This is a genomic window from Stenotrophomonas sp. STEN087 (genome assembly GCF_056759115.1).
Map to the genome: position 1 here is coordinate 1 of NZ_JBRRCR010000032.1, position 44,576 is coordinate 44,576.

General features: G+C 68.7%; 37 protein-coding genes, 7 tRNA genes and 1 pseudogene. 26 read left to right on the top strand and 19 right to left on the bottom strand.

All coding sequences use genetic code 11. The features are described from left to right. Positions 1 to 100: 100 nt before the first annotated feature. Entirely contained in the window at positions 101 to 487 is a 387-nt protein-coding gene (locus tag ACVOK1_RS10625) for a DUF4440 domain-containing protein (RefSeq protein ID WP_481562000.1), read from the bottom strand. After that, entirely contained in the window at positions 487 to 1,662 is a 1,176-nt protein-coding gene (locus ACVOK1_RS10630) for an MFS transporter (protein WP_481562001.1), read from the bottom strand. Before ACVOK1_RS10630 ends, ACVOK1_RS10625 begins: the two co-directional genes overlap by 1 nt. Before the next feature lie 105 nt (positions 1,663 to 1,767). Between ACVOK1_RS10630 and ACVOK1_RS10635 the strand changes: the two genes are divergently transcribed. Then, the gene (locus ACVOK1_RS10635) at positions 1,768 to 2,673 is read left to right on the top strand and encodes a LysR family transcriptional regulator (RefSeq protein WP_481562002.1); all 906 of its coding nucleotides are present in this window, start codon (positions 1,768 to 1,770) and stop codon (positions 2,671 to 2,673) included. A gap of 127 nt (positions 2,674 to 2,800) precedes the next feature. On the opposite strand, the gene ACVOK1_RS10640 is transcribed toward ACVOK1_RS10635, so the two are convergent. Next, positions 2,801 to 5,596: a beta-glucosidase family protein gene (locus ACVOK1_RS10640; protein ID WP_481562003.1), complete on the bottom strand. Its 2,796-nt coding sequence runs from the start codon at positions 5,594 to 5,596 to the stop codon at positions 2,801 to 2,803. Positions 5,597 to 5,930: 334 nt separating this feature from the next. On the opposite strand from ACVOK1_RS10640, the gene ACVOK1_RS10645 reads away from it, so the two are divergent. Both ACVOK1_RS10645 and ACVOK1_RS10650 read left to right on the top strand, forming a co-directional pair. Beyond that, positions 5,931 to 6,365 carry a VOC family protein gene (locus ACVOK1_RS10645; RefSeq protein WP_079222247.1) on the top strand — a complete coding sequence of 145 codons (435 nt, stop codon included), beginning with the start codon at positions 5,931 to 5,933 and terminating at the stop codon, positions 6,363 to 6,365. Between the two features lie 311 nt (positions 6,366 to 6,676). Then, positions 6,677 to 7,381 (top strand): helix-turn-helix domain-containing protein, encoded by a 705-nt coding sequence (locus ACVOK1_RS10650; RefSeq protein ID WP_481562004.1) that lies wholly within the window; start codon positions 6,677 to 6,679, stop codon positions 7,379 to 7,381. A 7-nt stretch (positions 7,382 to 7,388) separates the two neighbouring features. Here the strand turns inward: ACVOK1_RS10650 and ACVOK1_RS10655 are convergent, their stop codons facing one another. Beyond that, complete coding sequence (locus ACVOK1_RS10655) at positions 7,389 to 8,279, bottom strand: sterol desaturase family protein (RefSeq protein WP_481562005.1); 891 nt, start codon at positions 8,277 to 8,279, stop codon at positions 7,389 to 7,391. A gap of 320 nt (positions 8,280 to 8,599) precedes the next feature. On the opposite strand from ACVOK1_RS10655, the gene imuA reads away from it, so the two are divergent. The 4 genes from imuA to ACVOK1_RS10675 all read left to right on the top strand — a co-directional run bounded on the left by imuA (position 8,600) and on the right by ACVOK1_RS10675 (position 14,328). Next, complete coding sequence (imuA, locus tag ACVOK1_RS10660; RefSeq protein ID WP_108769137.1) at positions 8,600 to 9,220, top strand: translesion DNA synthesis-associated protein ImuA; 621 nt, start codon at positions 8,600 to 8,602, stop codon at positions 9,218 to 9,220. A gap of 9 nt (positions 9,221 to 9,229) precedes the next feature. Continuing rightward, positions 9,230 to 10,639, top strand: a complete 1,410-nt coding sequence (locus ACVOK1_RS10665; protein ID WP_108769138.1) for a Y-family DNA polymerase — start codon at positions 9,230 to 9,232, stop codon at positions 10,637 to 10,639. Between the two features lie 6 nt (positions 10,640 to 10,645). After that, on the top strand, positions 10,646 to 13,756 hold the full coding sequence (locus ACVOK1_RS10670) for an error-prone DNA polymerase (protein ID WP_481562006.1): 3,111 nt from the start codon (positions 10,646 to 10,648) through the stop codon (positions 13,754 to 13,756). 65 nt (positions 13,757 to 13,821) lie between these two features. Then, the gene (locus ACVOK1_RS10675) at positions 13,822 to 14,328 is read left to right on the top strand and encodes a hypothetical protein (protein ID WP_108769140.1); all 507 of its coding nucleotides are present in this window, start codon (positions 13,822 to 13,824) and stop codon (positions 14,326 to 14,328) included. Positions 14,329 to 14,429: 101 nt separating this feature from the next. Here ACVOK1_RS10675 and ptsJ read toward each other — a convergent pair whose 3' ends face one another. Continuing rightward, on the bottom strand, positions 14,430 to 15,716 hold the full coding sequence (gene ptsJ / locus ACVOK1_RS10680; protein ID WP_481562007.1) for a MocR-like B6 salvage transcription factor PtsJ: 1,287 nt from the start codon (positions 15,714 to 15,716) through the stop codon (positions 14,430 to 14,432). Between the two features lie 75 nt (positions 15,717 to 15,791). On the opposite strand from ptsJ, the gene ACVOK1_RS10685 reads away from it, so the two are divergent. Genes ACVOK1_RS10685 through ACVOK1_RS10695 form a run of 3 tightly spaced genes read left to right on the top strand, consistent with a single transcriptional unit; the run spans position 15,792 to position 17,499 of the window. Next, positions 15,792 to 16,565, top strand: coding sequence for a YggS family pyridoxal phosphate-dependent enzyme (locus ACVOK1_RS10685; RefSeq protein WP_481562008.1), 774 nt, complete (start codon positions 15,792 to 15,794; stop codon positions 16,563 to 16,565). Then, a complete protein-coding gene (locus ACVOK1_RS10690; protein WP_481562009.1) occupies positions 16,562 to 17,275 on the top strand; it encodes a glutamine amidotransferase in 714 nt (237 codons plus the stop codon). Before ACVOK1_RS10685 ends, ACVOK1_RS10690 begins: the two co-directional genes overlap by 4 nt. Beyond that, positions 17,275 to 17,499: a hypothetical protein gene (locus ACVOK1_RS10695; protein WP_406235879.1), complete on the top strand. Its 225-nt coding sequence runs from the start codon at positions 17,275 to 17,277 to the stop codon at positions 17,497 to 17,499. The genes ACVOK1_RS10690 and ACVOK1_RS10695 overlap by 1 nt, the downstream gene beginning before the upstream one ends. 14 nt (positions 17,500 to 17,513) lie before the next feature. Here the strand turns inward: ACVOK1_RS10695 and ACVOK1_RS10700 are convergent, their stop codons facing one another. Further along, the gene (locus tag ACVOK1_RS10700) at positions 17,514 to 18,458 is read right to left on the bottom strand and encodes a class I SAM-dependent methyltransferase (protein WP_481562010.1); all 945 of its coding nucleotides are present in this window, start codon (positions 18,456 to 18,458) and stop codon (positions 17,514 to 17,516) included. Between the two features lie 137 nt (positions 18,459 to 18,595). On the opposite strand from ACVOK1_RS10700, the gene ACVOK1_RS10705 reads away from it, so the two are divergent. The 5 genes and pseudogenes from ACVOK1_RS10705 (at position 18,596) to ACVOK1_RS10725 (ending at position 24,068) form a co-directional block, all read left to right on the top strand. After that, entirely contained in the window at positions 18,596 to 19,105 is a 510-nt protein-coding gene (locus ACVOK1_RS10705) for an RNA polymerase sigma factor (RefSeq protein WP_481562011.1), read from the top strand. Then, positions 19,102 to 20,028, top strand: a complete 927-nt coding sequence (locus tag ACVOK1_RS10710) for a FecR family protein (RefSeq protein ID WP_481562012.1) — start codon at positions 19,102 to 19,104, stop codon at positions 20,026 to 20,028. Before ACVOK1_RS10705 ends, ACVOK1_RS10710 begins: the two co-directional genes overlap by 4 nt. Before the next feature lie 64 nt (positions 20,029 to 20,092). Next, positions 20,093 to 22,569 (top strand): annotated as a pseudogene (locus tag ACVOK1_RS10715) (TonB-dependent receptor). Beyond that, positions 22,556 to 23,356 carry a ChaN family lipoprotein gene (locus ACVOK1_RS10720; RefSeq protein ID WP_481562013.1) on the top strand — a complete coding sequence of 267 codons (801 nt, stop codon included), beginning with the start codon at positions 22,556 to 22,558 and terminating at the stop codon, positions 23,354 to 23,356. Before ACVOK1_RS10715 ends, ACVOK1_RS10720 begins: the two are co-directional and overlap by 14 nt. Beyond that, a complete protein-coding gene (locus ACVOK1_RS10725; RefSeq protein WP_481562014.1) occupies positions 23,349 to 24,068 on the top strand; it encodes an energy transducer TonB family protein in 720 nt (239 codons plus the stop codon). Before ACVOK1_RS10720 ends, ACVOK1_RS10725 begins: the two co-directional genes overlap by 8 nt. A 107-nt stretch (positions 24,069 to 24,175) precedes the next feature. Here the strand turns inward: ACVOK1_RS10725 and dsbG are convergent, their stop codons facing one another. From dsbG to ACVOK1_RS10740, 3 genes are all read right to left on the bottom strand, one after another. Next, positions 24,176 to 25,015, bottom strand: coding sequence for a thiol:disulfide interchange protein DsbG (dsbG, locus tag ACVOK1_RS10730; protein WP_406235863.1), 840 nt, complete (start codon positions 25,013 to 25,015; stop codon positions 24,176 to 24,178). A 30-nt stretch (positions 25,016 to 25,045) separates the two neighbouring features. After that, positions 25,046 to 25,849: a TlpA family protein disulfide reductase gene (locus ACVOK1_RS10735; protein ID WP_481562015.1), complete on the bottom strand. Its 804-nt coding sequence runs from the start codon at positions 25,847 to 25,849 to the stop codon at positions 25,046 to 25,048. A gap of 84 nt (positions 25,850 to 25,933) precedes the next feature. Beyond that, a complete protein-coding gene (locus tag ACVOK1_RS10740; protein WP_481562016.1) occupies positions 25,934 to 27,007 on the bottom strand; it encodes a GlxA family transcriptional regulator in 1,074 nt (357 codons plus the stop codon). Positions 27,008 to 27,187: 180 nt separating this feature from the next. Here ACVOK1_RS10740 and ACVOK1_RS10745 point away from each other — a divergent pair, with 180 nt between their 5' ends. The 8 genes from ACVOK1_RS10745 (at position 27,188) to ACVOK1_RS10780 (ending at position 31,079) form a co-directional block, all read left to right on the top strand. Continuing rightward, positions 27,188 to 27,586: a heavy metal-responsive transcriptional regulator gene (locus ACVOK1_RS10745; RefSeq protein WP_481562017.1), complete on the top strand. Its 399-nt coding sequence runs from the start codon at positions 27,188 to 27,190 to the stop codon at positions 27,584 to 27,586. Further along, entirely contained in the window at positions 27,583 to 30,153 is a 2,571-nt protein-coding gene (locus ACVOK1_RS10750) for a heavy metal translocating P-type ATPase (protein ID WP_481562018.1), read from the top strand. Before ACVOK1_RS10745 ends, ACVOK1_RS10750 begins: the two co-directional genes overlap by 4 nt. An 89-nt stretch (positions 30,154 to 30,242) precedes the next feature. Beyond that, positions 30,243 to 30,318 (top strand) — tRNA-Ala (locus tag ACVOK1_RS10755). Between the two features lie 55 nt (positions 30,319 to 30,373). Further along, positions 30,374 to 30,449, top strand: a tRNA-Glu gene (locus tag ACVOK1_RS10760). Between the two features lie 184 nt (positions 30,450 to 30,633). After that, positions 30,634 to 30,709 (top strand) — tRNA-Ala (locus tag ACVOK1_RS10765). 49 nt (positions 30,710 to 30,758) lie between these two features. Beyond that, positions 30,759 to 30,834: transfer RNA gene (locus ACVOK1_RS10770), tRNA-Glu, on the top strand. Between the two features lie 47 nt (positions 30,835 to 30,881). After that, positions 30,882 to 30,957, top strand: a tRNA-Ala gene (locus ACVOK1_RS10775). Between the two features lie 46 nt (positions 30,958 to 31,003). Then, positions 31,004 to 31,079 (top strand) — tRNA-Glu (locus ACVOK1_RS10780). 94 nt (positions 31,080 to 31,173) lie between these two features. Here ACVOK1_RS10780 and ACVOK1_RS10785 read toward each other — a convergent pair. Next, entirely contained in the window at positions 31,174 to 31,590 is a 417-nt protein-coding gene (locus ACVOK1_RS10785; protein ID WP_481562019.1) for a GNAT family N-acetyltransferase, read from the bottom strand. 76 nt (positions 31,591 to 31,666) lie between these two features. On the opposite strand from ACVOK1_RS10785, the gene ACVOK1_RS10790 reads away from it, so the two are divergent. Continuing rightward, positions 31,667 to 32,623 carry an SOS response-associated peptidase family protein gene (locus ACVOK1_RS10790; protein WP_108769158.1) on the top strand — a complete coding sequence of 319 codons (957 nt, stop codon included), beginning with the start codon at positions 31,667 to 31,669 and terminating at the stop codon, positions 32,621 to 32,623. Positions 32,624 to 32,638: 15 nt separating this feature from the next. On the opposite strand, the gene ACVOK1_RS10795 is transcribed toward ACVOK1_RS10790, so the two are convergent. Then, positions 32,639 to 33,019 (bottom strand): response regulator, encoded by a 381-nt coding sequence (locus tag ACVOK1_RS10795; RefSeq protein ID WP_313053343.1) that lies wholly within the window; start codon positions 33,017 to 33,019, stop codon positions 32,639 to 32,641. A gap of 135 nt (positions 33,020 to 33,154) precedes the next feature. Here ACVOK1_RS10795 and ACVOK1_RS10800 point away from each other — a divergent pair. Next, positions 33,155 to 33,240, top strand: a tRNA-Leu gene (locus ACVOK1_RS10800). Between the two features lie 62 nt (positions 33,241 to 33,302). Here the strand turns inward: ACVOK1_RS10800 and ACVOK1_RS10805 are convergent. The 3 genes from ACVOK1_RS10805 to ACVOK1_RS10815 form a co-directional block, all read right to left on the bottom strand. Further along, positions 33,303 to 35,141 carry a methyl-accepting chemotaxis protein gene (locus ACVOK1_RS10805; protein ID WP_481562020.1) on the bottom strand — a complete coding sequence of 613 codons (1,839 nt, stop codon included), beginning with the start codon at positions 35,139 to 35,141 and terminating at the stop codon, positions 33,303 to 33,305. Between the two features lie 272 nt (positions 35,142 to 35,413). Then, positions 35,414 to 35,824: an N-acetyltransferase family protein gene (locus tag ACVOK1_RS10810; protein ID WP_481562021.1), complete on the bottom strand. Its 411-nt coding sequence runs from the start codon at positions 35,822 to 35,824 to the stop codon at positions 35,414 to 35,416. Between the two features lie 15 nt (positions 35,825 to 35,839). Continuing rightward, complete coding sequence (locus tag ACVOK1_RS10815; RefSeq protein ID WP_481562022.1) at positions 35,840 to 36,115, bottom strand: hypothetical protein; 276 nt, start codon at positions 36,113 to 36,115, stop codon at positions 35,840 to 35,842. A gap of 158 nt (positions 36,116 to 36,273) precedes the next feature. On the opposite strand from ACVOK1_RS10815, the gene ACVOK1_RS10820 reads away from it, so the two are divergent. Beyond that, on the top strand, positions 36,274 to 37,362 hold the full coding sequence (locus ACVOK1_RS10820) for a DUF5694 domain-containing protein (protein ID WP_481562023.1): 1,089 nt from the start codon (positions 36,274 to 36,276) through the stop codon (positions 37,360 to 37,362). A gap of 2 nt (positions 37,363 to 37,364) precedes the next feature. Here ACVOK1_RS10820 and ACVOK1_RS10825 read toward each other — a convergent pair whose 3' ends face one another. The 5 genes from ACVOK1_RS10825 to ACVOK1_RS10845 form a co-directional block, all read right to left on the bottom strand. Beyond that, positions 37,365 to 37,736, bottom strand: a complete 372-nt coding sequence (locus ACVOK1_RS10825; RefSeq protein WP_481562024.1) for a hypothetical protein — start codon at positions 37,734 to 37,736, stop codon at positions 37,365 to 37,367. A 61-nt stretch (positions 37,737 to 37,797) separates the two neighbouring features. Continuing rightward, a complete protein-coding gene (locus ACVOK1_RS10830) occupies positions 37,798 to 38,025 on the bottom strand; it encodes a hypothetical protein (protein WP_481562025.1) in 228 nt (75 codons plus the stop codon). 75 nt (positions 38,026 to 38,100) lie between these two features. Then, on the bottom strand, positions 38,101 to 39,495 hold the full coding sequence (locus ACVOK1_RS10835) for an efflux transporter outer membrane subunit (RefSeq protein WP_406235843.1): 1,395 nt from the start codon (positions 39,493 to 39,495) through the stop codon (positions 38,101 to 38,103). Beyond that, positions 39,482 to 40,645: an efflux RND transporter periplasmic adaptor subunit gene (locus ACVOK1_RS10840; protein ID WP_481562026.1), complete on the bottom strand. Its 1,164-nt coding sequence runs from the start codon at positions 40,643 to 40,645 to the stop codon at positions 39,482 to 39,484. Before ACVOK1_RS10840 ends, ACVOK1_RS10835 begins: the two co-directional genes overlap by 14 nt. After that, positions 40,638 to 43,856, bottom strand: a complete 3,219-nt coding sequence (locus ACVOK1_RS10845; protein WP_481562027.1) for an efflux RND transporter permease subunit — start codon at positions 43,854 to 43,856, stop codon at positions 40,638 to 40,640. The genes ACVOK1_RS10840 and ACVOK1_RS10845 overlap by 8 nt, the downstream gene beginning before the upstream one ends. Positions 43,857 to 44,576 lie beyond the last annotated feature (720 nt).

A 44,576-nucleotide genomic window follows, 5' to 3' on the forward strand; every position in this document is an offset into this window, starting at 1 on the left:
GTGCCGGGTGGAGCGGGCGGGCTGGGCGCGCGCGGGCGCCCTGACTCGGCCGGGGGGGGCGGGGTGGGCGGGCGACCCCGCCGCCCCCGGCCACTACCGATCAAGCGGTTGCCACTTCATGCAGCGCCAGCCAGCGCCAACGCCCCTGCTCCTGCCGCAGCACCGCCAGCGATTCCCGCCATGCGACCGCCCCATCGCCCACTGCATGCCCCTCGCGATAGCGCAGCACTGCCAGCGGTGACGGTGCTTCAATCGCCTGCACGGCGTCGATGGCGATGCGCAGGCCAGGGCGCGCACCATGCCCACCCACGAACAAGGCCTGCACCGCCTGCCGATCCAACCGCCGCCCGGCGATGCCGACCATGCTGAAGTCCGCGCTGAAATGCGTCATCAGATCGTCGAGTGCTTCGGCGCCGACTTCGGCGCGGAACCAGGCTTGAAGCTTGTCGTGCAGTTCGTGGATTTCATGTTCGGCAGTGCGGTGCATCAGGCATTCTCCGGTTGCGCAAGTGTCAGGGGCTGCGCGCGGCGCAACAGCGCCAGCGGCAGCAGGGTAAGGAAGGCGGCCAGGCCCAGCGCCACGCCGGTGGCCCGCGTCGGCAGCCACTGCATGGCCAGGGCCAGCAGCAGCGCGATGGCGGCGGTGCCAAGACAGAAGCTGAGCTGGCGGTTGAGATTCCACAGCGCGCTGGCATCACCCAGCGCCTCGGCCTCCACACCATGGAAGGCCAGCGTCTGCGCAGTGCTGCTGCACAGGCTGCCGCCCGCCCCCATCAGCGCAAACAGCAGCGCCGCCAGCGCGAACGAAGGCTGCGGCAGCAAAGCCATCAGCAGCAGGCCACTGGCCTGCAACAACATCCCGCCGCGCAGCACCGCCGCAGGCCCGAAGCGCGCCAGCAGGCGACGGCTGCCGGTGATGGCCACTGCCGAGGCCAGCGCCCAGGGCAGCATCAACGCACCGATGCGTGCAGCGCTGAAACCGGCCTGGTGCAGCTGCAGGGTGCTGGCCAGCTGGCTGCCGATGAACACGCCCGGCACGGCCAGATAGACCAGCATCGCCAGCCGCAGCCCGCGATGGGACAGCAGCGACCAGCGCAGCAGCAGCTGTGCCTGCCGGCGCGCGTGGCGCAGGTGGGCCGTCGCCAGCACCAGCGCCAGCAGCAGTACCGCACCGGCACTCCGTTGGCCGGGTTCACCCAGCCAGGTAAGCGCCATCAGCAGCATGCCCAGCGCGCTCATCGCCGTGGCCAGCGCAAAGGCCTGCAGGCGCGGCGCGGTGCGTTCACCGTCGGCCGGCATCCACGCCAGTACCAGACCCATCGCCGCCAGTGCCAGCGGCAGGCTGGCCCACAGCACGCCGCGCCAGGACAGCCACTGCACCAGCAGCCCACCCAGCGCCGGTGCCAGCGCCGGTACCAGCAAGGCCACCAGCAGGATGCGGCGGGTCAGCGCGCCGCGCTGGTCGGGGGTGCACTGCCGGTAGGCCGCGGCCTGGGCGACCGGGATCAGCAGGCCACCGGCCAGGCCCTGCAGCAGCCGCCAGCCCAGCAGCCAGCCGATGCCCGGCGCCGGGTAGGCCACCGTGGCGATGAACATGTTGACCAGGTCCAGGGCGAACACCAGCAGGAAGATCGCCTCATGGCGCAGGCGGGGGGACGGCATCGGCGGCGTTCCAGCGGGGAAGCAGGCAGGATGCCCTGCACCGGCTGTTGGAAAAACACGACAGCAGCTGCAACACTGTCAAATCTGTTTTGACAATGAATCGCCATGGTCAGCCTGGATCGCTTCGACATCTTCCGCGCCGTGGTCGAGGCCGGCAGCCTCACTGCAGCCGCCGACCGCCTTGGCCTGAGCCGCGCGGTGGTCAGCTTCAACCTGAAGCGGCTGGAGCAGGAACTGGGGGTGACCCTGCTGCTGCGCAGTACCCGCCACCTGGCCCTGACCGAGGCCGGCGAACAGTTCCTGCAGCACTGCGTGCAGGCCCTGGATGCGGCCCAGGCGGCCATCGATGCCGCGCGCCGCGACCAGCACCAGCTGCAGGGCACACTGCGCCTGACCACCACGCCGGAGTACGCGCAGCTGCGACTGATCCCGGCGTTGGAGGCATTCCGCGCGCGGCATCCGGCGCTGCAGCTGCATCTGTCCACGTCGCCCGCACCGGCCGACCTGATTCCCGAGCGTTTCGACGTAGCCATCCGCCTTGGCTGCCTGCCGGATTCAGGCCTGCATGCCAGCGAACTGGAACGGCATCCGCTGTGCGCGGTCGCCGCGCCTTCGTTGTTGGCGCGCCTGCCCTCTGCCGATGCGGCCGATGATCCGGTGCAGCTGGGCACCCTGCCCCGCCTCGGCTATCCGCGCCTGGCCGATGTGCCGGTGGTGGCGCCGGACGGCAGCGACGCGCTGTTTGCCACCAATCCGGGCAATGCCGTGGTACGCGTGGACGGCGCCAGCAGCCTGCGCGCCTTCGCCCTGGCCGGCGCAGGCGTCACCGTGCTGCCGCGCTGGCTGATCGAGGACGATCTGGCCCACGACCGCCTGCGGCCGGTACTGCGCCAGCACCGCTTCCCGCAGCAGAGCGTCTACGCCGTCTACCCGCACAGCACGCAGCCCTCGCCGAAGGTGCGCCACCTGATCGATTTCCTGCGCGGGTGGTTCACCGGCACGCCCGGGTGATGACGGCGTCCGCCGGAGATGCCATGACCAGGTAGCGCCGGGCCATGCCCGGCGAGCGCAGCGGCAATCCACAAAAAGAAACGGCCCCATTCGGGGCCGTTCCTTCAAACATCAACAACCCGCTGGATCAGCGCAGCACCTGCTCTACCAGCTGCACGTCCACGCTCTGCAGCGGCTCGGCCGCGTTGCGCGACAGCTGCACCTGGTAGGTGCCGCCGTCGATCTTCCACTGGCGCGCCTGCGCATCGTAGTGGGCCAGGGTCTTCGGCTCGGCTTCGATGCGGATGCGGCGCTGTTCGCCCGGCTGCAGCTGCACCTTGTCATAGCCGATCAGGCGGATCGGCGTGGTGCTGCCAGCCGGCAGCTTCAGGTACAGCTGGGCCACGTCCGCACCGGCGCGCTTGCCGGTGTTGCGGATGTCCACGCTGGCGACCAGGCGCGAACCCTCCACGCTCACCTTCAGGTTTTCATAGGCGAACGAGGTGTAGGACAGGCCATGGCCAAACGCGAAGGTCGGGGTCAGACCCTTGGCGGCCATCCACTTGTAGCCGACGTTGGCGCCTTCGATATCGAAATCGAACACGTCGCCGAACTCCTTCTTCGGCTTGAAGCCCAGGCCGTCGATGTGCGGGCGCGGCAGCTGCGATTCGTCCACCACCCAGGTCACCGGCAGGCGGCCGGACGGGTTGGCCTGGCCAGTCAGCAGCGCGGCGATGCCTTCGCCACCGCGGATGCCCGGGTACCAGGCCTGCAGCATCGCCGGCACCTGCGCCAGCCACGGGGTACGCACCGGGCCATTGGTTTCCAGCACCAGCACGGTCTTCGGGTTGGCCTTGGCCACCGCCGAGATCAGCGCGTCCTGCTTGTCGGGCAGCTGCATGTCCGGCAGGTCCACCGATTCGGCCGCCCACTGGGTGGCGAACACGATGGCCACGTCGGCCTGCGCGGCCGCCTTGGCCGCGGCGGCGGCATTGGTGCCGTCCACATATTCGATGGTCGCGTCCGGACGCGCTGCACGCAGCGATTCCAGCGGCGAGGACGGATGGAAGATCACCGGGCCCGGCCAGGTGGTCGGCATCACGCCCGGCACCGCGTTGGTGCCCTTGGCGGTCACGCCCACCATCGACGAACCACCACCACCGATCACGCCCTTGTCGGCATGGCCGCCGATGATGACGATGCGCTTCACGCTGTCGGCCAGCGGCAGCAGGCTGCCCTCATTGCGCAGCAGCACGCTGCCCTCTTCCACCGTGCGCTGGGCAACGGCGTAGCCGGCTTCGGCATCCACCTTCTGGTGCTGCGGCGGGTTGTCGAAGTTGCCATGCAGGAACATCGTGCGCAGGATGCGCGCCACCATGTCGTTCAGGCGCGCCTGCGGCACCACGCCGCCGTGCACGGCCAGGCGCAGCGGCTCATCGAAGAACACCGCGGCGTCGAACACTTCACCGGCCGACTGCTGGTCCAGGCCGGCCAGCGCCGCCTTCGAACCGCTGTGCACGCCGCCCCAGTCGGACATCACGAAACCGGGGAACTTCCATTCCTGCTTCAGCACCTGGTTCATCAGGTAGCCGTTCTCGCAGCCGTAGGTGCCGTTGATCTTGTTGTACGAGCACATCGCCACGCCCGGGCGACCGGCTTCCAGCGCGATCTCGAAGGCCAGCAGGTCCGATTCGTGCATGGCCTGTTCGCCGATGCGCACGTCGTGGAAGTTGCGGCGGGTCTCCATGTCGTTCAGCGCGAAGTGCTTCATCGAGGAGATCACGTGCTGGCTCTGCACGCCCTGGATCAGCGCGCCGACCATCGAACCGGCCAGTAGGGGGTCTTCACCGGCGTATTCGAAGTTGCGGCCGTTGCGCGGGTCACGCTGCAGGTTGACGCTGCCTGACAGCAGGATGTTGAAGCGCTGCTGCCACGCTTCGCGGCCCATGGTCGCGCCACCGGCGAAGGCCACTTCGCGGTTCCAGCTGGAGGCGGTGGACGGGCCGGACGGCATCGCGGTGGCGAAGTCGCCCGGACGGATGCCGCCCGGATTGGTCACGCCCACGCCGGCATCGGCCGACTGCTGCGCCGGAATGCCCAGGCGCGGCACCGCCGGCACGAAACCGGCCGAACCCACGGCGCCTTCCGGCAGCGGGCCACCGTCCTTGCCCAGCCCGAAGTAGCTGTGCAGCATCTGGAACTTCTCGTCTTCGGTCATCGCCTTCAGCAGCAGCGCAGCGCGCGCATCGGCGTTGAGGGTGGCGTCCATCCACGGCTGTTCGCCGCCCTTGTCGGCCACGTAGGCCAGGGTCAGCAGGGTCGCGCGCAGGGCACTGCCATCGATCTTGAACGGCGCGCTGCTGGCACCCTGGAAGCCATCGCTGAAGTAGCTGGCGTCGGCTTCCAGGGCCACGCGGGCCGGATCGAAACCGGCGGCCTTGGCCGATTCACCGGCCACCGCACCCAGCAGCACGGCCGGTGCGCCCAGGCGCGAACGGGTGACCAGGGCCGGCAGGCGCGCGGCGCCCGCACCGGCATCGGTGTACAGCGCCACGGTGTGGCGGCCATCGTCCAGGCGCAGGTAGTTCAGGCCCGGCTGGTCGGGGCCGGATTCGGCGGCGATCGGCAGGCGGGTCAGCACGGCCTGGCCCTGCTGGGTCTGGCCGTCATCCTTGCCGGCGGCGATGAAGCGGTATTCGTAGCCCAGGCCATCGGCCAGCAGCTGCAGCGGATCGACCTGGCCGATGCCGCGCTGCACCTGGCGCACGCTGACGGCGTCCACCTGCAGGGACTTCAGCTGGGCAGCCAGGGCGGGAATGGCATCGGCGGTCGGCGCCTGGTCCAGGGTCAGCACGGTGAAGGCGGCCGTATCGGCCCAGGCCGGGGCGGCCAGCGCGGCAGACAGCGCAAGGGACAGGGCAAGCGGCTTTGTAAACGTTTTCATCGGCGGGCGTAATTCCGTTGCCAAGGCAATCGGTCCAGGGAAAGTGCCGCCGAAGGGTGCAGCGTTCATGCCGCGCGGGCGTTGCCAGGCAACACACCGCGGGCCAGGGGACGGACCGGTCTGCGCGCGGGACCCTCCTCCCGGCGTGACAACCTGCCTGCCCGGGCCGCAAAGCGACCCATCTTGTTAAGATTGTGCGAGGGCATCGATGGCTGTCAACAGGACCTAAGTCACAGGCGCCCCTATGGCCTTGGTTATCAGGCCATCACCGGCGGTCATCAGCGGGCCGCAGGGCCGTACCGATAATGGGAGTCCCCGGCGATGGACCGAGCCCATGAACGTACACCGCACTTTCGACCACCTCTGGCGCGACCGCTGTGATACCTCCAGCCAGCGCAGCCCGCGCGTGCTGATCCGCGTGTTCGTCACTCCCGGCGAGCTGGAGCGCAGCGTGGCGTTCTACGAGCAGCTGCAGGGCGTGGTGGCCGATGCCGGCTTTCCGTTCCCCGATGCCGGCCTGCGCCTGGCCATGGTCGGTGCGTTCCTGCTGATCGAGGGCAGCGATGACGCACTGGCGCCGTTCACCTCCACCACCGGCACCCTGCTGGTCGATGATGTGCGGCCCTATCACGACAGGCTGGTGGCGGCCGGCGCCGAGATCATCTTCCCGCTGCAGGTGGTGCCCACCGGCGCGGCGTTCAATGCGGTGCATCCCGATGGCACCGTGGTCGAGTACGTGCACCATCGCCCGGATCCGCACGGGCGGTGATGGGACGGCCGGGCTGCCGCCCGGCACCCGCTGACGTCAACGTCAACGTCAACGTCAAAAGCCTGCATTCCGTGGGATGGCGGGGTGGGTCCGGTTAAGGGGACGCTGCAAGTACGTCCATGTAAGCTCGGTCGCCGCATCCATGCGGCTCACGCCCCTGCCACCGAACCCACCCCGCCTTCGACAGTTTCCTGCGAGCTGTTGGAACCTGCTGCTGATGTAAGCTGCTGCTTATGGTGGTGGGTGCCGACCGTTGGTCGGCACGGGGTCGGATCTCCATGGATTCGATTCCGGTGGCGGTCCATCCACGCATGGCGTGGATCTACACTACCCGCATGCCCCACCCCGCCCTGCCCTGGACTGGCACCCTGCTGCTGGATGCACACGCCGCCCTGCTGCAGGGCCATGCCGGTGGCAGCGGCACGCACGCGCACTACGCCCACCAGCTGCTGCTCAGCGATGACGCGCCCTGGGAGGTGGAGATCGACGGCGTGGCGCAGCACGGCCAGCGCCTGTGGCTGCCGTCCTTCGTGCCGCACGCCATCCTCTCGGCGCCGCAGGACGGTTGCACCCTGTTCCTGGAACCGGCCCACGCTGATCTCGAACAGATCCAGCAGCAGCTGCCCACGCTGCCCACCGACATTACCGCCCTGCAGCAACGCCTGCCGCAGCTGAGCCGTGCGCAGCCGCTGGACCGCCGCGTGCAGGTGGCGCTGGAACGCATCGCCCAGCACCTGCCCGGCCCGGTGCCCGCCGCCGACATCGCCGGGGCCGCGCACTTGTCCACCAGCCAGCTGCACCGGCGCTTCCAGTCCGATCTCGCCGTGACCCTGCGTGGCTGGGTGCTGTGGCAGCGGCTGCGCATCGCCCTGGCGCATCACCTGCGTGGGCACAGCCTGACCGACAGCGCGCATGCCGCCGGTTTCGCCGATCTGGCCCATCTGTCGCGCAGCCTGCGCCGCATGTTCGGCATCGGTGCGGCGCAACTGCAGGGCCTGCAGCTGCGCGCTGCCTGAGGCGCACTCAACGGCGACGGCGCAGCCCTTCGGGCACCTCGGGCACCGGCCCATGCGGCAGCGCACGGAACGGCGCCAGCAGCTGCCCCGCATAGTCACGCGGGTACTCCGGCTGGCTGCCGATGCCCAGGTCACGCGTCCCCAGGCGATAGTCCGGCGCATCGAAGGACGTGCCCAGCAGGCGGTCCCAGACGGTCAGGAACAGGCCGAAGTTGACGTCACCGGCGGTGCCGTAGCGCATGTGGTGGAAACGGTGCAGCGGCGCCCAGGCCATCACCCGGCCGAGCACGCCGGGACGCATGTCCACGTTGGAATGCTGCAGCAGCAGCTGGATGGCGATGGCGAAGGCCAGCACCGCCGCCACCGGCAGCGGAAGGCCCAGCAGCAGCAACGGCAGCACGCCGCCCACCGCCTCGGCGGCTTGGTGCAGCGGGTGCTTCATCAGGCCGTTGAAGCCGTACATGCGGGTCACGCTGTGGTGCACCGCGTGCAGCCGCCACAGCCAGCCGATGCGATGGCTGGCGTAGTGCACCAGGGTGATGCCGAGATCGGCGGCGATGATGGCCACCAGCACCTGCAGCGCGAACGGCCACTGCTGCGGCCACGCCTGCCACGGAATGATCGCCGCCAGCAGCGGGACGGCCGCGATCGACAGCAGGTTCAGGCCTTCGTTGACCACGGCGTGCAGGGTGTCGCGCAGGCGATCGCCGTGGTCGTGGTTGAACGCCGGGTCGTAGGGCCAGAGGCGTTCGGCCACGAAGGAAACGCCGATGGCGAGGGCAAGCAGAGGCAGCAGCCACAGCGGGTCGCCGTGGTGGTGGCCGACCCAGGCGATGGCGGCGGCAATGAAGCCAGACAGGAACAACGGGGCGTACAGGCGGAGGATCCAGCGTTTCATCGGCAGGCCATGAATGAGGGGCCTGCAGGGTGGCCCCGGCGCCCCCGGCCGGGATTGAACAAACGGCGCAACGCGCAGGCCGACGGGGTCGGATCCCTTTCGCAGAAAGGGCTCCGACCCCATTCACGATGACCCCATCCACGCATGGCGTGGATCTACCGGCCCACCCCGGAATTTCATTAGTAATTCTACTCACAAGGCGAGTAACATGTCGGTCTCAGCCCCTGATCCCGACCCGTCGATACTCGCTCCATGCCCGCCGTTTCCGCCCATTCCTGCCGCTTCCCGCCTGACCGGCGCCTCCCCTGGAGGACCGGCTGATGGGGGCCGTCGTCGCGCTCGACCGTCTGCTGGACGGCCGCCAGCTGTGGCGTGGCCCGGCACGCACCGGGCCGGCCAGCGACCACCTGGCCAGCGGCCACCCGGCGCTGGATGCCCGCCTGCCCGGCGGCGGCTGGCCGGCCAGCGGCCTGTGCGAGGTGCTGCAGGATGCCCCCGGGGTGGGTGAGCTGGCCCTGGTCTGGCCGGCACTGGCCAGGTTGAGCCAGCGCGACCGGCCGATCGTGCTGGTCGCCCCGCCCTACCGTCCGCACGCCCCGGCCTGGGCCGCGGCCGGCCTCGACCTGGCCCAGCTGCAGATCATCCAGGCCGCGCCGAAGCAGGCCCTGTGGGCGGCCGAACAATGCCTGCGCTCGGCGGCCTGTGCCGCGGTACTGTGCTGGCCGCAGCCGCAGCAGGCCGATGACCGTTCGCTGCGCCGCCTGCAGGTCGCCGCTGACAGCGGCCAGTGCCTGGGCTTCGTGTTCCGCGACGTGCGCGCCGCACGCAATCCCTCCCCGGCCAGCCTGCGCCTGCAGCTCGACCACGGCCAGGTGCGGGTGCTGAAGTGCCGCGGCGGCCTGCCACCGGCGCAACCGCTGCCGCTGGCCATCGCCCACTGAGGCCGCGCCATGCATTGGGCCTGCCTGTTGTTGCCGCAGCTGGCGCTGGACAGCGTGCTGCGCCTGCAGCCGGACCCGCAGCGGCCGCTGGTGCTGCTGCAGGGGCCGGCGCAGCGCCGCGTGCTGCGTGCGGTCAGCCCGGCGGCGCGCGCGGCCGGCCTGCGCCCGGGCATGCTGCTGTCGGCCGCGCAGGTGCTGGTGCAGGACATGCAGCTGCACGATTACGACCCCAGCGCCGAACAGCACACCCGCCAGCTGCTGGCCAGCTGGGCCTATGCGTACAGCTCGCAGGTCAGCCTCGATTTCCCGCATGCGCTGGTGCTGGAAATCGGCGCCAGCCGTGCCCTGTTCGGTGATTGGCTGAAGATCGAGAAACGCCTGCGCGATGGCCTGCACGAGCTGGGCTTCCGCCATCGCCTGGTGGCCGCGCCCACCCCACATGCCGCACGCGTGCTGGCCAACGTGCACGATGGCCTGGGCGTCGACATGCAGCAGCTGCCAGCGCTGCTCGCGCAGTTGCCCCTGTCGCGCTGCGGCCTGCCCGCCGAGGCGGTCACCGTGCTCGGCCGCTCCGGCCTGCGCACGCTGGGCGCCGCGCTCGACCTGCCGCGCGACAGCCTGGCCCGGCGCTTTGCCCCCGATGTGCTGCAGCAGCTGGATGCACTGCGTGGCCTGCCGGCGCCGCCACTGCGCTATTACCAGCCCCCGGACCGCTTCGATGCGCGCATCGAATTCGAGTACGAGATCGAATCCAGCCAGGCATTGCTGTTCCCGCTGCGCCGCCTGCTGCTGGACCTGGCCGCCTTCCTCTGTTCGCGCGATGGCGGCGTGCAGCGCTTCGACCTGTATTTCGAACACGACCTGCTGCCGGCCAGCGTGCTGACCATCGGCCTGCTGGCCCCCGAGCGCGATGCCGCGCTGCTGTTCGAGATCGCCCGCAACCGCATGGAAGCCTTCGCCCTGCCCGCCGGCAGCCGGGCACTGCGCCTGCAGGCCGAACACCTGCCGCCGTTCGTGCCGGCCGCGCGTGACCTGTTCGACACCCGCCCGGCGCAGGCGATGCCGTGGACCCAGCTGCGCGAGCGCCTGCGCGCACGCCTCGGCGATGACGCCGTGCAGCCGCTGGCGGTGCAGGCCGACCATCGCCCCGAATGTGCCAGCGGCACCCAGCCGGCGGCCAAGCCCCCCGCGTACTGGCCGCTGCGCCCCGGCTGGCTGCTGGACACGCCGCAGCCGCTGCGTGACCCACGCCTGCGCATCGTCGCCGGGCCGGAGCGGATCGAATCGGGCTGGTGGGACCAGGCCGACGCGCGCCGCGATTACTACGTGGTGGAAACCGCGCACGGCCAGCGCGGCTGGGCCTTCCGCCCGCGCAACGATCCGCATGCGCCGTGGATGCTGCACGGCTGGTTCGGTTGAAGCGCCATGACCGCCACCGCCCCTGCCTATGCCGAACTGCACTGCCTGTCGGCCTTCAGTTTCCAGCGCGGCGCGTCCACCGCCGATGAACTGTTCGCGCGTGCCGCCGGCCAGGGCTACCGCGCCCTGGCGATCACCGATGAGTGCTCGCTGGCCGGCATCGTGCGTGCCTGGCAGGCAGCGAAGACGCACGGCGTGGCGCTGGTCATCGGTGCCGAATTCCAGGTCGAGGACGGGCCGAAGATCGCCCTGCTGTGTACCGACCAGGACGCCTATGCCGGCCTGTGCCAGCTGATCACCACCTGCCGGCGGCGCGCGGGCAAGGGCGAATACCGCTGCCTTCGCGAGGATCTGCACGGCCTGGCCGAGGGCCTGCTGTGCCTGTGGCTGGACCGCCAGCCCGATGCCAGCCACCTGCAGCTGCTGCGCAGCGCCTTCAGCGACCGCCTGTGGCTGGCGGTGGAACTGCACCACGAACACGACGACGTGCGACGCCTGCTGCAGCTGCAGGCCTTCGGCGAGCGCCACGCATTGCCGCTGGTGGCCAGCGGTGACGTGCACATGCATGTGCGCCGCCGTCGCGCCCTGCAGGACACGCTGACCGCGATCCGCCACCGCTGCAGCGTGGCCGAAGCCGGTTGGCGGCTGTTTCCCAACGGCGAACGCCACCTGCGCCCGCGCAGCGCGCTCGCCCAGCTGTATCCGCCCGGGCTGCTGGCCGAGACCCTGCGCATTGCCGAGCGCTGCCACTTCACCCTGGACCAGCTGCAGTACACCTATCCACGGGAGCTGGTGCCCGACGGGCAGACGCCGGACAGCTGGCTGCGCGAACTGGTGGAAGAAGGCATTCCCGAGCGCTGGCCACGAGGCATCCAGCCGGCGCAGCGCGCGCAGATCGAACACGAGCTGGCGTTGATCGCCAAGAAGAACTACGCCTCCTACTTCCTCACCGTGCAGGACATCGTGCGCTTCGCGCGCAGCCAGCAGATCCTCTGCCAGGGGCGTGGCTCGGCGGCCAATTCGGCGGTGTGCTTCGTGCTCGGCGTCACCGAGATCGACCCGGCGCGCAGCAACCTGCTGTTCGAGCGTTTCATTTCCGATGAGCGCGACGAGCCACCGGACATCGACATCGATTTCGAGCACGAGCGGCGCGAGGAAGTGCTGCAGTACGTGTTCAACCGCTATGGCCGCGAGCGCGCCGCGCTCACCGCCGTGGCGATCAGCTACCGCGGCCGCAGCGCGATCCGTGATGTCGCCCGCGCGCTCGGCCTGCCGATGGACCAGGTGAACGAGCTGGGTGCGGCGATGGACCACTGGGGGGGCAACATCCCGCTGCCGGACACCCTGCGCGAACGCGGCTTCGATCCGGACACGCCGCTGATGCGGCGCCTGCTGTCACTCACCGAAGAGCTGATCGATTTCCCCCGCCACCTGTCGCAGCACCCGGGTGGCTTCGTGATTTCCGAACACCCGCTGTCCACCCTGGTACCGGTGGAGAACGCGGCCATGGCCGGGCGCACCGTCATCCAGTGGGACAAGGACGACCTGGATGCCACCGGCCTGATGAAGGTCGACTGCCTGGCGCTGGGCATGCTCACCGCCATCCGCAAGTGCCTGGCCATGCTGCAGCAGCACGGCCTGCACGAAGGACGCATGGATGCGATTCCAGACGAGGATGGCCCGACCTACGACATGATCTGCGCCGCCGAAACCATCGGCGTGTTCCAGATCGAATCGCGCGCGCAGATGGCGATGCTGCCACGCATGCAGCCGCGCACCTTCTACGACCTGGTGATCGAAGTGGCAATCGTGCGCCCGGGCCCGATCCAGGGCGACATGGTGCACCCCTACCTGGAGCGCCGGCGGATCCTGCGCGAACAGGGCCCCGAGGCACTGAACGATCCGGACAACCCGCTGTACCCACCGCAGCTGGAGCGCGTGTTCGCACGTACCCTGGGCGTGCCGCTGTTCCAGGAACAGGTGATGCAGCTGGCGGTGGATGCCGCCGGCTACAGCGCCGGCGAAGCCGATGCACTGCGTCGCTCGATGGCCGCGTGGAAGCGCCACGGCGGGCTGGAGCCACATCGCGAGAAGCTGTTGACCGGCATGCTCGACCGCGGCTACAGCCTGGAATTCGGCGAGCGCCTGTTCGAGCAGATCAAGGGCTTCGGCAGCTATGGCTTCCCCGAGAGCCATGCCGCCAGCTTCGCCCTGCTCACCTATGCCAGCTGCTGGCTGAAGTGCCACTACCCGGCCGCGTTCACCGCCAGCCTGATCAACAGCCAGCCGCTGGGTTTCTACAGCCCCGACCAGCTGCTGCAGGATGCGCGCCGTCATGGCATCACGGTGCTGCCGGTGGACGTGCGCCACAGCGACTGGGATTGCACTCTGGATTTCAGCAAGGGCGCAGCGGCAATCCGGCTCGGCCTGCGCCTGATCGATGGCTGCAGCGAAACGGCAGTGCAGGCACTGATGCGCGAACGCGCGCGCCGCTCGTTCGACGATGTCGGCGATCTCTGCCAACGCACCGGGCTGGACCGGCGCCAGCAGGGCCTGCTGGCCGATGCCGGTGCGCTGCGTGGGCTGAGCGGCCACCGCCATCGTGCGCGCTGGGATATTTCCGGCGTGGAAAACCGGCTGCCGCTGTTCGACCAGGCCCGCGCCACCACCGAGGCCCGCGTGGCCCTGCCGCTGCCCAGCGCGTGGGAGGACATGCAGGCCGATTACCGCAGCACCGGCACCACGCTCGGCCGCCATCCGATCAGTTTCCTGCGCGCGCAGTTGCGTACCCGTGGCTGCCTCGACGCCGCACAACTGGCAGGCCACGGCCATGGACGCCGCGTGCGCATCGCCGGCCTGGTACGCATGCGCCAGCGCCCGCAGACCGCCAGCGGCGTCACCTTCCTCACCCTGGAAGACGAGACCGGCATGGTCAATGCCGTGGTCTGGCGGCACGTGGCCGACCGCCAGCACCGCGTACTGGTCGATACCCAGCTGATGCAGATCGACGGCCGCCTCGAACGCGTCGATGGTGTACAGCATGTGATCGTGCAGCGCATGCTGTGCCTGGATGAACTGCTGCAGGGCCTGCGCAGCCACAGCCGCGATTTCCATTGACCGCGCGGCCCTACCCATCCGCTTTTGCATCCGCTATCGTCGGCACATCCAAGGAAGGACGAACGATGGCCCGCGCACTGATGCTGACCACCCTGGGGGTGTCGACCCTCGCCCTGCTCGTTTCCGGCTGGACCGCCTGGAACCTGCACCACAGCCAGTCACCGCAACGGGTGATCGAAGCCCGCGGCCTGGTCATCCACGATGACAAGGGCCAGGCCCGCGTCATCCTCGGCGCCCCCGTGCCCGATCCGCTCAGCAAGGGCAAACCGCAGGGCCCGCGTGCCACCGCACTGTCGGGCATGATCCTGCTCGGCCCGGATGGCTCCGAACGCGGCGGCTACGGCACCAGCGACCGCGGTGGCGAAGCCCTGCTGACCCTGGACGATGCCAGCGGCACCACCGAAGTATTCAAGGTCGTGGCCAACCCTGATCGCGGCGCGAGCCTGATGGTGCGGCACCAGAACAACACGGGCGCCATGCTCACCTCATGGCAGGGCAAGCCGGAACTGGTGTTCCTGGATGACACCGGCCAGACCTACTACGTGCGACCCGGCGCCAACGCCGCGCCCTGATCGTTCTGTAGAGGCGAGCCATGCTCGACTTCTGTTGGCAGAAACCAGTCGAGCATGGCTCGACTCTACAATCCAAACGAAGCAGTCGAGCAAGCTCGACGCTACGCACCGCACACCGCCAGCAGATCATCGGCCAGCCTGCGCAGCTCCGCCGCCCCCAACGCCGCACAGGTAATGCGCAACCCATGCGCCGGCGCCGCCACCGCAAACACCTCACCACCACGCACATGCCAGCCGCGTGCCGCCAGCGCCAGTACCTGCGCGTGGCTGTCACCCGACAGCGGCAGCCACAGGTTCAAGCCCTCCATCGGCAGCGGCGTCTGCAGCCCGCGCGCGCGCAGCAGTTCCTGCAATGACTGCAGGCGCTGCTGGTAACGCTCGCCCGCTGCGGTGATCTTTGCCCGTTGCGGCGCCGACTCCAGCACCGCGCTGGCCGCATCCTGCAGCAGGTGGCTGACCCAGCCGGTGCCGGCCGCCAGACGCAGGCGCAGCACGCTGGCAGTGGCAGCATCGCAGCCCAGCCACGCCAGCCGCAGGTCCGGCCCCAGCGCCTTGGACAGCGACCGCAGCAGCGCCCAGCGCCGGCCATCGTCCGGCAGCACTGAATGGTAGGGCTGCTGAGAAAGCAGCGCGTAGTGATCGTCGATCAACACGGCCACCTGCGGGTAACCGGCCAGCAGCTGCCGCAGCGCCCGCGCCCGCTTCGCATCCAGGCTGGCGCCGGTGGGGTTGTGCGCACGCGGGGTCAGCAGCACCGCCCGCGCACCGGCCTCCAGCGCTGCACGCAGCGCCTCCACCTGCATGCCGTGCGCATCCACCGCCACCGGCAGCACCGCGTGCCCGCCCGCGGCCAGCACGTTGAGGCTGCCGAGGAAGCACGGATCCTCGATCGCGATGCGGTCACCCGGCAGCAGCCACGCCGCCAGCAGGCGCTCGATGCCATCCACCGCCCCATGAGTCAGCTCCAGCGCATAGCCGGCCGGGCAATGCGGGTCCAGCGAGGCGCGCGCCAGCCGCTGCATGCGCACATCCACCGTCTCCGCCCCGTACAGCCGCGGGGCCGCGACCTGAACGCGCAGCGTGGGAAGAAGCCGCGGGTCCGGGTTGCCCCCGGCCAGGTCGTGCAGGGCCAGGCCCGGTGCGCTGCCTTCGCGGGCCATGGCCTGTACCGGCCCACGCACCACCGTGCCACGGCGGCCGCCGGTGCCGGCCAGGCCGGCACCGTCCAGGCGCTTGTAGGCGGCCGCCACGGTATTCCGGTTCACCCCCAGCTGCTCGGCCAGCTCCCGCACCGGCGGCAGCACGCTGCCCGCGGCCAACTGGCCGTTGCCAATGCCCTCACGGATGCTGTCGAAAATGGCCTCGGCACTACGCCCGGTGATTTTCATTTTGTCCTATGCCAAACTAACCCTTGTCCTGTGCCAGTGTATCCCACCCTGGCCACCCCGCACCGGAGGTCCCCCATGCCCCTAGCCGCCGCCGACTGGCCCGTCGCCCAGTCCGTCGAACAGATCGCTGCCAACCTGGTCACCGTGCGCCAGCGCATCGCCGATGCCTGCATGCGGGCCGGCCGCGACCCGGCCAGCGTGCGCCTGTTGCCGGTCAGCAAGACCGTCGACGAGGCGCGCATCCGCATGGCCGTGGCCGCCGGTTGCCACGAACTGGGCGAGAACAAGGTGCAGGAAGCCCAGCGCAAGGCGGAGTCCATGGCCGACCTCGGCGTGCACTGGTCGGTCATCGGCCACCTGCAGACCAACAAGGCCCGCTATGTCGCCCGCTTCGCCAGCGAGTTCCAGGCCCTGGACAGCCTGCGCGTGGCCGAGGCGCTGCAGCAGCGGCTGCAGCTGGAGGACCGTACGCTGGACGTGTTCGTGCAGGTCAACACCTCGGCCGAACCCAGCAAGTACGGCCTGGAACCGGACGCCGTCGCGGCCTTCGTGCAGCAGCTGCCCGCCTTCGACCGCCTGCGCGTGCGCGGGCTGATGACCCTGGCGATCTTCACCACCGACGTCGAACGCGTGCGCGCCTGCTTCGTGCGCCTGCGCGAACTGCGCGACCAGCTGCAGCACAGCGCACCGACGGGCATCGACCTGTCAGAACTGTCGATGGGCATGTCCGGTGATTTCGAGGTCGCCATCGAGGAAGGCGCCACCGTGGTCCGTGTCGGCCAGGCGATCTTCGGTGCGCGCGCGACGCCGGACAGCTTCTACTGGCCCAGCGCCGGGAAGCCGGCATGACGGCCGCTGCCGGCAAGCACGCCGTGGTGCTGCAGCACGTTGCCTTCGAAGACCTGGGCACGCTGCAGCCGCTGCTGCTCGCGCAGGGCTGGACCGTGCAGGTCCTGCAGGCCGGCGTCGATCCGCTGCAGCCCGCCGAAGCGGCCGACCTGCTGGTGGTGCTCGGCGGCCCGATCAGCGTCAATGACACAGCCCTCTACCCGTTCCTGGCCGACAGCATCGCCCTGCTGCAACACCGCCTGCAGCAGCAGCGGCCGACGCTGGGTATCTGCCTGGGCGCGCAGCTGATGGCGCGTGCCCTGGGTGCCACGGTCGCGGCCAGTGGCGGCAAGGAAATCGGCTTCGCGCCGCTGCTGCTGACCGAAGACGGCCAGCGCTCCCCGTTGCAGGCCCTGCAGGGCATCCCGGTGCTGCACTGGCATGGCGAAGCCTTCGAGCTGCCCGACGGTGCGCGGCGCCTGGCGAGCACGCCGGCCTGCCGCCACCAGGCCTTCGCTGTCGGTCAGCATGCGCTGGCCCTGCAATGCCATCCGGAACTGGACGCGCGCCAGTTCGAGCGCTGGCTGATCGGCCACACCCTGGAGCTGGCCCAGGCCGGCATCGATCCCAACGACCTGCGTGCGCAGGCCCGTCGCTACGGCGCGCCGCTGGCCGCTGCAGCCAACGCCATGTTCGCGCAGTGGCTGCAGCACCTGCCGGAGAACCCGTGATGCATTACCGCCTGACCATTCATCGCCACGGCCAGTACTGGGGGCAGTTCGACTGCGAGGGCCCGGGTGCCCTGCAGCATCTGGACGCCCTCGCCGCGCGCCTGCCCGCCGAAGACGGCTTCCTGCTCCAGCGCCTGAAGGGCGTGGGCGAGGAGCGCATCCTCTCCAGCGGCGCCGACGGCCTGCGCGTGCTGGCGGCGCAGATCCAGTACAAGCCGCTCTGAACTGCAGCGGAGAACTAGCCAGCTCGCGCCGTGATCGGCAAGCCCAAGTGGTCCTGGTGGATGATTCCCCACTGCGGATGCTCGTTGCTATGCAGCTTGATGTCGACAAAGCCAACGTCCGCCAGCCATCTTTCCAGATCCGCATACGCATAGATTCTGAGTTCCAGGGTTGACCCATCCCCGCCGTGAAAGCAGAGATCGGAGAACCGCTGTTCCACACCAGTTTGAGTGATGTTCACGAGAACCCGATTCGCCCCCTCCCCTTCTATCCAGTACTCGTGAAGCTCGGGAAAATGCTCGATCGTGGTGTCATGAAATCCATAAGGAACGGTAAGCGCCAGGAGCCCACCAGGCTTGAGAAGCGCACGCAGATTGCGCAGTGCATCGACGCAAGGGCCATCCACGTGCTCCAACACGTCGGAACTGACCACAAAGTCGTATCTCCCAAGGTGCTGCTGGGCGGGCGCGCGGATATCCAGCACTGGCTGCATGTGGAAGAACGTGTTGATGTAGTTGAACGTTCTCTCCAGGGCCGCCGCATAGACGTCGGCATCGCTCATTCCGATACCTCTTATGCTTCCGCGCCTGGCCATCCGCTCCAGTATTCTGATCCTGCCGGAACCATCCAGTTCGGTCTGAAGTGCAGACATGAGAGCACGGAAGCGAAGTGTCGACCCGCAGGCAAGGCAGCTCCGCATCTCCCTCGCGGAAATCACTTCGCGCGATGCCAACAGGCGGAAGCCGCAGACATTGCAGATCGGCTTTTCGGCCGATGGCGTCATTGAGGGAAAGGCGTAGGGGCGGACGGCATTGACGGTACGTCGTGCTAGACGGCGGAGAGCTCGGTACATGCGGACCCCCATGGCTGGACTGACGCCCAATCTAGCGCAGCCCAGATTGATGAGACAGACCAGGCTTCCAAAGTCTGGAATCGCAAGCAGTCTGTACCTGCGCGTCATGGTTCGCCCCCCCTGCAACGACCACCGCAGCCTGATCCCGACACCACCTCTAATGCAAATGCTTCTCTTTTACTGTAAGGTGCAGCCGCTGCCCTTGCCGCCGCGGGCTGTTCCTCCACCCTGCCCCCGCCCGCCTTGTGTCCACGCCTGTCGAACAGACGGATGTCGCGCATCTGTGCGCAGCCCATTACCGGCCGCTGCATGCCCACGTCCGCCGCAAACTCCCGCAACGCAGCGACGCCGATGACGTCGTCCAGGAAACCTGGCTGCGCGTCGTCAAGGTCGCGGCCAGCGGACTGCTGGGCAACGGTCGCGCCTATCTGTACCGCGTCGCCCACAACCTGATCGCCGACCACTACCGGCAGCGCGCGCGCCGCCGCGAGGACGTGCTGGACGACGCCCAGCTGCTGGCCATCGCCGACCCCGCGCCGCTGCCCGAACAAAGCCTGCTCGACGCCGAACAGCTGCGCCATCTCGACGCGGTCATCGCCGCCCTGCCTGCACGTTCGCGCCAGGTGTTCCTGCTGGCGCGGGTGGAACAGAGAGGGCTGGCCGAGATCGGCCGCCTGCTCGGCATCACCCGGCAGACCGCGCACGGCCACCTGCTGCGTGCACTGGTCGCCGTGCAGCAGGTACCGCAGGCGTGAGCCACGACGCCATCGCCCAGGAAGCCGCCCGCTGGTGGCTGGACGGCCATGACGGCCACCGCGACGAGAACGCGTTCGCCCGCTGGATCGCGGCCGATCCGCGCCATGCCGCGCAGTACCAGCATCTGCAGGCGCTGTGGCAGGCCGGCACGGGCCTGCCCAGCGTGCAGCGGCAGCAGCAGCGGCAGCACCGCCGACGCCTGCGCGACGCCGGCATCGCAGTGCTGCTGCTGTGCGCGCTGGGGCTGTACAGCCGCCACGTGACCCCGCCCCCGGCACAGGTCGTACGCACGGCTGCGGGCCAGATCCGCGAGGGAACCCTGCCTGATGGCTCGCAGTTGCAGCTGGCGCCCGGCAGCGAGATCCACGTCCGCATCGATGGCAAGCGTCGCCAGCTGCAGCTGCAGCAGGGCCAGGCGTGGTTCAAGGTCGCTGCCGACGCCGCCAGGCCATTCCAGGTACACACGCCGCACGGCACGGTCACCGCGCTGGGCACCGCCTTTGATGTCGCCGTCGGGGAACACGCCAGCAGGGTCGTCGTCACCGAGCACACCGTGCAGGTGGACAGCGGCCCTGGCCATGCCGAAGCCCAGCAGGGCCAGCAGATGCGCTTTGATGGTAACGGCACGACCGAGGCCACCGACATGGAAAGCGGTGCACTGGCCTGGCGCGAGCGGCGCCTGCACTGGGTCTCCGCGCCGCTGGCCACGGTCGCGCAGGGGCTGGATGCCTGGCACGGCGGCCACACCTGGATCATCGGCAGCGCACTCCGGCAGCAGCCGGTCAGCGTGCTCGGCAGTGCCGACGGCGCTGCCGAAAGCCGTGACCAGCTCGCCACGCAGCTGCACGTGCGCGTGCTGCGCCTGCCCGCTGGCATGCAGGTCTGGATGGCGCCGCACGGCGAGCCGCGCGATGCACCCTGACATCGGCCCCATCGCCGCGTCTACCCAGGTGAACGACGCCCCGCGTCATCCCCTGAAGCCTTCGATGCTGTGTCACCGCCCCCTTGTTCTTGCCCTGTCGCTGGCGTGTGCCGGCGCCCTGCCGCTGTTGCCCGCACCCGCCCGCGCACAGGCTGCGACGCGCCACTACGATCTGCCCGCGCAGCCTCTGGCCCGCGCACTGGATGCCTACAGCCGCCTCACCGGCGTGGACCTGGTGATGGCCACCGCACTCCCCGCGGGCCAGATGGCGCCCGCCCTGCAGGGTGACTTCGATGACACCCAGGCGCTGGCCGCCTGCTGGCCGGCAGCAACCTGCGGCCGCGCTTCATCGACGCCCGCCATGCCACCCTGGAACCGGCGCCGCCCCAGCACGACGACGGCAGCCGCCGCACCGGTCCACTGCGCGTGCAGAGTGACAGCGCGCGCGGACCCGTCGCCGATACCGCTGCCAGCGCCAGCCAGTACGTCGCCCCCACCGCCGATGGCTTCACCCCTAAGGTCGGCAGCGAACGCGTGGCGATGGCCGAACGCCAGGACGGCAACAGCCTGCTGCGCTCGATGCCCGGCAGCCACAGCTTCCACTCGCGCAGCCAGCCGGGCCTGCAGGTCAACATCCGCGGCATGACCGGCGCCGGCCGGGTCAACACCATGATCGACGGCGTGACCCAGACCTTCCGCAACAACGCCGGGCATGGCTCCGGTGGCCCGTTCGCCTATGTCGATCCGTTCCTGCTGGCCGGCGTTGACGTGCAGCGCGGCGCAGTGGCCGGTGCTGACGGCGCCGGCACGCTGGCCGGCAGTGCCAACTTCCGCACGCTGGACATCGACGATCTGCTTGGCGAAGGTCGCGACTGGGGCCTGCGTGCCGGTTACCGCCACGGCAACAACGGCTACGGCGATGGCCGCACCTTTGCCGGCGCCTGGCGCCACAGCGAGGACGGTGGCGACCGCCAGTTCGGCCTGCTGGCAGCGGCCAGCAGCAGCCGCAGCGGCGAATACGCAACCGCCAACGGGCAGAAGAACAGTGCCGATCCGGCCAGCCAGCAACCCAGCAGCTGGCTGCTGAAGGCACGTCTGCAGCCCAGTGACCAGCATCGGCTGGACCTGAGCCACATGCGCTATGAAAACGACTTCTACCACAACTACCCGTGGCAGATTTCCGCGCGCAACCAACGCGCCAGCTACCACTACACGCCCTACACCCCGTGGCTGGACGTGCGCGTCACCTTCGCAGGCAACAAGACTCATCTGTACTACCCGCCCGTGGAGGATTCCAGCTTCATCGGCCGGCGCACGCACAGCAGCCTGAGCAGCTGGACCGCGGACAACACCAGCCGCTTCGAGATCGGCGCCGTGCAGGCGCGTTGGAACACCGGCATCAAGCACCAGTCGGACATCTTCGTGGCCGACACCCCCACCCTGCGCGGCGCCAACCCGCAGGGCCGCAGCCAGCTGGACAGTGTGTTCAGTACGCTGGAGCTGCAGTCCGACCGCTACGCGATGACGGCCGGCCTGCGCCAGGAACGCTATGGCATCAGCGGCCACATCCCGGTCTGTTCCGATGTGCCGGGCCAGTGTGCGGACATCGGCGGCGGCGGCATCGACGTGCGCCGCACCCAGCATGCGCTCAGCCCGAACCTTGCATTCTCGGTGCAGGCCACCGATTGGCTGCAGTTGTTCGTCGAAGCCTCGCGCACCTCGCGCGCGCCGCGGGTGCAGGAAATGTTCTTCGAGAAGATCCCGCTGGAAGGCATGAGCGACGCCGATGGCGTGGGCGCCAACCCGTTCCTGCGGCGCGAGCGTTCACGCAACCTGCAGTTCGGCGCCAACCTCAGTACCGACTCTCTGCTGGTCGACGGCGATCTGGCCCAGCTGCGGGTGACCCGCTTCGACAACCGCATCCGCGATTACATCAAGCCGCAGTACCTGCTGGTGGTGCACCCGCCGGAAGTGGCGCCGCTGGTGGTGGCCATCGACAGCGACGAGCAGCTGAGTGCCTGGACCGACGTGCTCGATGCCGATGACTTCACCACCACCACCCGCTGGATGAACCAGCCCGGCATCGTGCGCATGCGTGGCATCGAACTGGAAGCCAACTACAGCAGCGAGCACTACCACGCCACGCTGAGCTGGACCCGCTCGCACACCAGCGCGCCCACCATCGAATACGTCAACCTGGAAGACATCACCGCCCTGCCCGACCGCTACTGGACGCTGGATGTGGGTGGCAGCTGGTGGCAGCAGCGCGTGCAGGCCGGCGTGCGCGCCGAATACTCCGGCCCCACCGAGGAAGGCTACGACTTCTTCCAGACCCGCAAGACCGGCGGCACCGGCGTGCTGCTGGACTTCTACGCCAGCTTCAAGCCGCAGCCCAACACCACGCTGTGGTTGAACGTCGAAAACCTGCAGAACAAAGCCTATGACAACAATGCCTCGATCGACAGCATCTTCAGCCCGATCCTGGACCGCGGCAACGGCCGTGGCCGGACGGTCTCGATGGGCGTCAATGTGGCGTTCTGAGCGCCGCTGGCTGCTGCTGTGCCTGCTCGCGTTGGCGGGCATCGCCGGCGCGCAGCCGATGCCGGGCAGCGTCATCGACCTGGCCACGGGCGAGGCGCTGGACGAAGCCGGCTTCGTCCAGCGCGTGGCCACGGCGCAGCGCGTACTGCTGGGCGAACGTCACGATGTCGAGGCCGACCATGCTGCCCAGCGCTGGCTGCTGGCGGCCCTGCAGAAACAGCGCCCGCAGGGCGCCCTGGTGCTGGAGATGATCGCGCAGGAACGCCAGGCGCGCCTGCAGCGCGTGCAGCACTGGTTGGCCAAGGGCAACCGGGCCGACGGCACTCGCCTGCAGGAACTGCTGGGCTGGGACCCGCGCTGGCCGTGGCAGGCCTATGGCGGACTGGTGCAGGACGCCGCTGCCGCCGGCATTGCACTGCACGGCGGCAACCTGTCGCGCGCCGAAGTCGATACCCTGCTGGCTTCGATGGGCCCGGTCACCTTCCCGGTGGCCGATGCGCGGCAGCGGCTGTCGGCAGTCGTGCTGGCCCAGCATGCCGGCGCTGCGCCGATGCTGGAGGGCATGCTGGCCGTGCAGCACGCGCGCGACACGCGCATGGCGCAGGTGTTGGCGACGGTGCCCGCACCGGCCCTGCTGGTCGCCGGACGCTGGCACGTACTGCGCGGCACGGGCGTGCCCGGCCACCTGCCGCCCGCGACGCCGGCGCTGGTGATCGCGCTGGCCGCACCGGGCGAAACGCTCGACGTGGGCGACGCCGATCTGCTGTGGGTCGCTGGCGATGACTGAGCGCAGCGGCCACTGGCCGGCCATCGCCATCAGCGTTGGCCTGCATCTGCTGCCGCTGTTGCTGCTCGTGCACTGGGTGGCAACGCCACCGGCGCTGCCGCCACCGGAGCAGGACATGCGCATCAGCCTGCGCCTGCTGGCACCGGCCGCGCCGCCGCAGCCCATCGAAGAGCGCCACGCCGATACGCCGCGCCCGGCGCAGCAGGCCAGTGCGCCGCAGCCCAGCAAGGCGCCACCGCCGCCGCTGCCCACGGCCGCGCGTGAAGGCGAACTCGCGGCCAGCGAAGCTGGCGGCAGCGGCAAGCAACCGCTGCTGGTTGCGCTACCTGCTGCAAGCACCAACGCCGCGCCGGCAACCGCCTCGGTCGCTGCGGCACCGCCCACGCCCGACGCACCACCGGCCGACCTGCAGGCCGGCGCCGCCAGTGACCAATGGGAAGCCCGGCTGATGGCGCGGCTGCAGCGCTACCGGTTCTACCCGGCTGCCGCACGCGCACGACGCCAGCAGGGCACGGCCTGGGTGAGGGTCAGCCTCGATCGCGAAGGGCGACTGCTCGCATTGCGGCTGGAACAGTCCAGCGGCCACGCGCTGCTGGATGAAGCCGCGCTGCAGACCTTCCGCCGCGCGCAGCCGCTGCCGCCCATTCCCGATGAGATGAACGCACCGCAGGAACTGGTGGTACCGGTGGAGTACTACCTGCACCAGACGTAACGAATGTAGAGTCGAGCCATGCTCGACTGCCGCGCTGTCGCACAACGCAACAGGCCCGCACGTTGCCATGCGGGCCTGCTGTTGTTGATCACGGGCGGGCAGCGCGGTCAGCGCGGACCCAGCACCTTCAGCAGGTCGTCGCCCTGCGGCAGGCCGGCGCGGCGCTCGACGCTGCCCTCTGCATTCTGGAACAGGATGCCCGGCGTACCCTGGAAGCCCATTTCCACCATCAGCACCTGGTTGGCGTCGAGCTTGCCAGCGACATCGCGGCTGATGCTCGGCAGCGGCTTGATGCCACCGCGATCAAACTGGTGTTCGTTCTCCAGCAGCGCGGCACTGGGGTCGCGGGCGGACAGGATGGCCGCGGCCTTGGCCGGGCTGTCTTCACGGATCACGCCGACCATGATGTGACGCAGCTGCACCTTGCCTGCATCCACCCAGGGACGCGCCGCATCCCAGAACTTGTGGCAATACGGGCAATTTGCGTCACTGAACGTGTAGACGATCCGCGGTGCGTCGGCCTTGCCGTCACGCACCCACGCGCTGGCTTCCAGCTTGGACCACATCTTGGCCGACATCGGCGCGGACACCAGCTTCTCCACCGCCTCGGCGGCCACGTCGTTGCCCTCGGCATCGAACAGGCTGCCGACCAGCACATGCTTGCCATCCGCGGTGACATACGCCGCCGCCGGCTGCTGGCCACCGACCACACCAGCAAAGCCGCGCAGGCCGCCCGGCGCATCGAATTCGGAAACCACCTCGAAGCCGTGCTTCTCGATGCCCTTCAGAACCGCAGGGCGCTCGCCCTTGCCTGCCGCAGGGGCCGCTGCAGCGGTGCCGGCGGGCGTCTTGGCCGGCGGCGTCTGTGCCTGGCTGCAGGCGGTCATGGCCAACAGCATCGGCAGGATCAGGACCGCAGGCGCGGTGCGCAGGGAAATCGATAGCATGGGAACTCCAAAAGGAAATGCCCGCGCAGGCTACCGCAGCCTGCGCAGTTTGTGTTCAAGACCGGCCTGGGTCAGTTCACCGAGGTGCAGATCCTGCAGGCGTCCCTGCGCATCGAAGAACAGGGTCGAGGGATAGGCGCGCACGCCCAGCGCGGTGGAGGCCGACGCAGGCTCGTCCAGCAGGACATCGCGCAGTGCAAGCTGCTCTGCGGCCAGGAACTGCTGCACCTCATCCTGGCCTTCGCCCTGGTTGAGGAAGATGAACTGCAGCTCGGGGTGGGCCTGCTGCGCGCGGGCCAGAACCGGCATTTCGCGCCGGCATGGGCCACACCAGCTGGCCCAGAGATTCAGCACAACGGGCTTGCCACGGAATTGATCGAGGTCCAGCGACTGCCCCTGCAGATCCACCACCTGCAACGCCGGCAGGGACAGCGTGTTGGCCTGCCACTGCGACAGACCATAACTGCCCACGCCCCACAGCAGCGCACCGGCGAGTGCACTGCACAGCACCGGAACACGCAGCGAAGGATGGCGACGCAGGCGCCAGACACCCCACCCCAGCGCTGCAGCCAGCACTACCACCACGTGATAGCCGCCATCGGCAATCTGCAACATGCTCCAGGGCGCGTCACGATAGAAGGCGAAATTGGCGGCAATGAAGGACACGCGGCCGCAGAGCAGGCCGACCAGCAGCATGTCCAGCACCTGGCCCGCGCCCGAAGGCCGCGGCGGCACTGGCTGGCGCACCGGCCAGAGCCGCGCGAGGCCCATCGCCAGCAGCAGACAGATCAGGATCACCACTACCGGCATCGGCACCGGCCCCACACTCGCCATTACATCACCTGCACCACATTCCAGAGTCCTGCATGGTCGGAGCGCCGCGCCCGCGTTGCAAGCGCGGCGTCCTTCCTGGGGTTGTCAGGCCGCGTCCAGCCGCGAGTCCGCAACCGGTACCACCGGCACGGCCCGCGATGCCATCGCCGCCGGTGCCGGTGCCGGCAACGCGCGCTCACGCCGCTTGCAGTTCACGTGCCGCCGGTAATTGGCCGGCGTCATGCCGACGATGCGCAGGAACAGGCGACGGAACGCGCTCTGGTCCGCGTAGCCCACGCCCCAGGCCACTTCGTCGATGCTGGCGCCCTGCTGCAGCAGGGTCTGCGCCTTGGCCACGCGCAGCCGCTGGCAGTACTCGATGGGGCGCAGCCCGGTGGCTTTCAGGAAGCGCCGCTGCAGCGTCCGCGGCTCAAGACCGGAGACCTCGCAGATGGCCGGCAGCGTCGCCCCGCGTGCGGAGGTGGTGTGCAGCCAGCGCTGGGCCTTGAGCACATCACGGTCGCCGTGGGCGAAGTTGGCACTGAACCGCTCCAGGTCCTGCTGCACGCCCGCCGGTACGACGATGCCCAGCTGCTGTGCGACCGCGCTGGCCACGCCCTGCCCGTGCAGGCGATACAGCAGGCGCAGGCCCAGGTAACGCCATGCCTGCGGACCGGCCACGGTGAGCAGGTCGCCGTCATCCACCAGCGCACGCTCACTGGGGGCCCAGCTGGCGGCCTGGCCCTGCAGGCCCGGATGGCGCCGCAGATCGGGGCCCGACACGGTGCGCCCGGCCAGCAGGCCCGCCCGTGCCAGCACACCGACGCCGTCGGCTGCCGCGGCCAACAGGCTGCCACCGTCGTAATGCGCACGCAGCCAGTCCAGCAGGACTTCCTCGGCGCGCGCCGAGACCACCGGGCTGACCTGGCCCGGCAGGGCAATCACGGCGGGAATCGCCGCATCCAGCATTTCCGCACCGGCGATGCGGTTCACACCCCGGTTGCTGGCCGGCACGATCCAGCGGGTGACCAGCACGCGGGCACTGGGGCGCCGCTGCTGCTGGGCCAGGCGATTGGCCACGTGGGCCATTTCAGCCAATACCGAAGCTGCAGATGGATCTCCCCCCGGATACTCCACCACGGCAACCTCGACGAAACCGTCGTTGTTCAGTCCCTCCACGCTCCCGTCCTCCATTCGTTCAGGCCGTCGAGCGGCCGGTTCAGGCGAAGGGTAGGAAGTGCCGCAACGGCAGGGCTATGAAGAAAGTTGCAAAGTGCGCTGAATGGGGGAAACCCACAAACCCTTGACTCTTGACCAGACTCCAGGGTTGACAATGGCGGCATCCACCAGGAGTGCGCCATGAATATTGGACAGCTGGCCCGCGAGGCCGGGGTGCCGATCGACACCGTCCGCTACTACGAACGCCAGCAGCTGCTGCCCACCGCGGCGCGCTCTGCCGGCGGCTACCGCGTCTTCGGCGAGCAGGACCTGCGCCGGCTTCGGTTCATCCGCCGGGCCAAGGCGCTGGGCTTCAGCCTGGAGGAAATCGCCGAGCTGCTGGCACTGAGCGACCGCCACCAGCAGGACATGGCCAGCGTGCGCGATACGGCACAGGCGCGCCTGCTCGACATCGAGCAGCGGATGGCCGAACTGCAGCGCATGCATGCCGCACTGGCACAGCTGGTGGACGCCTGCCCCGGCCATGGTGCGCTGGAACAGTGCCCCATCCTCGCCGCACTGACCGAGGACAACGCATGAACACCGGACATTTCCATCACGACCACGGCCCGTCGCCCACTGCAGGCGGCTGCTGTGGCAGCGCGAAGAACGCGCCAGCCACGGTGAAGGATCCAGTCTGCGGCATGGACGTGGACCCGGCCAGCAGCCCCCACCACGCGGAACACGCTGGAAAGCAGTGGCACTTCTGCTCGGCACGCTGCCGCGAGCGCTTCATCGCCACGCCCAGCGCCTTCGATGGCACCGCGCCGAAGGCCACCGGCGGCTGCTGCGGCGGGCACAAGGCAGCGGCCGGCACCGCCACGGTGAAGGACCTGGTCTGCGGCATGGACGTCGACCCTGCCAGCACCGCGCACCACACCCATCACCAGGGCCAGGACTACCACTTCTGCAGTGGCGGCTGCCGGCAGAAATTCATCGCCGATCCGCAGCGCTACCTCGACCCCTCGTCCTACGTCGCCCCCGAGGTGCCCGCGGGCACGCTCTACACCTGCCCGATGGACCCGGAAATCGTGCAGGAAGGCCCCGGCACCTGCCCGATCTGCGGCATGGCGCTGGAACCGATGATGCCCAGCCTGGACGACGGCGAGAATCCGGAACTGACCGACTTCCGCCGCCGCTTCTGTGTGTCGCTGCCGCTGAGCGTGGCGACCATGGCGCTGGCGATGCTGGCGATGACGCCGCTGCTGCATGCCTTGTCGCCGACACTGCGGGTGTGGATCGAGGGCGCGCTGGCCACGCCGGTGGTGTTGTGGGCCGGCTGGCCGTTCCTCGAGCGCTGGGCGCAGTCGATCCGCAACCGCAGCCCCAATATGTGGACGCTGATCGGTACCGGCGTCATCGCCGCCTACGGCTACAGCGTGGTGGCCACGGTCGCACCGGGCGTGTTCCCGCCCTCGTTCCAGCAGCACGGCCACGTCGGCGTGTACTTCGAAGCGGCGGCGGTGATCATCTCGCTCACCCTGCTCGGCCAGTTGATGGAACTGCGGGCGCGGGCCAAGACCTCGGCGGCGATCAAGGCCCTGCTGGGCCTGGCACCGAAGACCGCGCGGCGCATCGACGCCGATGGCAGCGAGCATGACGTCGAACTGGCGCGGGTGAAGGCCGGCGACCGCCTGCGCGTGCGCCCCGGCGAGAAAGTGCCGGTGGACGGCCGCGTGCTGGAGGGCCGTTCCTCATTGGACGAATCGATGCTGACCGGCGAACCGGTACCGGTAACCAAGCAGGCGGGCGACAGCGTGATCGGCGCGACCCTGAATGGTTCCGGCGCACTGGTGATCGAAGCCGAACGCGTGGGCGATGACAGCATGCTGGCGCAGATCGTGCAGCTGGTGGCGCAGGCGCAGCGTTCGCGCGCACCGATGCAGCGCATGGCCGACAAGGTGGCGTACTGGTTCGTGCTGGCGGTGCTGGCCGTGGCCGCGCTGGCGCTGTTCGCCTGGGGCCTGTTCGGACCGGAGCCGTCATGGACGCATGGCGTGCTGAGCACGGTGGCGGTGCTGATCATCGCCTGCCCGTGTGCGCTCGGGTTGGCCACGCCGATGTCGATCATGGTGGCCACTGGCCGCGCCGCGCAGCATGGCGTGCTGTTCCGCGATGCCGAAGCCATCGAAGCACTCGGCAAGGTCGATACGCTGGTGATCGACAAGACCGGCACGCTCACCGAGGGCCGGCCGGCATTCGATGCCGTGCATGCCTCCGCGGGATTCGAAGATACCCAGGTGCTGCAGTGGGCGGCCAGCCTGGACCAGGGCAGCGAGCATCCGCTGGCTGAAGCCATCGTCACCGCTGCACGCACGCGTGGACTGCCGTTGCTGGCGGTGGAGGATTTCGATTCGATCACCGGCCTGGGCGTGCGGGGCCGCGTGGACGGCCGCGCGATGTGGCTGGGCAACACCGCGCTGATGGCCGGGCAATCGGTGCAGGTGGCCGCCGTGCAGGAACAGGCCGATGCGTTGCGCCGTCGAGGTGCCAGCGTGATGTACCTGGCGGTGGACGGGCAGCTTGCAGGCCTGTTGTCAGTGGCTGATCCGATCAAGTCGACCACGGCCGAAGCCATCGCCGCGCTGCACCGGGATGGGCTGCGCATCATCATGGCCACCGGTGATGGCCTGCTGACCGCGCAGGCCGTGGCGTCCACCCTCGGCCTTGATGAAGTACACGGCGAGAGCCGTCCCGCCGACAAGGCCGCGCTGGTGCAGCAGCTGCAGGCACAGGGGCGCGTCGTGGCGATGGCCGGCGACGGCATCAACGATGCCCCTGCGCTGGCCAGCGCCAACGTCGGCATCGCCATGGGCACCGGCACCGACGTAGCGATGTCCAGCGCACAGGTCACCCTGGTGAAGGGCGATCTGCGCGGGATCCTGCGTGCGCGCCAGTTGTCGCGTGCAGCCGTGCGCAACATGCGGCAGAACCTCGGCTTCGCCTTCCTTTACAACGGGCTGGGCATTCCGGTCGCGGCCGGCGTGCTGGTGCCATGGGGCATTTCGTTGTCGCCGATGCTCGCTGCGGTGGCGATGAGCCTGAGTTCGGTATCGGTCATCAGCAACGCGTTGCGCCTGCGCGCGCAGCGTCTGCCGGGCGGCTGACATCGACCTCGCAACGGACGTGAAGAAAAGTGCAACAAACGCTTGCCAACCCCCGGGGGCACAGCTATTATTTCGCTCCTCAGCGACGTGGGGCCATAGCTCAGCTGGGAGAGCGCCTGCATGGCATGCAGGAGGTCAGCGGTTCGATCCCGCTTGGCTCCACCAATCTTTCGGCATTAGGCCGTCGGAAGAGTCGCAAAAGAACATTGATGAGATCTGCGTCCCCATCGTCTAGAGGCCTAGGACATCACCCTTTCACGGTGGCGACCGGGGTTCGAATCCCCGTGGGGACGCCAACTCATCACGAACAACGAGGACCCGGCCGATAACCGGGTCTTTTTTGTTCACCGCCTACCGGCGTTCAGGTTGTGGCGTTGCGGTTCCCCTGCCCTCGTGGCCCTGGTGAACCACAACGAAGAAAGCGAAAAAAAAGCTTCCACAAAGGTGAATACGTTGGTAAGATAGGCGGCTCGGTAACACGGGGCCATAGCTCAGCTGGGAGAGCGCCTGCATGGCATGCAGGAGGTCAGCGGTTCGATCCCGCTTGGCTCCACCACTTTCGACATTAGGCCGTCGAAGGTTCTACAACTTGAAGTTTTTCGTGCGTCCCCATCGTCTAGAGGCCTAGGACATCACCCTTTCACGGTGGCGACCGGGGTTCGAATCCCCGTGGGGACGCCAGTTTCAAAACGGACCCTGCTCCCATGCAGGACAACCCGGAGCTTCATGGGGCCATAGCTCAGCTGGGAGAGCGCCTGCATGGCATGCAGGAGGTCAGCGGTTCGATCCCGCTTGGCTCCACCACTTCGACATTAGGCCGTCGAAGATCTACAACTTGAAGTTTTCGTGCGTCCCCATCGTCTAGAGGCCTAGGACATCACCCTTTCACGGTGGCGACCGGGGTTCGAATCCCCGTGGGGACGCCAATTCTTGAAGACCCCAGCCTCGGCCGGGGTTTTTCTTTGCCTGTCATTCCAGTAGATCCACGCCATGCGTGGATGAATGCCTGATGCCACAGACTCAGAACCGCCGATACATCCCGATCGAGGCCGGCGCCGTCGGTGCAAACCCGAACTTCGCGTACAGGCGGTGTGCCTCACCATCGGCCAGCAGGCTCACATAGGCCGACGGCGGCAGCGTTGCCTGCATCCAGGCGTCCAGCCGCCGCATCACCTCCTTGCCCAGGCCCTGCCCCTGCAACCGGGGCACGACGGCGATATCGCACACCTGCAGGTGGCAGCCACCATCGCCGACGATCCGCCCCATCGCCACCAGTTCGCTGCCCTGGTACGCGCAGACCCCGAACAGGGTATTGGGCAGCGCGCGGCTGGCAGCCTCGGCGGTCTTGGCGCTCAGCCCCGCCAGCAGCCGCAGCTGGCAGTAATCCTCAACGGTCGGCACGCCATCGCGGAACTGGCAGCTCGTCGAATCATTCATGCGTCATCTCCCGGGTGTCGGGCTATCCTGCCGCAGTCTCGTCGCAGCCGCTGCGACCTTCGCCCATAGAACGCCCATGTGCTATTCCGCCCTGATCCGCGCCGACTACGCCAAGCTCGTCCGTGAGTACGGCGCCGTGCTGTCGCTGGAAGAATTCGCCGAGCTGTATGCGCACGATCCGGGCAAGAAGCGGCCGAAGACACCCAAGGCCATGGACGATGGTTTTGCTGGCGCGCGCACCGAACAGGGCCGCGACATCGTGGCGAAGATCCAGCAATGGCATGCCGAGGAGCAGCAGACGCTGCAGGCCGAGCTGCTGAAGCAGGGCGAGCGGCGCGACATCGCCAACGCCACCCTGGCCACGCGGCCGACGCAGAAGGCGCGCAACGACCTGCGCGTGGCCAGCAACCGCATCGAGCGTGCACAGGCCCGCCTGGACGATCTGCATCGTGTGCAGCTGCTGCCGCGCGACAACCGCATCTTCCCCGGCACCTACGCACCGGTGATGGTCAGCGAGAACGGGCAGCGGGTCATCAAGCCGATGCGCTACCAATGCCGCCTGCCGGACAAGCCCGCTCGCAACGACGTGCTGTACCCGGGCACCTACAACGCGCGCCGCGACAGCCTGGAAGGCTACTGGCGCGGCGCCTTCGGCCTGCGCCACGGCGTAGTGGTGGTCAGCGCGTTCTACGAGCATGTGCCGCGCCATGCCATCGCCGGCCGCAGCCTGGGTGCCGATGAAAAGGAACAGGACGTGGTCCTGGAATTCCGCCCCGATCCACCGCGCGACCTGCTGCTGGCCTGCCTGTGGGCCGAATGGGAAGGACCGGAGGGGCGCCTGCTGTCCTTCGCCGCGATCACCGACGCACCACCGGCCGACGTGGCCGCCGCCGGCCATGACCGCGGCGTGGTACCGATCCGTCGCGAACACCTGGACGCCTGGCTCAATCCCGATCCGGACCAGCTGGCCACGCAGTACGCCATCCTCGATGACCGCGAGGATCTGCGTTACGTCTACGAGGAAGCGGCCTGAGCCGGAAGACTGCGCTCAGGCCCGCGCGCTGCTACGGCCGACCGCGCGCAGCAAGGCCTGCGACAGATCCACCGACAGATAGGGTTTCACCAGCAGCACGCCGTCGCGCATCGATGCAGGCAGCTGATCGGCGGTCATGCCGGTGGCCAGCACGAAGGGCACGCCCGCTGCGGCGAGCGCCGCGGCGACCGGTTCACTGGTTTCGTTGCGGGCCAACCGGTAATCCAGCAGCGCCACGTCCGGCGAGGTTTCCTGCAGCAGGCGCAGCGACTCGGCAACCGTCGCTGCCAGGCCGACGACCACGGCGCCGGCCTGCACCAGCTGCATCTGCAGCAGGGCCGCGCTCATTTCGTCGTTTTCGACCACCAACACGCGCAGATCCTGCAACGCCGCCATGGGGCCTCCCCCACCTGTTAAGCCGATCCAGTATAGCCATCAGCCAGCCATTGCCGACAGGACGGCGGGCTTCCGCCCCCCTCCGAAGAGGCCTCTATGAAGGTCCGCCGGGCTCGGTTACACTAGCCCGCTGCTGCCGGTGTGGCGGAATGGTATACGCAGCTGACTCAAAATCAGCCGGGGGTGACCCCATGAAGGTTCGAGTCCTTTCACCGGCACCATCGAACAAAAGGCCAGGTCATTGACCTGGCCTTTTGCGTTTCTGGAGGCTCAGCCCCTCGCTTCAGGGCACCACCCGCAGCATCGGCGTGCGCTGTGCCGTCGCACTGCCCTGCCCCGCATCCACCCGGAATCCGGCCACGGTCTGCAGCAGCTGCGCGGACTGTTCCTCCATGCTGCGTGCCGCCGCCGAGGCCTCTTCCACCAGCGCCGCGTTCTGCTGCGTGCCCTGGTCGATCAGGTCGACGGCCTGGTTCATCTGCTGGATGTCATCGCTCTGCTGCTGGGCCGCCGTGCTGATCTGGGTCATCAGGTCGCTGACACGGCGTACGTCGCGCACGATCTCATCCATGGTGCGCCCGGCGCTTTCCACCTGCGCGGTGCCGGCGCCGACATTGGCCACCGATGCGTCGATGAGCTGCTTGATCTCCTTGGCCGCGCTGGCCGAACGCTGCGACAGCTCGCGGATCTCGGTGGCCACCACGGCAAAACCGCGACCATGTTGGCCGGCGCGTGCCGCTTCCACCGCCGCGTTCAACGCGAGGATGTTGGTCTGGAAGGCAATGCCGTCGATCACCCCGATGATGTCGACGATGCGGCGCGAGGAGGCGTTGATCACCGCCATGGTCGAGACCACTTCATGTACCACGGTGCCACCGCGCGCGGCCACGTCTGCCGCGCCGCCGGCCAGTTCGCTGGCCTGACGTGCGTTGGTGGCGGTGCGCTGCACGGTGTCGGCCAGGCCCTTCATCGACACCGCCGTTTCTTCCAGCGAGGCCGCCTGCTGCTCGGTGCGCTGGGACAGGTCGCTGTTGCCCTGGGCGATCTCGCTCGCGCCCACCGCAATGGTGTCGGCGGCGAACTTGATCTGGCCAAGAATGCCGGCCATTGCCTCCACCAGCGCGTTGACGCCCTCGCACAGTTCGGCAACCGGGCCGCGCTTGTCGGTCATGTCCACATGGTGGGTCAGGTCGCCCTGTTTTGCCGCCGCCACCACTTCGCGGGTCTGCGCTACGGCGCGCTGGGTGGCCTGGTTCTCGTGCACCTGGGCGGTGATGTCGGTCGCGTACTTCACCACCTTGAACGGGCGGCCGTTCATGTCGAGGATCGGGTTGTACGACGCCTGGATCCACACCTCGCGCCCGCCCTTGCCCAGCCGCCGGTACTGGCCGGCGTCGTACTCGCCGCGGCCCAGCTTTTCCCAGAACTGCCGGTATTCGGCACTCCCGCGGTGGTCGGGTTCGACGAACAGGGAATGGTGCTGGCCACGGACCTCGTCCAGCGTGTAGCCGGTGGCGGCCAGGAAGTTGGCGTTGGCCGACAGGATGCGCCCGTCCAGGCTGAACTCGATGACCGCCTGCGACTTGTCGATCGCCGCCAGCTGGCCCGCCGAATCAGCGGCCTGCAGCTTCTGCGCGGTGATGTCGGTGGCGAACTTCACCACCTTGTACGGCCGCCCCTGGCGATCCAGCACCGGGTTGTACGAGGCCTGGATCCAGATCTCGCGCCCGCCCTTGCCGAAGCGCCGGTACTGGCCGGCGTCGAACTCGCCGCGCGCCAGCCGCGCCCAGAACTCGCGGTACTCGACGCTGCGGGCATGCTCGGGATCGACGAACAGGGAATGATGCTGGCCCTGTATCTCGTCCAGGCGGTAGCCCACCGCCTGCAGGAAGTTCTCATTGGCCTGCAGGATGGTGCCGTCCAGGGCGAACTCGATGACCGCCTGCACGCGATGCAGCGCAGCCACCTGCGCGGCCAGCTCATCCTGGCGGCGATCCTGCGCGGACAGCTCGGTGGTGGTGCGGTGACCGCCCAGCGCGCCCAGCAGCACGCGCCAGGGCGAAAAACGGGAGTGCGGGTCGGCCGGTGTCTGCTCACCCGCCGTGAAGCCTGGCATCAGCATCGTGGGTTCCTCGGAGTCCAATAGAATGCAATCCGGCGGGCGGGTGCCCGACGGGGCCATCAATTGCCTGGACTTGCAGACGCGCGGGGGAAGCGTCCTTGTTCGTTGTGCGCGTAAAGCTCTGGACTGCGGACTGCGGAAGGCGGTACACACAGCACGGACCGCCCGTCGGGGGCAGCCTGGAGTCCAGCAGCGAGGGACAGGAGCGGGATCCAGTCAGGTTATCGGCCGGCGGGACGCGGCCTTTAGGGCCATTTTTAGCCCCCGCGTCTTCACAGCACCCGGCGATACAGCAGCTTGCCCTCGGCCTCGCCCTGGGGCTGGTAGCCGTTGCGCTCCAGCAGGGCCACCATCTGCGGGAAGGCCTGCGAGGTCTTCACCTCGATGCTGTCATAGCCCTGCGCGGCGGCCCAGCGCTCCTGGGTTTCCAGCAGGGCCTGGGCGATGCCCTGGCGGCGATGTGCCGGATGGATGCCACCGACCCAGCTGTAGAAGCGCCGGCGGTCCAGCGCGTAGCCCACCTTGAAGCCGACCAGTTCACCGCCCTGCTCGGCCACCAGCACCAGGTGGCGACGGCCGGCCAGGCGTTGCATGTAGGTGGCGTGCGTGCGCCCCTGGCCCAGCTCACCCACGCCCTGCAGCACCTGCAGGGCCTCGTCCAGAGAGCCTACCCTTACCAGCATCGTGTTCCTCCATGGTCAGCGTTGCCGCCACATCATCCAGCGCAGCACGGCGATGGCCAGCACCGCCGGCAGATAACCGAGACTGCCTACCCAGACCAGCAGTGCCGCAGTCACCCAGTTGCCGCCGCCGCCAAAGAGCCACGGCGTGGTCTGCAGGACATGCAATGCCACCGGCAGGATCAGCAGTGGCGACAGCCGCAGCAGCTGCCAGCGCCAGCCCAGCGGCCCGACAAAGCCGATGATCGCACCAAGCAGTGCGGCGATCGTCACGATGGGGAGTGCAGCGTCCATGTCGTCGTTCGTTCCAGGTTGCAACGTTCATTGTGGCCCATGCCACGCCTGGCTGCGATGCAGGCGGCGGCCGGAAGGTTGCAATGACCAACGGGGGATTACTTTGCGCGGCGCTGCGTGCAGGATCATCGTCATCACGGATGCGCAGGGAGAAGCCCATGTTCAAACGTCGTGCCTGTGTTCTGTTGTTGAGCCTGTGCAGTGCCGCCGCCGGCGCCGCCGATGTGCCCTACCGCCCCGCCTTCCATCCTGGCGAGCACAAGGGACCGCCTGCCGGCCGCTTGAATGACGTTCTGGTTCTGGGCAGCCCGCATCTGTCCACCCTGACCGACGCGTTCCAGCCGACGATGCTGGAACCGCTGCTGGAGCGCCTGCAGGCGTGGCAGCCCACGGCCATCGCAGTGGAAAACGTCTCCGGCCTGCAGTGCGACTTCATGCGCCGCAGCCCGGCCCGCTATGCCGACAGCGTGAGCACCTACTGCGTCGACACCGCACCGGCCGAGGCAGCGACCGGACTGGATGTTCCCGGCGCCAACGCCGAAATGGACCGTCTGCTGGCCACATGGCCGAAGGACGCCACACCGGCACAGCGGCGCCGGTTGGCCGCGGTCGCCCTGGCCGCCGGCGAACGCGGTTCGGCCATCGTGCAGTGGCTGCGCCTGCCCAGCAGCGAACGCCGCGCGGCCGACAGCCTGACAACGGAACTGGTCGCCTTCCTCGACGCACGCGTGCTGCGCAAGGACGAGGTGAACCTGGTCGCCGCCCAACTGGCCGCACGGCTGGGACTGGAGCGGCTGTGGTCGGTGGATGACCACACTGCCGATACGGATACGCCCAAGGAACAGCAGAAAGCGTTCGCCAAGGCCATCCGCGGCGCCTGGGACAACCCCGCCGGCAAAGCGCGCCGCGCCGCCTCCGCCCCCTTCGAGGACAAGGTGACCCAGCCGGGCGGGCTGCTGGCCCTCTATCGCCACGAGAACTCCCCGCAGACCGCACAGAACGTCTACGACAGCGATTTCGGCGCCGCGCTGGTCGAGCCGTCACCGGAGGGCTTTGGCCGCAACTACGTGGGCTACTGGGAAACCCGCAACCTGCGCATGGTCGCCAACATCCGCGACGTGCTGGGCCGGTACCCGGGCACGCGCATGCTGGCCATCGTCGGTGCGTCACACAAGTGGTACTACGAGGCCTACCTCGACCAGATGCATGACGTGCGGCTGCTGGATGTGGAGCCGGTACTACGCTGACGCTACTGGCCGAACGTCCTGACCGTCAACGCGGGCGAGACGAACACGCGCAGCCCATGCCCCAAGGGCTGCTGCATGTCATAGCCGCGCGCATGCGGCCAGCTGCCGGCACCACCGATCTCCACGAACTCGGCCCCCGCGTTGCGGACAACGCGGGCGCCGGGACTGTATGCCAGACGACCGTCGAACACCGGTTCGCCCTGCCCCGCTGCGAACACCTGCACGCGTACATCGCCGGTGAGCGCATTGAAGCCAAGCTGCAGCTTCACGCTGCCCTGTGCATGGGCGACCTGCACGTCGATACCCTCGGACGTGTCCACCCGCGGTGCGACGCCGAACAACTCAAGAAACGCGGTTTCGTCCCACGCAAACATCGGTGACCCCGTCATTCGTAGAAGTAACAGTCGAGCATGGCTCGACTCTACAGATGCGAGGTCAGCGTGTCCGCCGCCCATTGCGCCACAGCACCGCGCTGGCGCCGATGATGCAGCCCAGGGTGGCCAGCAGTGCGCTGGCCACGCCCCACTGCAGGACCGGCACCAACGACTGCGCCAAGGGATCGAGGCGAAGCTGCTCCAGGCGCAGGCCACCGGCCAGCGCCAGCAGCCAGCCAATGCAGGCGGGCGCGTAGGCGCCGACGATCTGTGTGTTCCAACGGCTCATGGCAACTCCCTGTCGAGGTGGCGATGGGGCGATTGTTCCGCCCCGCCCTCTCACAGGTTGAGACCGTATCCGGCGTTACTTCACCCAGCCGCCGCCGAGGGCCGCCATCAGTGCCGCGCTGGCCTGCAGCTGCCGGCTCTGGATGTCCTGCAGGCCCAGCTGCGCCTGGCGTGCATCGGTCTGCGCGCTTACCACGTCCAGGTAGCTCACCGCGCCACCGGCATAGCGGTCGCGCGCGATCTGTTCGGCACGCCGCGCCGCCTGCACCGCGTCGTCTTCATGGCCACGCTGCGCTTCGAGCTGGCGCAGCAGGGTCAGCTGGTCCTCGACCTGGCGGATCGCGGCCAGCACGGTGGCGCGGTACTGCGCCGACGCCGCATCGAACTCGGCATACGCCTGCGCCTTGGCCGCCTTGCGCCGGCCGCCATCGAACACCGGCAGCGCTGCCAGCGGGCCCAGCGCCCAGTAACGGTTGCCCACGTCCAGCACCGACAAGCTGCCCGAAGTCTGCCCGCCCAGCAGCCCGGTCAGGCTGAGCTGCGGGAACCACGCCGCACGCGCCACGCCGATGCCGGCGTTGGCGGCGAACACCCGTCGCTCGGCCGCAGCGATATCCGGGCGTTGCTGCAGCAGGTTGCTGGGCAGATCCGCGGGCACCTGCGGCAGCGCCGGCAGGTTGCCGTCGGCCAGCACGAAACCGCTGGCCGGTGCGCCCACCAGTTCGGCGATGGCATGGCGCAGCAGCGCATGGCGTGCATCCAGCGCATCCAGGTCGGCCTGCGCACTGGCCAGCTGGTGGCGGGCGCGGGCGACGTCCAGTTCCGAGGCGATCTCACCACGGAAGCGGTCTTCGGTCAGCGCCAGCGCCTGCCGGTAGTCGTCGATGCTGTCGCGCAGGATCACCTGCTGGGCCTCGGCACCACGCAGCTGCAGGTACAGCCCGGCCAGCTGCTGCGACAGGCTCAGGCGCGCGGCCGCCAGATCGTCACCACTGGCATCGGCGCGTGCACCGGCGGCAGCTGCGGCATTGCGCAGCCGGCCCCACAGGTCCAGGTCGAACGACAGCGAGAAGGCCGCGCTGTTGCTGTCATAGATCGCAGGCTGGGTCGCGCTGCGCAGCGGCTTGTCATCGGACTGGCGCTGGCGCATCGGCCCGGCACTGAACCCGACCTGCGGTGCACGTGCGGAGGCCACTTCGCCGGCCGCGGCACGCGCGGCATCGTAATGGGCCACGGCCAGTGCAAGGGTCGGGCTGGCCTCGGCCAGCTGCTGCTGCAGCCGGTCCAGCTGCGGGTCCTGGAAGGCCTGCCACCAAGCGGTCGGCAGCGGCGTGGCCGCGGCCGGCGCGGCACTGCCTTCATAGCCGGCCGGCATCGCCACGGCGGGCACCTGGTAGGTCGGCGCCAGCGAACAGCCGCCCAGCAGCAGCGCGCCCAGCGCCAGTGCCAGGCGGCGCTCAACCGCGCGCATGTGCAGGCTCCTGCTCGCCGGCCGCCACGCGCACGTGGTCGCCTTCGCGCAGCGCATCGGGCGGGTTGGGAATGACCCGGTCGCCGGCCTTCAGGCCGCGGTCCACGCGCAGCGTGCTGCCCAGGTCGCTGGCAATGTGGATGTCGCGCAGGTGCACGATGTCCTTGCCATCGACCACCGCCACCTGGGTGCCCTTGGCGCGGAAGATCAGCACCTCGGCCGGCACGCTGACGCCGTCGCCGCCGCCCTGCTGCGGCAGGGTCACTTCGGCGTAGCTGCCGGGCAGCAATGCGCCGTCGGCATTGTCGACCACGAACTGCGCCAGCAGCGTGCCCGAACTGCGGTCGATCGCGCTGGAATCGCCCTGCAGCGTGGCGGTGAAATGGCGGCCGGACTGGCCCGGCACCTGCAGGCTGGCCTGCAGCCCCGGCTGGATGCTGCCCGCGCTGTTCTGCGGCACCGGCACCATCAGGCGCAGGCGGCGGGTATCGGCGATGTTGAACAGTTCGCGGCCGCTGTCATCGGCGCGGATCAGCTGGCCGACGTCGGTCTGCCGCGAGGTCACGGTGCCATCGAACGGCGCACGCAGCGTGCGGTAGCGGCCCAGCTCCTGCAGGCGTGCGTAGTCGGCCTGCGCCGCTTCCACGCTGGCCTGTGCGGCGACTGCATTGGCCTGCTTCTCGTCGGCTTCCTGGCGCGATACAGAATGGCTGCCGAGCATGCCCTGCCAGCGTTCGGCACTGACTTTGGCCAGCGCCGCGTCGGCCTGCGCCTGCAGCAGGTGGGCGTGGGCCTGGGCAATCTGCTGGTCCAACTCCGGACTGTCGATCACCGCCAGCACCTGGCCGGCCTTGACCGCTTGGCCGATGTCGGCGCTCCACGATTTCAGGTAGCCGCCGACGCGCGCATGGATGGGCGCCTCGGTCCAGGCGGTCAGGTGTGCCGGCAGGGTCATCGTGCCTGCTTCGCCCTGTGCACCGGCGATGACCACCTGCACGGCCGGCACCGCCTGTCGCTCGGTCCATTCGACCACGGCATGTGCCTGCTGCGCGCGCAGGCCAAGGCCGGCGGCAACCACGACCACCACGATGGCGGCACCCAGGATGAGGGGGCGACGCAGCGGACGCTGCGGCTGCGAAGCATCAGACATGCAGGGGCTCTCCGGCAGGGGCGGTGCGGGGCTTACGCGAGTGGGCCAGGGCGAACACCACCGGCACGAACAACAGGGTGGCGCACGTCGCCAGCAGCAGGCCACCGATGACCGCGCGACCCAGCGGCGCGTTCTGTTCGGTGGACAGTGCGGTCGGCAGCATGCCCAGGATCATCGCCAGCGCGGTCATGCAGACCGGGCGGAAACGGGTGAAGCCGGCTTCCAGCGCGGCCTTGGCCGCATCGCCGTGCTCGGCCAGGCGCTCACGGCAGAAGCTGACCACCAGGATGGAGTTGGCCGTGGCCACGCCCATGCACAGGATGGCGCCGGTCAGTGCAGGCACCGACAACGAGGTGTGGGTGAGGAACAGCATCCACACCACGCCTGCCAGGCCGGCCGGCAGCGCGGTGATGATGACGAACGGATCGGTCCACGACTGGAAGTTGATGACGATGAGCAGGTAGATCAGCACGATCGCCGCCAGCAGGCCGTAGCCCAGGCCGGTGAAGGCCACATGCAGCGCATCGATCTGGCCGTGCAGGCCGACCTCGGTGCCGCGCGGGCGCTGGCTGGCCATGCCGTCGATGACCTTCTGCACATCGGCAGCCACCGCACCCAGGTCGCGACCCTGCACGCTGGCGTACACATCCAGGGTGGGCTGTACGTTGTAGTGGGTCACCACCGCCGAACTGGAACCGCGCTGGATGTCGGCCAGGCCGCCCAGCACCTGCGGCACGCCAGTGCTGCCGGTCACCGGCAACGCGCTCAGCGCGGCCAGGCTGTCCATGCGGTACTGCGGGGTGGCGGCCACCACGCCGTAGGAGATGCCGTTCTTCGGGCTCAGCCAGAAGGTCGGCGCAACCTGGCCGCTGCCCGCCAGCGAGGCCACCATGCTGTTGGTGACGTCGCGTTCGGTGATGCCCAGGCCATTGGCGCGCAGGCGGTCCACGTCCACCTTCAACGTCGGGTAGCCATCGGGCTGCTGCAGGCGCAGGTCGACCAGACCCGGCACATGGCGCAGGCGGCGGATCAGTTCCCGCGCGTAGTCACGGTTGCCGGCAGCGTTCGGCCCGGCGATGCGCACGTCCATCGGTGCCGGCGAGCCGAAGTTGAGGATCTGGCTGCTGGTGTCGGCCGGTAGGAAGGCGAATGTCGCACCCGGGAAGGCCGCAGGCAGCACTTCGCGCAGGCGCCGCTCGTACTCGGCCGCATCACCATGCTCGGGCTTCAGCGAGACCTGGATGTCACCGTCCTGCGGACCGATGGTGCCGCTGGCGCTGTAGGCCATGTTGATGCCGGTCATCGGCAGGCCCAGGTTGTCGACGATGGCGTCGATCTCGGCCGGCGGCACGATCTGGCGGATGCGTGCTTCGATGCGGTCGAAGGCCGCTGCGGTTTCTTCAATGCGGGTGCCCAGCGGCAGGCGCACGTGCAGCGACAGCGCGCTGGACTCGGTGGCCGGGAAGAAGTCCTGGCCCAGGGTCGGCAGCAGCGCGAACGAGACCAGCACGCAGGCCATGAAGCCGACCAGGAACGGCCGGCGGTTGCCCAGGGCCAGCCCGAGCAGCGCGTGGTAGCGGTCACGCACGGCCGAGAAACCGGCTTCGAAACGCTGCTGCCAGCGCACCAGGGTGGCGGCCAGGCGCGCGCGGCGGTGCTGCGGGTGGTCGCCCTCGTGATGGTTGAGGAAGGTGTCCTCGGGGTGATGGCCCACGCCATGTTCGACGCGGTGCGGGCGCAGCAGGTACAGCGCCATGGTCGGCACCAGGGTGCGCGACAGCACGAACGAACTGCCCATGGCGAAAATCACCGCCAGTGCCATCGGCCGGAACAGGTAGCCGGCGATGCCATCAAGCAGGAACATCGGCACGAACACGATGCAGATGCACAGCAGCGACACGAACGCAGGACCGACGATCTGCGCGGCGCCATCGAGAATGGCCTCGCGCACGCCCTTGCCCTGTTCCAGGTGCCAGTTGACGTTCTCGATGGTCACCGTCGCATCGTCGACCAGGATGCCCACCGCCAGCGCCAGGCCGCCCAGGGTCATCACGTTGAGCGTCTGCCCCGCCGCCGACAGCAGCGCGATGGCCGACAGCACCGCCAGCGGGATCGATGCGGCGATGATCACCGTCGAACGCCAGCTGCCGAGGAACACCAGGATCATCACGCTGGTCAGCAGCGCGGCGATGATGCCTTCGCGGGCGACGCTGCTGATCGACTCACGCACGAAGGTGGAGGCATCGCCGAGCAGCGAGATCTTCAGCGACGGCGGCAGGGTTTCGCCGATCTGCGGCAGCATGGCGCGGATGCGGCTGACCAGGGTCAGCGTGGAAGCGTCGCCGTTCTTCAGCGCGGCCATCAGCACCGAATGGCCGCCGTTGACGCGCACGATGTTGGTCTGCGGCGGCGAGCCATCGCGCACGTGGGCGACCTGGCCGATGGTGACGATCGCACCGTTGACGGTGCGGATCGGCAGGTCGTTGAGCGCCTCGATGTCGCTGGGGCTGTTGTTGAGCAGTACGGTGAATTCGTTGCTGCCCAGCTTGGCGGTACCCACCGGGGTGATCTGGTTCTGCGCGGCCAACGCGTTGCCGACGTCCTGCGCGGACAGGCCCTTGGCGGCCAGCGCCTGCGGATCGAGGTCGAGGGTGATCTGCCGCTGCTTGCCGCCGTAGGGCGCGGGGATGGCCAGGCCGGGAATGGAGGTGAGCGGCGGGCGCACGGTGTTCTGCGCCAGGTCGCGGATCTGCGATTCACCCAGGGTCGGACTGGAGAACGCCATCTGCAGCACCGGCACGGTGGAGGCGCTGTAGTTGAGGATCAGCGGCGGGGTCATGCCGGCTGGCATCTGCTTGACGATGGTCTGCGAGATCGCGGTGATCTGCGCGTTGGCGGTACGGATGTCCACGCCGGGCTGGAAGAACACCTTGACCACGCCCATGCCGGCCAGCGATTGCGATTCGATGTGTTCGATGTCGTTGACGGTGGTGCTGAGCGCGCGCTCGTAGGGCGAGATCACGCGGCCGGACATGGCATCGGGGGAGAGGCCGGTGTACTGCCAGACCACGGCGATGACCGGGATGCCGATATCGGGGAACACATCGGTGGGGGTACGCAGTGCGCTGAGCGGACCGACGATGCAGATGAAAATGGCCATCACCACGAAGGTGTAAGGCTTGTTGAGCGCGGTCCTGACCAAGCCGAGCATGCAGCTCTCCAGCAGTGCGAGTGCCCACCGCGGGCAGCGCAGGCCGGAAAGTATCGGCGCTGGCAGTTAAAACAAAGCTGTGCCGCGGATGAAACATATTTCATGAAAGGGGTAGGTTCGGCAGGGCTGCGCCCTGCACCTGCCGGTAGTGCCGGCCGCTGGCCGGCAGCATTAGAGTCAAAAGCAAGAGCGGCATTCCGTGGGATGGCGGGGCACTGTGGATTTGCGGGGACGCCGTGAACCCGTCCATGGGGGCTTGGTCGCCGCATCCATGCGGCTCACACCCCGCAAACCCACAGTGCCCCGACTTCGACAGGTTCACGCGGCTGTTGGCAACAGCTGCTGTTGGTGGGTGCCGACCGTTGGTCGGCACATCTGTCAGATATCGAATGAATTCATCCACGCATGGCGTGGATCTACTGCGACAGGCGGTTGGTAGGTGTCGACCTTGGTCGACACGATGTTTCTATCAGAGATCAATATTCAAAATGGGGTCGGAGCCCGTTGCGCAGCGACGGGATCCGACCCCTTGCCGTTCCGACAGATCGCGGAGAACTGTCGACGGCGGGGGGGGGCCGGGGGGGGGGGGTTTCGGCCGCCCCCCAACCGGCACCCAACCCCGCCATCCCACGGATAGCCAGCTTCTGCCTTTGACGTTGACGTTGACGTTGATCGCAGCAGGTGCAGGGCTCCAAGCCCTGCAAAAGAACACACCCCTAC

Excerpts from the sequence above, each read along its gene's own strand:
- ACVOK1_RS10625 (WP_481562000.1), bottom strand. The coding sequence starts at position 487 with ATGCACCGCACTGCCGAACATGAAATCCACGAACTGCACGACAAGCTT.
- ACVOK1_RS10630 (WP_481562001.1), bottom strand. The coding sequence starts at position 1,662 with ATGCCGTCCCCCCGCCTGCGCCATGAGGCGATCTTCCTGCTGGTGTTC.
- ACVOK1_RS10635 (WP_481562002.1), top strand. The coding sequence starts at position 1,768 with ATGGTCAGCCTGGATCGCTTCGACATCTTCCGCGCCGTGGTCGAGGCC.
- ACVOK1_RS10640 (WP_481562003.1), bottom strand. The coding sequence starts at position 5,596 with ATGAAAACGTTTACAAAGCCGCTTGCCCTGTCCCTTGCGCTGTCTGCC.
- ACVOK1_RS10645 (WP_079222247.1), top strand. The coding sequence starts at position 5,931 with ATGAACGTACACCGCACTTTCGACCACCTCTGGCGCGACCGCTGTGAT.
- ACVOK1_RS10650 (WP_481562004.1), top strand. The coding sequence starts at position 6,677 with ATGGCGTGGATCTACACTACCCGCATGCCCCACCCCGCCCTGCCCTGG.
- ACVOK1_RS10655 (WP_481562005.1), bottom strand. The coding sequence starts at position 8,279 with ATGAAACGCTGGATCCTCCGCCTGTACGCCCCGTTGTTCCTGTCTGGC.
- imuA (WP_108769137.1), top strand. The coding sequence starts at position 8,600 with ATGGGGGCCGTCGTCGCGCTCGACCGTCTGCTGGACGGCCGCCAGCTG.
- ACVOK1_RS10665 (WP_108769138.1), top strand. The coding sequence starts at position 9,230 with ATGCATTGGGCCTGCCTGTTGTTGCCGCAGCTGGCGCTGGACAGCGTG.
- ACVOK1_RS10670 (WP_481562006.1), top strand. The coding sequence starts at position 10,646 with ATGACCGCCACCGCCCCTGCCTATGCCGAACTGCACTGCCTGTCGGCC.
- ACVOK1_RS10675 (WP_108769140.1), top strand. The coding sequence starts at position 13,822 with ATGGCCCGCGCACTGATGCTGACCACCCTGGGGGTGTCGACCCTCGCC.
- ptsJ (WP_481562007.1), bottom strand. The coding sequence starts at position 15,716 with ATGAAAATCACCGGGCGTAGTGCCGAGGCCATTTTCGACAGCATCCGT.
- ACVOK1_RS10685 (WP_481562008.1), top strand. The coding sequence starts at position 15,792 with ATGCCCCTAGCCGCCGCCGACTGGCCCGTCGCCCAGTCCGTCGAACAG.
- ACVOK1_RS10690 (WP_481562009.1), top strand. The coding sequence starts at position 16,562 with ATGACGGCCGCTGCCGGCAAGCACGCCGTGGTGCTGCAGCACGTTGCC.
- ACVOK1_RS10695 (WP_406235879.1), top strand. The coding sequence starts at position 17,275 with ATGCATTACCGCCTGACCATTCATCGCCACGGCCAGTACTGGGGGCAG.
- ACVOK1_RS10700 (WP_481562010.1), bottom strand. The coding sequence starts at position 18,458 with ATGACGCGCAGGTACAGACTGCTTGCGATTCCAGACTTTGGAAGCCTG.
- ACVOK1_RS10720 (WP_481562013.1), top strand. The coding sequence starts at position 22,556 with ATGTGGCGTTCTGAGCGCCGCTGGCTGCTGCTGTGCCTGCTCGCGTTG.
- ACVOK1_RS10725 (WP_481562014.1), top strand. The coding sequence starts at position 23,349 with ATGACTGAGCGCAGCGGCCACTGGCCGGCCATCGCCATCAGCGTTGGC.
- dsbG (WP_406235863.1), bottom strand. The coding sequence starts at position 25,015 with ATGCTATCGATTTCCCTGCGCACCGCGCCTGCGGTCCTGATCCTGCCG.
- ACVOK1_RS10735 (WP_481562015.1), bottom strand. The coding sequence starts at position 25,849 with ATGGCGAGTGTGGGGCCGGTGCCGATGCCGGTAGTGGTGATCCTGATC.
- ACVOK1_RS10745 (WP_481562017.1), top strand. The coding sequence starts at position 27,188 with ATGAATATTGGACAGCTGGCCCGCGAGGCCGGGGTGCCGATCGACACC.
- ACVOK1_RS10750 (WP_481562018.1), top strand. The coding sequence starts at position 27,583 with ATGAACACCGGACATTTCCATCACGACCACGGCCCGTCGCCCACTGCA.
- ACVOK1_RS10785 (WP_481562019.1), bottom strand. The coding sequence starts at position 31,590 with ATGAATGATTCGACGAGCTGCCAGTTCCGCGATGGCGTGCCGACCGTT.
- ACVOK1_RS10790 (WP_108769158.1), top strand. The coding sequence starts at position 31,667 with ATGTGCTATTCCGCCCTGATCCGCGCCGACTACGCCAAGCTCGTCCGT.
- ACVOK1_RS10795 (WP_313053343.1), bottom strand. The coding sequence starts at position 33,019 with ATGGCGGCGTTGCAGGATCTGCGCGTGTTGGTGGTCGAAAACGACGAA.
- ACVOK1_RS10805 (WP_481562020.1), bottom strand. The coding sequence starts at position 35,141 with ATGCTGATGCCAGGCTTCACGGCGGGTGAGCAGACACCGGCCGACCCG.
- ACVOK1_RS10810 (WP_481562021.1), bottom strand. The coding sequence starts at position 35,824 with ATGCTGGTAAGGGTAGGCTCTCTGGACGAGGCCCTGCAGGTGCTGCAG.
- ACVOK1_RS10815 (WP_481562022.1), bottom strand. The coding sequence starts at position 36,115 with ATGGACGCTGCACTCCCCATCGTGACGATCGCCGCACTGCTTGGTGCG.
- ACVOK1_RS10820 (WP_481562023.1), top strand. The coding sequence starts at position 36,274 with ATGTTCAAACGTCGTGCCTGTGTTCTGTTGTTGAGCCTGTGCAGTGCC.
- ACVOK1_RS10825 (WP_481562024.1), bottom strand. The coding sequence starts at position 37,736 with ATGTTTGCGTGGGACGAAACCGCGTTTCTTGAGTTGTTCGGCGTCGCA.
- ACVOK1_RS10830 (WP_481562025.1), bottom strand. The coding sequence starts at position 38,025 with ATGAGCCGTTGGAACACACAGATCGTCGGCGCCTACGCGCCCGCCTGC.
- ACVOK1_RS10835 (WP_406235843.1), bottom strand. The coding sequence starts at position 39,495 with ATGCGCGCGGTTGAGCGCCGCCTGGCACTGGCGCTGGGCGCGCTGCTG.
- ACVOK1_RS10840 (WP_481562026.1), bottom strand. The coding sequence starts at position 40,645 with ATGTCTGATGCTTCGCAGCCGCAGCGTCCGCTGCGTCGCCCCCTCATC.
- ACVOK1_RS10845 (WP_481562027.1), bottom strand. The coding sequence starts at position 43,856 with ATGCTCGGCTTGGTCAGGACCGCGCTCAACAAGCCTTACACCTTCGTG.